Source organism: Azospirillum melinis (assembly GCF_013340935.1).
Lineage (GTDB): Bacteria > Pseudomonadota > Alphaproteobacteria > Azospirillales > Azospirillaceae > Azospirillum > Azospirillum melinis.
Window position 1 is genome coordinate 1 of record NZ_WHOS01000010.1, and the last position, 56317, is coordinate 56317.

Genomic DNA, 56317 nt, shown 5'->3' on the forward strand with positions numbered 1-56317 from the left:
CCTTCGCGCCGTATTCCCCCTCTCCCCCGGGGGGAGAGGGGGAATACGGCGCGAAGGGGACGGGCGCCATCCGTTATTCCGCCGCCGCGCGGGCGGCGGTGCGGACCAGCAGGTTGCGGCCGGTCATCTCGGTCGGCTTGGGCAGGCCCAGCAGGTCGAGCAGCGTCGGGGCGATGTCGGCCAGACGGCCGCTGTCGATGCGGGCGCCGGCCGGGCCGTTGACCAGCACCAGCGGAACCTTGTCCAACGTGTGGGCGGTGTGCGGGCCGCCGGTCTCCGGGTCCTTCATCAGCTCGCAGTTGCCGTGGTCGGCGGTGATCAGCATGGTGCCGCCGGCGCGGCGCACCGCGGCCTCAACCTGACCGACGCTGCTGTCGACCGCCTGCACGGCCTTGATGGCGGCATCCAGCATGCCGCTGTGACCGACCATATCGGGGTTGGCGAAGTTGACGACGATCAGGTCGTATTTGCCCGAATCGATGGCGCCGACCAGCTTGTCGGTCACTTCCGAGGCCGACATCTCCGGCTGGAGATCGTAGGTGGCCACCTTCGGCGACGGGACCAGAATGCGGTCCTCGCCCTCATAGACCCGCTCCTCGCCACCGTTGAAGAAGAAGGTGACGTGCGGATACTTCTCCGTCTCGGCGATGCGCAGCTGCTTCAATCCGGCCTCGGAAACCACCTCGCCCAGCACCTTGGTCAGGGTTTTGGGCGGAAAGATGGTTGTCATGAGCTTCGCCAGCGCCGACGAATATTCGACCATGCCAACCACGGCGGCCAGCTTCGGCGTGCCACCCGCCGGGGTGTTGGCCACCGGGAAGCCATCAAAATCCTTCTCGACATAGGCGGCCAGGATCTCGCGGGCGCGGTCGGCGCGGAAGTTCGCCATCAGGATGGCGTCGCCGTCCTTCATGCCGGCGTAATCGCCGATCACCGTCGGCAGGATGAACTCGTCATGCTTGTCGGCGGCGTAGCTCTGCTCGATGGCCTGGATCGGGTCGGCGGCGCGCTCGCCCTCCGCCCTGGTCATCGCGGCATAGGCCTTGGCGACGCGGTCCCAGCGCTTGTCGCGGTCCATGGCGTAATAGCGGCCGATAACGGTCGCCACCTCTACGCCCGGCAGCTCGAAGACATCGGCCATGAACTCGGCGACCTGATCCTTCGCGCTCTGCGGCGGAACGTCGCGGCCATCGGTGAAGGCGTGAACCGCCACCGGCACACCCTCGCGCGACAGCACGCCGGCCAGCGCGGCGATGTGGTCCTGGTGCGAGTGGACGCCGCCCGGCGACATCAGGCCCATCAGATGGACGCGCCCGCCGGTCCTGTGCATCGTCTTGACGAGGTCGTTCAGCGCGGCGTTGCGCTCAAGCTCGCCCTCGACGATGGCGTGGTCGATCATCACCAGATCCTGCATGACCACCCGGCCGGCGCCGAGATTCATGTGCCCGACCTCGGAGTTGCCCATCTGGCCCTTCGGCAGGCCGACCTCCTCCTCGCTGGCGTCGAGGAAGGCCGTCGGTTCGGCCGACCACAGGCGATCCCAGTTCGGGGTCTCGCCCAGCGCAATCGCGTTGTCGGACCGCTCCTCGCGATAGCCCCAGCCGTCCAGAATGCAGAGGACGACAGGGCGGGGTCGGTTGGTCTCGGTCATCGCGCTTACCTTTCTCGAAAGGTTGTGGTCTCGGAGTTTCGTGTTTTTCAGCTCCGGCGCTTTTCCGCGCGCCGGATGCGACGCTTGGAATCAGGACCTGTGATAGGGGTGACCGGCAAGAATTTGTTGAGCGCGATAGAGTTGCTCCGCAAGCATGCCGCGCACCAGCATATGGGGCCAGGTCATCGGCCCGAAGGCGAGAAGGAAATCGGCCCGCGCGCGCACCGCGTCGCCATGGCCGTCGGCACCGCCGATCAGGAAGGCGAGATCGCCGGCGCCACGGTCGCGCCAGTCGCCGATCTTGGCGGCGAAGGTCTCGCTGGGCAGCGCCTTGCCGCGTTCGTCCAGCGCCACGACGATGGCGCCGGCCGGCACGGCGGCGAGCAGCAGCTCAGCCTCCTGCCGTTTCAATTCGTCGGAGGAGAGGCGTTTCTTCACCTCGACCTCCTTCAGGGTGAAGGGCCAGCTGAGCCGTCCGACATACTCGTCGAACAGGTCGCGGGTCGGTCCGCCCCGCGACCGCCCAACGGCGGCGAGCCACAGACGCATGATGCGGCCCTCCGCCTCCGGCCCGTCAGGCGCTCAGCCGCGCCGTGCCCGACGGCGTCGGCAGTTCCAGACCCCACATCTTTTCGATGTTGTAGAAGGTCCGGACTTCCGGCTTGAACAGGTGGACGATCACGTCGCCGGCATCGACCAGCACCCAGTCGCACTGGGCCATGCCTTCCATCTCGACGCCGCGGACGCCGGCCTGCTTCAGCTTTTCGGCCAGCTTCATGGCCATGGCAGCGATGTGCCGCGTGTTGCGGCCCGACGCCACGATCATGTAATCGGCGAAGGTGGTTTTCCCGGCGAGATCGATGACGGTCACGTCATCTGCCTGGTCGGCGTCGAGCGACGCCTGGATGAGCGCCTTCAGGTCCTGCGGTTCCAGGATCTGGGGAACGGCGGCTGGCCGCGGAGCGGTCGCGGCCGTTTCGGTGTGCGTGGTGATGGCTCCAACCTCTTGCAACGGTGTCACGACCCGGCGGCCCGTGCCTGCCGGATCGCCGTCGCCGAGGCCGGGTGCAAGGAGTTGCGTAAGAACGCCCAGGCCGGCCGCCTGCGGCGCGCCAGCCCTTTTACCCCGGACACCGACACCCGCCGACGGGTGTAGCGCTGGGCGGCCTTGCCGCTCAACGCACCAAGAGAATAGGTTGGACGGGCGAAAACCGCAACGGCCACCGAGTCGAAGATTCGATTCCAGTGCTTCCAGCGTGGAATTTGCCGCAAATTGTCCGCCCCCATCAACCATACGAAGCGGGTTTTGGGGAAGCGGCGCTGAAGCTTGGCCAGCGTATCGGCGGTGTAGCGGGTGCCCAGCGCGGTCTCGATGGCCGTCACTTCGATCCGCGGATGGGCGGCAACGGCCCGCGCCTCCGCCAGCCGTTCGGGCAGCGACGCCATGCCGGAGGTGGACTTGAGCGGGTTCTGCGGGCTGACCATCCACCAGACGCGGTCGAGCCCGAGCGCCTTCAGCGCGAACAGGCTGATATGCCGGTGCCCGGCATGGGCCGGATTGAACGACCCGCCGAGGATGCCGACGGTCAGCCCCGCATAGAGCGGGCCGGAATAGAGATGGGGGGCACTCTTCACTCCCGAATGGGCTCCCTCTCCCGCCACGGGAGAGGGAAGGGGCCCATGCGGAGCATGGGAAGGGTGAGGGGTGATGCGAGGAGCAGGGGATCCATGTTCGGATCGCCCCTCACCCTCCCCGCCTTCGGCGGGTCCCCTCCCTCTCCCGGGGCGGGAGAGGGCACTCACCTTAAGGCCGCGTCTGGCCATCGCCGCGCACGACATACTTGTAGCTGGTCAGCTGCTCGGCTCCCACTGGGCCGCGGGCGTGGAACTTGTCGGTGGAGATGCCGATCTCCGCCCCCATACCGAACTCGCCGCCATCGGCGAACTGGGTCGAGGCATTCCACAGCACGATGCCGCTGTCCACCCGGGACAGGAACCGCTCCGCCACCGCCGGATCCTCGGTCAGGATCGATTCGGTGTGGTGGGAGCTGTGGGTGTTGATGTGGTCGATGGCCCCATCCACCCCGTCCACCACGCCGCAGGCGATGATGGCGTCGAGATACTCGGTGTCCCAATCCTCCGGCGCCACCGCCGTCACCCGCGGATCGGCCGCCTGGGCCGCCGCATCGCCGCGCACCGCGCAGCCGGCATCCAGCAGATCCTTCACCAGAACCGGCAGGGCAGTGTCGGCGATGGTGCGGTCGACCAGCAGGGTCTCGGCGGCGCCGCAGATGGAGGTGCGGCGCATCTTGGCGTTCAGCACCACCTTGCGGGCCTTCTCCAGGTCGGCGGCGGCATCGACATAGACGTGGCAGTTGCCGTCCAGATGCTTGATGACCGGCACCCGGCTCTCGTCGGCGATGCGCTGGATCAGCGACTTGCCGCCGCGTGGAATGATGACGTCGATGTAATCGCGCATGGTCAGCATATGGCCGACGGCGGCGCGGTCGGTGGTCGGCACCAGTTGGATCGCCGCCTCCGGCAGCCCGGCCTCGCGCAGGCCCTGGGCCAGACAGGACGCGATGGCGCGGGACGAGCGGATGCTCTCCGACCCGCCGCGCAGGATGGCGGCGTTGCCCGACTTCAGGCAGATGCCGCCGGCATCCGCCGTCACGTTGGGCCGGCTTTCATAGATGATGCCGACGACGCCAAGCGGCACGCGGACGCGCTGGATGCGCAGGCCGTTGGGCCGCGTCCACTCCGCCAGCACGCCGCCGATGGGATCGGGGAAGTCGGCGATGTCCTCAAGCCCCTTGGCCATCGCCTCGATGCGCGTGTCGTCCAGCATCAGCCGTTCGCGCATGGGGCCGGACAGGTCGCGGGCGCTCGCCATGTCTTCCGCATTCGCGGCCTTGATCTCGGCGGCGCGGGCGCGGATGGCCGCCGCCGCCGCCCTCAGGGCCCGGTCCTTCGACGGCCCTGGCACGGTCGCCAGCGCGGCCGCGGCGGCGCGGGCGGCGCGGCCGAGGGCGATCATCTGGTCGTGCAGGGCGTCGGTGGTATCGAGCAGGGCGGACATGGAGGTCTCCGGACACTCTATCCGTTGAAGGGACGACGACCTTAACGAATTGTTCGGGGTTGCGAAAGCCGCGTGGTTGTGGGACTTCGGCGTTGCGGTATGGGCGGGCGTGTGCAAAACGCAACGCGCCGGCCGCGCCGGGACAAGGTTTTCGGGCCACAGGGCTTTCGGGTAGGGTGACATGCTGACGCTGCTGCTGATCGTCTCCGCCTTCTTCGCCGGCGTGCTGAACGCCGTGGCCGGGGGCGGCAGCTTCCTGACCTTCCCCGCACTGATCCTGGCCGGCGTGCCGCCGCTGAACGCCAACGCCACCAGCACCGTCGCGGTGTCTCCCGGCGCGCTTGCCAGCGCCTTCGGCTACCGGCGGGAGCTGGGACGCATCCGCGAGGTGCACCTGCCCTCTTTCCTCGGCATCAGCCTCGTCGGCGGACTGCTGGGGGCGTTGCTGCTGTTATGGACGCCGCAGCGGACCTTCGAGGTCATCGTGCCGTGGCTGCTGCTGTTCGCCACGCTGTTGTTCGCCATCGGCCCGACCGCCTCGGCCTGGGTCCGCCGCAACGTCACCATCGGCCACGGCACTGTGCTGGCGGTGCAGTTCCTGATCGCGGTCTATGGCGGCTATTTCGGCGGCGGCATTGGCATCCTGATCCTGGCGACGCTCGGCGTCTTCGGCCTGACCGACCTGCATGCGATGAACGGGCTGAAGTCGCTGGTCTCCGGCTGCCTCAACGCAGTGGCGGTGGCGGCCTTCGTCGCCGGCGGCGCGGTCTATTGGACGGAGGCGCTGATCATGCTGGTCGCCGCGATGGCCGGCGGCTACGCCGGCGCTTCGGTCGCCCGCCACATCCCGCCGCCGGTCCTGCGCAAGCTGGTGATCCTGGTTGGGGCGGCGATGACCGTCTATTTCTTCCTCACCAAAGCCTGATCCGAACGGAGTCCTCCGGCATGACCGCCATCATCGACCGCAACACCCTGCCCTACCGCCCCTGCGTCGGCATCATGCTGCTGAACGACCGCGGCGAGGTGTTCGTCGCCAAGCGTTGCGGGTCTGAGGCCGACTGGCAGATGCCCCAGGGCGGCATCGACGACGGCGAGGATGCCCGCAGCGCCGCCTTCCGCGAGCTGGAGGAGGAAATCGGCACGGCGAACGCGGAGTTCATCGCCATGACCGCCGCCCCCCACCGCTACGACCTGCCCGACGATCTGCTGGGCAAGGTGTGGAAGGGCCGCTGGCGCGGGCAGGAGCAGATGTGGATGCTGGCCCGCTTCACCGGTGCCGAGGCCGACATCCGGCTCGACACCGACCACCCGGAATTCGACGCCTGGAAATGGATCGGCGCCGAAGAACTGCCGGGCCTGATCGTCGCCTTCAAGCGGCCGGTCTATCAGTCCGTCCTGGCCGAATTCCGTCCGCTGATCGCGCCGGTAAAAGGCTGACGCATCCTGCCGGGGGCCTGCCCCTCCACCATGTCCCATTTTTGATTGCGGTTATCCCCAACTTCCCGCCGCCGCCCCCTCCGTCCGAAGCTTGCGCTTAACGAATCCTTGAGACGCAGTCTGGCAACGTCGCTGCTGCAACCGGAATGCGCAAGAATGTGCCTGCCGTAGACGGAGGGGTGGCGTGTCGCTGATCAAGTGGACGGAGGAGGATGACGGCCGGCTCCGCCTGGGCCTGCCGAGCGACCTCGATTTGCCCATGGCGCAACCTCTGCTGGACAGTTTGCGCGCGGCTTTCAAGGCCTCGGCCGACGTCACCGTCCAGGCCGACGCCGTGGAGCGCATCAGCGCCGCCTGCATCCAGGCGCTGGTCGTCGCCGCCCGCGATGCGGCCGAGCGCGGGGCCGCCTTCGTCCTCGCCACCCCGTCCGAGGTCCTGTCGGAAGCGTGCGAGGATCTGGGACTCGCCGTCTGGCTGAAGCAATGGAGCCGAGCGTGAAGAAGAAAGTGATGACGGTGGACGATTCGCGCACCATGCGCGACATGGTGTCCTTCACCCTGCGGGGTGCCGGCTATGACGTGGTGGAAGCCGCCGACGGCCAGCAGGCGATGAGTGCCATCGCCACCAACAAGGTGGATCTGGTCATCACCGACCTGAACATGCCGGTGATGGACGGGCTGACCCTGATACGCAAGCTGCGCGCCATCCCTGCCCACCGCACCCTGCCGATCCTGATGCTGACCACCGAGGCGGACGAGAGCAAGAAGGCGGAAGGCCGCGCCGCCGGCGCCACCGGCTGGATCGTGAAGCCCTTCAACCCCGACAAGCTGGTGTCGGTGGTGCAGAAGGTCTGCGGCTGACCGCAAGCCGCCGGATTCAGGGAGGGGTGCAGCCGTGGACGATCTCAGCCGCTTCAAACAGACCTACTTCGACGAGAGCGCCGAACTCCTGGCGGTCGCCGAGGCCGGGCTGCTGCGCCTCGCCCCCGGCGACATCGACATGGACGAGGTGAATGCGATCTTCCGCGCCGTCCATTCGATCAAGGGCGGCGGCGGCGCCTTCGGCTTCAACGACCTCGTGGCTTTCGCGCATGAGTTCGAAACGGTGATGGACGGCGTGCGCAACGCCGAAATCCCGGTCAGCACCGAACTGGTCGACACGCTGATCCGCGCCAACGACGTGCTGGCCCGCCTGCTGGCCCACGCCGCCGACGAAACCGAGGCGCCGGCCGGCACAACCGACGACACCGTCGCCGCCCTCCGCCGTTTCCTGGACAGGAGCGGGGAGCCGGCGGACGAGGCGCCGCCCGCCGCCATCCAGGCCGCCGCAGGCTTCTATCCCGACGACGAGGATGACGAGGCCGGCATCTTCGGCGACGCGCTGGCGGCGATCCAGGCCGCGCGCGACGACCAGCCGGCGCGCGCTGCGGGTCCCGTTCCCGAAGGCAAAGTCCGCTGGACCATCGTCTTCCGCCCGAAGGCCGAACTGCTGCTGTCGGGCAACGAGCCGACCTACATGCTGCGCGCCCTGCGCCGACTGGGCGAGGCGGAGGTGATCTGCCATCTGGACAGGCTGCCCCCCCTGCGCGACCTCGACGCCGAACTGCTGCACCTGTCCTGGACGGTGACGCTGCTGGCCGACCCGCAGGTGAACCGCGCCCAGATCGACGACGTGTTCGAGTTCGTCGCCGACGATTGCGACATCCGCATCAGCGCCGAAGCCCCGCCGCCAGCGATCATCGTCCCCGCGCTCATTGCGCCAGTGGAGCCGGTCACGCCCGCCCCTGCCGTCAACCTGCCGGAGCCGGTTGCCTCCGCAGCCGCACCCGCCACCCCGGCCGCCACCACATCGGGCGCAGCGAAGCCCGGCGACGGCGCCAGGCGGACGAACGGCGGCACCGACCATGCCGGGCCGGCCACCCACACCATCCGCGTCGATCTCGACAAGATCGACCGGCTGGTCAACATGGTCGGCGAGATGGTCATCACCCAGGCGATGATCGCCGAGCATCTGCGCGACCTGCCGCCGGGCCAGTTCCAGGAACTGCTGGAGGGGCTGGAAGGCCTCGCCCAGCACACCCGCGAACTGCGGGAAAGCGTGATGTCGATCCGCGCCCAGCCGGTTTCCAGCGTCTTCTCGCGCATGCCACGGCTGGTGCGCGAATGCGCCGCCGTGACCGGCAAGGAGGTGATGCTGGTCACCACCGGCGAGACGACGGAGGTCGACAAGACGGTGGTGGAGAACCTCGTCGACCCGCTGACCCACATGATCCGCAACTCCATCGACCATGGGCTGGAAGGCCCGGAGGAGCGGGAGCGCGTCGGCAAGCCGCGCGCCGGCACCGTGCATCTGTCGGCCGCCCACCGGTCGGGCCGCATCGTGATCGAGGTGACCGACGACGGCCGCGGCATCAACCGTGCCAAGGTGCTGTCGAAGGCCATCGAGAAGGGCCTGGTGCAGCCGGGTGCCAGCCTGTCGGACGAGGAAATCGACCACCTGATCTTTCTGCCCGGCTTCTCCACCGCCGATCAGGTGTCGAACCTGTCGGGCCGTGGCGTCGGCATGGACGTGGTGCGGCGGAACATCTCCAGCCTGGGCGGGCGGATCGGCGTCTATTCGACGCCGGGCGAAGGGTCTCGCTTCGTCCTGTCGCTGCCACTGACGCTGGCGGTGCTGGACGGCATGGTGATCTCGGTCGGGGAGGAGCGCTTCGTCCTGCCGCTGACCAACATCGTCGAAAGCCTGCGCCCCAAGCCCGCCGACCTGCATGGGCTGGTCAACAAATGCGACGTCATGATGGCGCGCGGCGAATATGTCCGGCTCGTCCATCTCCACCGGCTGTTCGGCATCCCCAAGGCCATCGACGACGCCACCAAGGGGCTGGTCGTGCTGGTGGAGACGGAGGACGGCTCCCGCCTCGGCCTTGTGGTGGACGAGGTGCTGGGCCAGCAGCAGGTCGTCATCAAGAGCCTGGAATCCAACTTCCGCCGGCTGGACGGCGTTGCCGCCGCCACCATCCTCGGCGACGGCCGGGTCGCCCTGATCCTGGACGTGGCGGGCCTGCGCGAAATGAGCCGCCATGGTTCAGGCACTGGCGCCGGCAATGGCAACGCCTCCGGCAGCACCCCGCCTTCCCCGTCCCTGCCCGCCCCGGCGGACAAGTCCGACCAGCGTCAACGCCAAACGGTTTGAGGTTCAGCGATGAGCAGTTCCACCGCAATCGCCCCTGTCAGCTCCCGTACCGATCTCCAGCCGGCCGGCGCCGCGAACGGCAGCGAGGAGCAATACGTCACCTTCACCGTCGGCAGCGAGGAGTACGGAGTCAACATCCTGGCAGTCAGGGAAATCCGCGGCTGGACGCCGGAGAGCCGGCTGCCCAATCTTCCCGACTATGTTCGCGGCGTGATCAACCTGCGCGGCATCATCATCCCGATCTTCGACCTGCGGGCCCGCTTCGGCGGCGGCCTGACCCAGGTGACGAAGCGCCATGTCGTGGTGGTGATGCAGGTGGGGGAGCGAACGCGCGGCATCCTGGTCGACGCCATTTCCGACATCCTCGCCATCGGCCACGACGCCATCAAGCCGCCGCCCGATGTCGACAGCGGTCTGGTCGACGCCGAGTATCTCAGCGGCCTCTACACCGCCGAGAACCGGATGGTGACCCTGCTCAATGTGGGGAAGCTGTTCGCCGGCGAGCATGTCGACCAGGACGCCACCCGCGCGGCGCTGGAGCCGACCTGATACCGGTTGGCCATCCCCCGGCTGCGCAGGCCGCAACGAGAAGCCATAAAAAGAGGGAACGTCAGCGATGGCCACCGACGGTACGATTGCCAAATCCGGCACCTTCCTCAGCAACATGCGCATCGCCAAGCGGCTGTGGCTGGTCTTCGGCCTGCTGCTGGTTCTGATCGCCGCCCAGTCCGGCACCGGCATCTATGGGCTGGACGGGCTGAACCGGCGCATCGACAGCGTCATCGCGTCGGGCGACCTCGCCGTCTTCGCCAAGGACCTGGAAAGCCGCCTGGGTGCGCAACGGCTGCAAACCCGGGAATACATCAATCTCGGCACCACCGAGGCGCTGGACCGGCTGCGCGTCCTGCGCGGGGAGTTCGAATCGGCGATGTCGGGCCGGCAGGCCATGATGAAGGCCTCCCCCCAGGCCGCCGCTTTCGCCGACCTCAACAGCCTGCACGGCGCCTACCACGAGAAATTCGACGCGGTGCGGACCGTGCGCGAGCGCGCCGACCGGACGCTGCACGAGCGCATGGACCCGCTGGGCACCCAGGTGACCAAGCGGCTGGAAGAGGCGGTGGCCGCGGCCGACGCCTCCGGCGACAAGGACATCGCTTTCGGCATGCAGGAGGTGGAGAAGCGCTGGCTGCTGACCCGCTTCTACGCCAACCGCGCCATCGGCCTGCGCGATCCGGCCGCCGCCGCCCAGGTGGAGGCGGAAGGCAAGGCGATGGGCGACGGGATCGCCCGGCTGTCCACCCTGCTGCAAAACAATGCCGCCCTGTCCGTGGCCCTGCGCGACGTCGACGCCCGCGCTGCCGAATACCGCAACGCCTTCCGCGAGATCGTCGCCGCCAATGACGACGCCAAGCGCCGCACCGACGACCTCGTGACCGCCGCATCCGCGGTCAACCGCGCCATCGACGGCATCGTCGCCTCCATCGCCGCCGGCTCCAGGGCCATCGAGCAGGAGGCCGGCAGCGAAGCCGCCTTCACCATCCGCCTGACGGTCGGGCTGGGTCTGCTGTCGCTGGTGATCGGCATCGTCGCGGCCAACCGCATCGCCGCCTCCATCGTCGGACCGGTCACCGGCATCCGCCGGGTGATGACCGAACTGACGGAGGGCAAGCTGTCGGTCAGCGTCCCCCATACCGGCCAGCAGGACGAGTTGGGCGACATGGCCCGCGCCGTCGACGCCTTCAAGGACGAGGCGGTGGAGGCCCTGCGCTCCCGCATCGCGCTGGAACAGGTGTCGGCCAACATCATGATGGCCGATGCCGACGGCCGCATCCTCTACGCCAACGACTCGATCATGGCGATGTTCCGCCATGCCGAGGCCGACCTGCGGACCGCGCTGCCCGGCTTCGATCCGAGCAGGCTGGTCGGACAGAATTTCGACACCTTCCACCGCGACCCAGCCCACCAGCGCCGCCTGCTGACCGACCTGACCCACACCCATCGTGGTTTGGCCAAGACCGGTGGCCGCACCTTCCAGGTCATCGCCAACCCGGTGGTCAGCCGTCGGGGCGAGCGGCTCGGCACCGTCATCGAATGGCGCGACCTGACCGAGGAGCTGGCGATCGAGGCGGAGATCGGCGCCATGGTGGAGAATGCGGTGCGCGGCGACTTCACCCACCGCATCCCGTTGGACGGCAAGAGCGGCTTCTTCCGGCTGGTCAGCGAAGGCATCAACCGCCTGTCCGGGAACATCGCCGCCGTCACCGAGGAGTTGGCAACGGTGCTGGAATCCCTGTCGCGCGGCGACCTGACCAGCCGCATCGACAAGCAGTATGAAGGCGTGTTCCAGCGGCTGAAGGACGATTTCAACGGCACGGTCGCCCGTTTGTCGGAGATCGTGCAGCGCATCGACCATGCCGCCGGCTCCATCGCCATCGCCAGCCGCGAGGTGGCGGAGGGCAGCATGGACCTGTCGGAGCGGACGGAACAGCAGGCCTCCTCGCTGGAGGAGACCGCGGCCAGCATGGAACAGCTCGCCGCCACCGTGCGCTCCAACGCCGACAACGCCCAGCAGGTCAACGGCTACGCCACCGAGGCGCGCGCCGCGGCCTCGCGCGGCGGGCAGGTGGCGACCAGCGCTGTGGAGGCGATGCGCCGGATCGAACAGTCGTCGCAGAAGATCTCCGACATCATCGGGGTGATCGACGAGATCGCCTTCCAGACCAACCTGCTGGCGCTGAACGCGGCGGTGGAGGCGGCGCGGGCCGGCGACGCCGGGCGCGGCTTCGCCGTGGTGGCGCAGGAGGTGAGGCAGCTCGCCCAACGCTCCGCCCAGGCGTCGAAGGAGATCAAGGCGCTGATCCTGGACAGCGGTGGGCAGGTTCGCGATGGCGTCGACCTCGTGCGGTCGGCCGGCAGCTCCCTGACGGAGATCGTGTCGGGCATCGGCCGCGTCGCCGATCTGGTGTCGGAGATCGCGCGGGCGACCGCCGAGCAGGCGTCCGGCCTTGACGAGGTCAACATCGCCATCTCCCAGATGGACGAGATGACTCAGAAAAACGCCGCCCTGGTGGAGGAAAGCACCGCCGCCGCCCGCTCCCTGGAGGATCAGGCCGACCAGCTGCGCCAGCAGATGACCTTCTTCACCCTCGATCGCAGATCAGCCTGACCCGAGGTCTCTTGATGACGCCCCCGGTGCCGCGATGACCGACCGCTCGCCCGCCTCACTGACCGAACCCGAGACGCTGCGGCGCCCCCCGGCCGCGCCGGCCGCGGTGTTCGGTGGCGCGCGCGAATTCCATTTCGAGCGGCACCATTTCGACCTGATCGCCGGCCTGCTCTATCAGCTGGCCGGCATCGCGCTGGCGCCGCACAAGGCGGAGATGGTCTATGCCCGGCTGGCACGCCGCCTGCGCGAATTGCGGCTGCCCGATTTCGACGCCTATTGCGCCCTTCTGCAAAGCGACGGCGTGGCAGACGAGATCGGGTTCCTGGTCAACGCGCTGACCACCAACCTGACCAGCTTCTACCGCGAATCGCACCATTTCGACTTTCTCGCCTCCACCGTCCTGCCGGAACTGCGGGCGCTGAACGCCCACAAGCCGAAACCGCGGCTGCGGCTGTGGTCGGCCGGCTGCTCCTCCGGGCCGGAGCCCTACACCATGGCGATGGTGCTGGTTTCCGCCATGGGGGCGGAACTGCGCCGCTGGGATGCCCGCATCCTCGCCACCGACATCGACACCCACATGGTGGAGACCGCCCGGCGCGGCATCTACCCGCTGTCGGGCGCCACCGGCATTCCGCCGGCGATCCGCCAGCGCTTCACCACGGACACCCGGCTGGACGGCGAGCCGGCTGTGGCGATGGGCGAGGAGCTGAAGCGCCTCGTGACCGTCAAGCCCCTGAACCTGCTGGAACATTGGCCGATGTCCGGCCCGTTCGATGCGATCTTTTGCCGCAACGTCCTGATTTATTTCGACCGCCGTGGCCGGATGCAGGTGATAGAGAACTTCGCCCGGATGCTCCGCCCTGGCGGATATCTGTTCCTCGGCCACTCGGAGAGCCTGTATGGCGTGTCGAACCTGTTCCGGCAGGCCGGTCCGACCATCTATCGGAGGGAGTGAGCGATGAACGCCGAACCCCTCCCCCGGCAGGAGCCAGCCGGCCCGACTCTCCGCAACCGCATGGGAAGCGGGCGCTACTTCAACCGGGAATTCAATGCCGACACCGTCAAGATCGGGCTGGGCCAGCAGGCGGTCAGCGACCGTCCCGACCTGATGATCGCGACGACGCTGGGTTCCTGCGTGGCGGCCTGCATTCATGACCCGGTGCGCGGCATCGGTGGCATGAACCATTTCATGCTGCCCGACCTGCCGGCGAGCGAGCTTGAGGGGGCCGGCATGGCCGCGCGCTACGGCTCCGTCGCCATGGAGCGGCTGATCAACGCGCTGCTGGCCGCCGGTGCCCAACGCCAACGCCTGCAGGTCAAGCTGTTCGGCGGCGGGCGCGTCATCGAATCGAGCTACGACATCGGCGGGCTGAACTGCCGCTTCGCACTGGATTACGTACGGACGGAGGGGCTGACGCTGGCCGGCCACGATCTGGGCGGAGGCTCCGCCCGGCGGGTGCATTACTTCCCGCACAGCGGACGCGCGCTTCGCCGCCTGCTGCGGCCGGAGGCGGCGGCCGACACCGTCACCCGCGAACGGCGTTTCATCACGCACCTGAGCCAGGCCCCCGAGGAGGGCGAGGTCGAACTGTTCACCCCCGCCGATCCGGAAGGGAGCTGACCCATGCCCAGACCGATCCGCGTCGTCATCGTCGACGACAGCGCGTTGATGCGCGAAATGCTGAAGGACATCCTGACCCGGGAGACGGGGATGGAGGTGGCCGGGGTCGCCCGCGATCCCTTCGAAGCGCGCGAGGTCATCAAGGCCACCAACCCAGACGTCATCACGTTGGACGTCGAGATGCCGAAGATGGACGGGCTGTCCTTCCTGGAGAAGATCATGACCCTGCGGCCGACGCCGGTCATCATGGTCTCCTCCCTGACCCGGGAGGGGTCGGATGCCGCCATCCGCGCGCTCGAGCTGGGGGCGGTTGACTGCGTCGCCAAGCCCGGTGGCTCCGACGGGCAGGGCTTCGAGGCGACGGCGATGGAGCTGGTTTCCAAGATCCGCGTCGCCGTCACCGCGCGCCTGACCATGCGCCGCCCGGCTGCCACCCATGGCGTCCTACCGACGCCGCGGCGTGCCGGCTCGGGCAAGCGGCTGATCGCGGTCGGCGCCTCGACGGGCGGGGTGGAGCGCATCCGCGACGTGCTGGCCGCCATGCCGGCCGACTGCCCGCCCATCGTCATCACCCAGCATATGGGCCCCAGCTATGTGCCCAGCTTCGCGGCGCGGCTCGACCGGCTGTCCGCCCCCACCGTGCGGGTCGCCGTCCATGGCGACCGCCCGGCCCAGGGGCTGGTGCTGATCGCCCCCGGCGACCGGCATCTCGCCATCGTCCGCGACACCGCCGGCTTCGTCTGCCACATCCAGGACACCCCCGCGGTCAGCGGCCACCGCCCGTCGGTCGACGTGCTGTTCGCCTCCGTCGCCAAGGCGGCCGGCAACAACGCGGTCGGCGTCATCCTGTCCGGCATGGGCCGTGACGGCGCCATCGGCATGAAGGCGATGCATGACGCCGGCGCCTTCACCATCGGCGAGCAGGAATCGAGCTGCGTCGTCTATGGAATGCCGCGCGCCGCCAGGGAAGCCGGCGCGGTCGCGGTCGAACTGCCGCTTGCCCAAATCCCCGCCGAAATGCTGCGCGCCTTCGACGCCGTCGGCGAACGCCCCCGCACCGCCCCGACCTGATCGGGGATCCGGGTAGAGTTTCCAAGGAGCACCAGTATGTTCAAGTCCGCTGCCCACGACGCCGTCCAGACCGGCCCTCGGAATGCCGCGCCCCGGGACGTCTCCGCGACGCCGGACGGCGACGCCAAGGTCGCGGTCACCGCGGAGCTTCTGTCCACCTGGCTCGGCTTCGCCGATGTACAGCGCCGCACGCTCGACATCGTGCAGGGCGAGCTGACGCGCACCTCGGACCATGTGGAGACCTCCACCCTCGACCTGTCGGAGCGCTTCCGCGAACTGGCCCGGAAGGCGCTGGAGCAGTCCGAGCGGGTGGCCCAGATCGTCGACATGGCAGGGTCGGTCGACATCGACGGTGAGCGGGTGCCGCTCGACAGGCTGGTCGTCGGCATGCAGGACGTGATCACCGACATGGTGGCCAACATCGTCACCCTGTCGCGCCATGCCATGAGCATGGTCTATCTGCTGGACGACGTGCAGAAGGACGTGGCCGAGCTGGAGAAATCGATCGGCGACATCGACGGCATCAACCGCCAGACCAACTTCCTGGCGCTGAACGCGACCATCGAGGCCAGCCGTGCCGGCGAGGCCGGGCGGACCTTCGCCGTGGTGGCGCAGGAGGTGCGGCACCTCTCCCGCTCCACCGGCGAACTGGCCGACCGCATGCGCGGCACCGTCACCGCCGTGGTGAAGGGCGTGCGCAACGGCCACGACATCCTGCGCCAGATCGCCAACACCGACATGTCGCCGCAGATGCTGGCCAAGGAACGCGTCGACAAGACGATGGACAGCCTGGTGGAGCAGACCAACCATTTCCAGTCGGTGCTGGAGACAGCGGCGTCGGTGTCGTCCGATATGTCGTCCACCATCGCGCACGTCATCACCGGCATGCAGTTCCAAGACCTGACCAAGCAGCGGATCGAGGCGATCAACGACAGCCTCGCCATCATGAGCGCCGGGCTGGGAGATCTGGAAACCCGCATCCGCGCCCAGGTGCCGCCCACCATCGGCGCACGCGAACCGCAGGAATGGCTGAACCAGCTGATGGGCCGCTTCACGCTGAGCGAAATGCGCGAGCGCTTCGTGCGCAGGCTGCTGCTGGAAGGCACCGCCCTGGACGAAAACGGCGTGCTTGACCTCGATGCCGCAGGGGGAAGCAGCGCCGGCGGTGATATTGAACTCTTCTAGCGCGGCGCTCTCCGCCTGTACACTGAACCACATTTGCGGAAAGACGGGCCTATGGACTACGGCATCGAAGTGCGCGATCAGGAGGCGGTCATCCGCCTCCGCGGTCGCCTGACCTTCAACGACCACGCAAAGTTACGGGCACTGATCGGCGAAATGGGGCAGAACAAGCTCAAGCGCCAGGTCCTCGACCTGTCGTCGCTCGAATTCGTCGATTCCGCCGGCATCGGCATGCTGCTGATCGCGCGGGAGGAGATGGACCGCGCCGCCAAGCAGTTCATCCTGCGCGGCGCCGCCGGTCAGGTCAAACGGGTGCTGACCGTGGCGCAGATCGCCAAGATCGTCCCGATCGAGGACTGATCCCGGTGATCGACGGGACAATCCAGGGCACGACACAGGAGGCGGACCAGGCCGTCGGCTGCCGCACCCGCTTCGCCGGTCTTCTGGCGCCGGGGTTGGCGGCCGACCGGCTGAACCGGCTGGCGCTGGCGCTGCGCCTGTCCCCGCTGCTGCAGGCGCCCGCCGGATCGGCGCCGCTGGCAGTCCTGCTGGCCGGAGACGGAAGCGCCGTCCCGGAGTCCGATGCGCTCTGGCTCCCGCCCGTCGCCGCCTGGATCGAGCCGCCGGCCGATACCGGCGCTTCCGATACCGCCGACCGATTGGCGCCATTCCTGGCGGAGGCGGCGAAAAGCGACCTCTACCTGAACCTGACCACGGCCACCGCGCACGACCTCCAGCTTGGCGGCAGGCTGCTGGCCGCGCTGAGCGCCCGCCATCCGCTGGAGGGGGACCGCCGCGACGACATCGAACTTGCGTTGCACGAGGCGGTCAGCAATGCGCTGGTCCACGGCAACCTGGGCGTCGCCGGCATGAAGGAACTGAGCGCCCAGGAGCTGGAACGCTTTTCCCGCGACCTGGGCGACCGTCTGGCCGACCCGGTGCTGGCGGGCCGCCGCATCGTCGTCACCCTCCGGATCGACCCGGCGGAGGATGGCCGGCGGCTGGCGACGGTGGAGATCACCGACGAAGGCGCCGGCTTCACCCCGGGCCCGCGTGCCAACTCGGGAGCGTCGGGCCGCGGCCTCGACCTGATCGGCAACATCGCCGACGGGCTGACGATCGAGGATGGCGGCCGCCGCATCCGCATGAGGTTCCGGCTGTGATCGCGAATGGCTGGCATAATCCCGGCTGCGGGGCGATCCCACCGTCGGATGCCGGACACTCCGATGTGCTGGGAGACGGCGACCGGCTCTGCGAATGCCGGATCCCCGACTGTACCGTCCTGGACTGCCCGATCCTGGTGGTGGACGACACCGCCTTCAACCGCACGCTGATCGGCGCCTTCCTCGCCGAGGCGGGCTTCCGGCAGGTTTCCTTCGCCGCCAGCGGGTTCGAGGCGCTGGCGATGATCGAGGCCGCCATCCCCGACCTGCTGATCCTGGACATCATGATGCCGGGAATGGACGGGTTCGAGGTCTGCCGCCGCCTGCGCGCCATGCCGGAGACGGCCGACCTGCCGATCCTGGTGCAGACCGCACTGTCGTCGGGCGAGGACCGCAACCGTGCCTTCGCCGCCGGCACCACCGATCTGGTGTCGAAGCCGCTGGAACGCACGGAGCTGCTGGCCCGCGTGCGCATCCATCTGGAAGACCGGGTGCTGATCCGCCGCCTTCAGACCTATCGGGCGCGGGTGGAGGCCGAGCTGTCCATCGCCCGGTCGATGCAGGAACACCTGCTGCCGACCCCGGCGCAGAGTGCCGCCGTGGCTGCCTCCGCGGGCTGCCGCCTGCGCGCCCACAGCGTGATCTCGCCCAATCTCGGCGGCGATCTCTGGGGGGTGCTGCCGCTGGGCGGGCGGCGCTTCGGCGCCTACCTGCTGAACGTCGCCGGCCGCGGAGTCTCGGCGGCGCTGAACGCCTTCCGGCTGCACGCCCTTCTGCAGGAGCTGGGCCCCGCCCATGGCGAGGACGCCGCCGTCCTGATGACCGCGCTGAACGACCGCGCCGCCGGGCTGCTGGCGCCGGGAGAAAAGGCCACCATGACCTATGGCGTGGTGGATGGCGAGGCCGGGCGCTTTATCCACGCCTCGGCGGACGGGGCGCCGCCGATGATCCTGAACGGCAACGGCGGGCCGGCGTTCGGTGCGGCCGCCGGCCTGCCGATCGGCATCGCGCCCGGCACCCGCTATCGCAGCGACGTGATGGAGTTGCCGCAGGGCAGCGTGCTGGCGCTCTACTCCGTCGCGGTTCTGGAGGCGCTGGACGCCGGTGGGACCGGGATCGGGCTCGGCTGGATGATCGCCCGTGCCGTGGCGGAGGGTGAAGGCTTCGACGCCGTGGTCCGCTCGCTGGGCTTCGCCCTGGGACAGGTCGGCGGCGACGACCACACGCTGCTGTGGATCGAACGGGAGGCGGCAGAATGAGCGATTCTCCGCTGTCCGACCTGCTTCCGACCGAGGCGCGCGATGCCGTCGACGGGCTGGCCGGCGCCCGCGTGCTGATCGTCGACGACAACCGGATCAACCGTCACCTTCTGCTGGCCCTGCTGGAGCGCGGCGGCATCACCCTGATCGAGCAGGCGGAGGACGGGCAGGACGCGCTGGTCCTGATGGAGCGCTTCAAGCCGGATCTCGTGCTGCTCGACCTGATGATGCCGCAGATGGACGGGTTCGAGATGTGCCGGCGCCTGCGTGCCGACCCACGCTGGAAATCGTTGCCGGTTCTGGTGCAGTCCAGCCTGAGCCGGGCGGAGGACCGGGCCCGCGCCTTCGCCGCCGGCGCGACCGACTATGTCACCAAGCCGATCAACGCGGTGGAGTTGCTGGCCCGCGTGGGCATCCAGCTGCGCAAGCGGGCCATGCTGCGCGATCTGGAGCAGTATCACAGCCGCACGGAAAACGAGTTGGAGCTGGCCCGCGCCATGCAAGCCCGGATGCTGCCTGGCCCTGAGCGGCTGGCCGAGCTGGAGGCGGCGACCGGCATCGCCGTCCAGGCGCATTTCGCGCCCTCCTCCGAGCTGGGCGGCGATTTCTGGGGGATCGAGCGTCTGCCCGACGGCCGGGTCGCCGTCTATCTGGTCGATTTCTCCGGCCATGGGGTCGGTGCCGCGCTGAACACCTTCCGGCTGGATGCCATCTGCCGCCGGATCGGCAGCACCGACCTGACCCCGGCGGAGTTCCTGGAAACGGTGAACCGCCGGCTGTGCGGGCTGCTGCCCAGCGGCCAGTTCGCCACCATGCTGACCGGACTGATCGATCCGGTGGCCGGGGAGTTCCATTATGCCTCCGCCGGGTCGACGGCACCGATGGTCTGGCATCCCGGTGACGAGGCACCGCGGCTGGGCGACGGCAGCGGGCTGCCGCTCGGCCTGCTCTCGTCGGTCACCTACGACGCCCGCCGGTTGCCGATGCCGCCCGGTGCCCGCCTGTTCCTCTATTCCGATGCGGCCATCGAAATCCCGATCGGCGGCGGCGAAGGCCACGAGGTTCTGGACGAGTACGGCCTCGCCACCCTGCTCGCCCGCCGCCTGCACGAGCCTGACGACGCCGGCCTGCTGTCCGGCCTGCTCGACGACCTGACCGCGACCGGCCCCATCGACGACGACCTGACGGCACTGCTGCTGACGCGCCGGCGGTGACTGCCGGGCTGCCGGGCTGCCGGCCCGGCAACACCGAAACGCTGTGGCCCGAAAAGCAAAAAGGCCGCTCCCGAGGGAGCGGCCTTTCGCGTTCGGCAGGAGCCGACCGATCAGCGCGAGTAGAACTCGATGACTAGGTTCGGTTCCATCTGGACCGGGTACGGAACATCGGCCAGCAGCGGGGCGCGGACGAAGCGGCCCTTCAGCGCGCTGCTGTCGACTTCCAGATAGTCGGGGATGTCACGCTCGCCGGAGGCCGAGGCTTCCAGGATCAGCGCCATCTGCTTGGACTTGGCGCGCACCTCGACGGTGTCGTTGTCCTTGATGCGGGCCGAAGCGATGTTCAGGCGGCGGCCGTTGACCAGGATGTGACCGTGGTTGATCAGCTGGCGCGCGGCGAACGGGGTCGGCGCGAACTTCATGCGGTAGACCACGGCGTCCAGGCGGCGCTCCAGCAGGCCGATCAGGTTCTCGCCGGTGTCGCCCTTGCGGCGGACGGCCTCGGCATAGACGCGGCGGAACTGCTTCTCGCCGATGTTGCCGTAGTAGCCCTTCAGCTTCTGCTTGGCCATCAGCTGCAGACCGTAGTCCGACGGCTTCTTGCGGCGCTGACCGTGCTGGCCCGGGCCATACTCGCGCTTGTTCAGCGGGCTCTTGGCACGGCCCCACAGGTTGACACCAAGGCGGCGGTCGATCTTGTACTTGGACTCTTGACGCTTGCTCATAACTCTCAGGCCTCGTTGGACACGAGTTGATGTTGTCCCGGTAGTTCCGTCCGCCCTGTTCAGGCGGCGGACGGGGCGTCAAAAATTGCGCGCGCCCGCTTTCCCAGGAGGTGAAGGCGCGCACAATACCCATTGTCGCGGCCGAGTCAAGCCCGACGCATATGCGGGTTCGACGGCATATCCGGAACTTCTTGCACGCCCCGCCCTTTTCCGCTCCCCTTCCCGGCAGCGCAGGCGGCAGGCAGGAATGACGCGATGGAACGGGTGGAGTGCGTGGTCGTCGGGGCGGGCGTGGTCGGTCTGGCGGTCGCGCGGCGGCTGGCACGGGCCGGACGCGAGGTGATCGTGCTGGAGGCGGCGGATGCCATCGGCACCGGCACCAGTTCCCGCAACTCCGAAGTCATCCATGCCGGCATCTATTATCCGACCGGCAGCCTGCGCGCCCGGCTGTGCGTGCCCGGCCGCGACGCGCTCTACGATTACTGCGCCGCCCATGGGGTGGAGCATCGCCGCACCGGCAAGCTGATCGTCGCGACGGAGGAGGCGCAATTGCCGAAGCTGGCGGCGATCCGCGCCCAGGCGGCGGCCAACGGGGTCACCGACCTGACGGAGATCGACGCCGCCACCGCGATGCGATGGGAGCCGAACCTGCGCACCGTCGGCGCCCTGCTGTCGCCCTCCACTGGCATTATCGACAGCCATGGGCTGATGCTGGCTTTGCTGGGCGACGCGGAGGACTCGGGGGCGATGCTGGCGCTGCTGAGTCCGCTGGAACGCTCCCACCGCACCGCGGCCGGATTCGAGCTGGAGGTCGGAGGGGCGGAGCCGATGCGCATCGCCTGCTCCACGCTGGTCAATGCCGCCGGGCTGGGTGCCTGGGCCGTCGCCCGCGGTCTGGAGGGGCTGGACGCCACCCACGTGCCGCCGCGCGTGCTGGCCAAGGGCAACTACTATGCGCTGGTCGCCGGCCGCTCCCCCTTCTCGCGGCTGGTCTATCCGGTGCCGGTGGAGGGCGGGCTGGGTGTCCACCTGACGCTGGACCTTGCCGGACAGGCCCGCTTCGGCCCCGACGTGGAATGGCTGGGCGACGTGAATGGCGGGATCGATTATGCCGTCGACCCTGCCAGGGCCGACTCCTTCTATGGCGCGGTCCGCGCCTATTGGCCGGGGCTGCCGGACAAAGCCCTGGTGCCCGCCTATTCCGGCGTGCGGCCGAAGCTGAGCGGGCCGGGACAGCCGCAGGCGGACTTCCTGATCCAGGGGCCGGGCACCCATGGGGTGGCCGGGCTGGTCAACCTGTTCGGCATCGAATCGCCGGGCCTGACCTCCTGCCTCGCCATCGCCGACGCGGTGGCCGTGGAGCTTGGCGAGGCTCCTGGGATTCTTAACCATTCCAGAGGCGCACAGGGTTCTTGACCGCGGCGGCGGCTCTCCCAATCTATAGGCATGGCGGCGCCGGCGGATGCTGGGCCGCCGACCCGCCGGGCGCCGGAAACGGGCCCACCTTCCGCAACTCGCTCCCGTCGTGAGGAGGATGCGTCGTGACGACTCGCCTTTCGCTTTTCAACAGCCCGCTGCTGCTTGGCTTCGACCAGTTCGAGCGGACGCTCGACCGGATCGCTAAGAATTCGGCCGAAGGCTATCCCCCCTACAACATCGAGCAGATCGGCGACGACGGCCTCCGCATAACGCTTGCCGTGGCCGGCTTCACCTCCGATGACCTGTCGGTCCAGATCGAGGACAACCAGCTCGTCATCCGCGGCCGCCAGACCGACGACAAGTCGCGCATCTATCTGCACCGCGGCATCGCCGCGCGGCAGTTCCAGCGCAGCTTCGTGCTGGCCGAAGGGATCGAGGTGGTGGGCTGCTCGCTCGACAACGGACTGCTCAACATCGACCTGACCCGCCCGATGCCGGAGCCGAAGGTCCGCACGATCAAGATCGAACAGCCGAAGAAGACCGCCGCCGGTGCGATGCCCCGCACCATCGACGTGTCCGCCGACGGCCGGGACGACTGATCCCCCTTTCCCGCTGTCTTCCCTGATACTCTCTCCCCCGATACTCTGCACGCGCGGCCGCCCATGACGGGGAGCCGCGGGAGACCAAGACCATGATGCACGATACCCACAGCCAGCTGCGCCAGCTGTCGACCCAGGATTTCGCCAGCTTCGGCCTGGGCGACGTCGCCTATGTCCGCCCGGTGGAGATGGACGGCGCCGCCGCCTTCGCCATCCATGCCGCCGACGGCACGCCGCTGAGCGTCGTCGCCGACCGCGACCTGGCCTTCGCCGCCATCGTCCAGAACGACATGGAGCCGGTCAGCGTCCACTGACCGCCCGCCGCGGCGCGCCGGCAGGAGGCCCTCCGGGCCTCTCGGCACGCCGCGGCCTGCTGCGCGGCAATCCGCCACATCTCGATCCTTGTCAGCCCTGACTCCTGTTGTAAGGTGCGCTCTGCGATAATCGCCGATACAGGACGCGAGACGGCAGTGGGAGACGGTCGGTTGGACGGTGGGGCAAGCGATACGGCGGCGGACGCGAAGTCCACGCCCGCTACGGAACAGCGCAAGACCTGGGACGACGAGGCCCGCGATTCCCTTCACATCCTGCCTTTGTCGGCGATCCCGCTGGAAACGCCCGGCCTCCAGCATGCGCGCCTGATTAAGAATGTCCGGCTTCAGACGGTGGTGGAAATGTTCCGCGACGCCCAGGCCGGCAGCGGTCAGGTGTCGCCCCGCCACATCCCCTCCTATTTCGAATCCTACAAGGACGAGGTCGAACGCGATCTGGTGAAGCTGGAGAAGATCGGCGCCGCCTCCAGCTTCGACGTCTATTCCTCGCGGATCGAGCTGCGGCGGCTGAACATCGACGTCAACAACGTCGAATCGTTGACCCTGTCCGACCGCAAGAAGGCCGAGCTGACCAGCTACATGCGGGTCTTCACCCGCCCGCTGATGGAATATGTCTATGGCACGGAGGAGCTTCAGGTCGCCGACGTGACCGACATCATCCAGCTGTTCGCCAACCCCAACCGGGACGAGGCCTTGCGCAACCTGCGCATGATGGCCGACCGGCTGGACATCGGCCTGAACGACATCCCGAAGTTCCTTGAGGAATATGGCGACATCTTCCTGTCGCTCGCCTATTTCCGCAAATGCCTGGACGAGATCGTGCCGGAGGTTCAGCGCTTCGTCAGCTGGATGGAGGAGATCCGCAGCTCCGCCGAGGTCAAGCGCGATTCCCGCCAGATGCGCATGCTCGACGAGATCGCCCGCGACCTGACCGACATCGCGACCTCCATCACCGGCCGGTTCGAGAGCTTCGACAACCGCTCCAAGGATTTCTGGAGCGACATCAACGCCGACACCTTCCGGTCGATCCGCGAGCTGATTTCCTCGCACCACGTCACCATCGGCGGCGTGCTGTGCGGTCTGGCGGTGAAGATGAATTTGTGGAAGCACCGCTTCGCCCGCGGCGGCGGCGGCCCCAACCGCCGCATGGAATTCGTAAAATCCGAGATCCTGCCCGGCCTGTCCCACATCAAGGCGCTGGAACAGTCGGCACGCACCGGGCACATGTAGGCCCGCTCAGGCTCCCGCATCAGTCCATCGACAGCATCTTCCCCATGCCGTTGTCCAGCAGGATGGTGGCGAACAGCGTCAGGATCGGGACAAGGAACATCAGCCCGATGACGCAGCGCACGACCAGATCCTTGCGCCGTGCGGACCGGCAGAGCGGGCAGTCGTTGGGACCATGCCCGTAATCGGACCCGCAATAGGGACAGGCGGTGGTTTCGACCATGGCGAGCAGGCTTTCAGAATGGGCCGGCGGCCCAGGAACCGACGCCATTCTGAACCCGGCAACCGCAGAACCGTCATGAAATCACTGTCATGATTAGGGTCATTCTCTGACGGCCGGCAGCGCAGCCGCAACCGTTCAGGCCGCGCGCTCCAGTGGGGCCAGCCCGGCGACACTGCGGCCGAACTGCGCGGCAAAGTGGTCGCGCTCGGCACCGGACAGGGTGAAGGTGACGTGCAGGCGGCCGGCACCGCCGCGGTCCAGCGCCCGCACAACGGCGGCCACCGGCTCCAGCCCTGGCAAGGCGATGCGCAGCGCGCTCCCTTCCGCCAGACCGGACCATGCCTCCTGCGGCAGCCCGCTCAGCTGGGCGCCGCCTTCCGACGCATTGTCGACCGTCACCGACAGTTCGCGCCCGCCCACCGACAGCCGGCCGGGGCGGTTCAGCGGATAGCGCGGAGCGGACCGGCGGTTCACTTCCGGCGTGGCCGTGCGGATCGCTTCGATCAGGACGCGGCGGAGCTGATCGATGCTGGCGGCGACACGGACGGACAGGGTGTTGACCTCGCTGGCGCGCTCGCCGGTGGCGGTCGCCTCCTGCGAGACGGCGGCGATGCGGGTCGCCACCTCCTGCGCGGCGTTGGAGGTCTGGACGACATTGCGGGCGATCTCGCCGGTCGCCGCCTCCTGCTCTTCGATGGCGGCGGCGACGGTGGCCGACACGGTTTCAACGCCGCGCACCCGCTCGGCGATGGCGCGCACGGCGCTCACCGCCTCGGCCGTGGTGGCCTGGATGGCGGCAATCTGGCTTTCGATCTCGTCCGTCGCCCGCGCGGTCTGGCCGGCCAGCTGCTTTACCTCGCTGGCGACGACGGCGAAGCCTTTCCCTGCCTCGCCGGCCCGCGCCGCCTCGATGGTGGCGTTCAGCGCCAGCAGGTTTGTCTGGCCGGCGACATCGTTGATGAGGTTGGTCACCTCGCCGATGCGGGTCACCGCGTCGGCCAGACGCTGGATGGTCTCCTCCGCCCTTACCGAAGCACCGACGGCGTCGCCGGTCATTGTGGTCGCGGTACCGATCTGGACCGCGATCTCGCGGATGGAGGCGCTGAGCTGTTCCGACGCGGCGGCGACGGTCTGGGCGTTCGACAGCGCCTGGGTCGCGGCGGCTGCGACATTCTGGCTGTTGTCGCTGACCGCGCGGGCCGATTCGGCCATGCGGGTGGCGTTGCCGGCCATCTGGCTGGTCTGGCTGGCCACCAGATCGACGGCGTTCGACGCCTCCGTCTCCACCGTTTCGGCCATGCGCAGCAGGGCTGCCTGCTTTTCGCGCTCCGACCGTTCGCGTTCCTCGTCGCGCAGGCGGCGCAGGCGCTCGGCCCCCTCCGCATTCTCCTTGAAGACACGCAGGGCCTGCGCCATCGCCCCGACCTCGTCACCACGGTCGGCACCGGGAATGGTGACAGTCAGGTCGCCCTGCGCCAGGGCCCGCATCGCGGCGGTCAGCTCTCCCACCGGCCGCACCACCCGGCGCCGGATGCCGAACACGCCGACCACCACGACCGCCAGCACCAGGGCCGAGACGCCCCACACCGCGGTCATGAACAGGTCCTCGCGTCCTGTGGCATAGACCTCCGTCTCGCTGTTGTAGCGGTTGGTATCCTCGACGATGCGGTCGACGACGGCACGGTGGGAGGCATAGGCATCGGCGATCACCGCGTAGGAGGCGCGGGCCGCCGCCTCGTCCTTGCGGGCCAGCGCCGGCAGGAACCTGGTCTCGACCTCGGTCCAGAAGCGCATCACCGGCGTGTGGGAGGTCTGGGTCAACTGGGTGAGCAGCGACGGCTCGAAGCTCTCCTTGAGCCAGTATTCATGCCGCTCGTCATAGTCCTTGCGCAGTTGCACCAGCCGCGCCCGGCGCTGCTCGACCGACGCCGGGTCGTTCATTGCCAGCGTCGCCTCCAGATAGGCTTCGATCACATATTCCGGCGGCGGCAGGATATCGGCGATCAGATCCTTACCCAGCACGATGCGCTGGTAGATCGGTCCGCCCACCTTCAGCTCGCGGATCGCCAACGCACCGGTGATGACCACCGCCAGGAAACCCAGTGTGACCACCACCCCGAACAGGTTGGTAAGTGCGGCAATCCGGAGGTTTTTCAACATGGTGCAACCCCTGCGCAGAAACGACGGCATGGGGTTGCTTCTCAAAATAACTCTAATATGACAAGCAAAAAACTTGCTCGATTATCACCAAATAAAGAAATGATGTTTCGTTTCGCGCATTGCACTCAGATTGTGCAGCGACTGCGCAAGAACCAACCAAAGTGCCGGGGCCGATCTTAGGTCAAGACCAAGGTGCCGACCCAGCCGACCAAGGCCAGGATCACCAGCATCACCAGCAGCGCCACGATGACCGCATTGGTGCGGCGAATCGACCGGCAGCGCGGGCATCCCTCCTCGGCGGCGGGATAGCGGTGGGCACAGCGGTCGCAGCGGACGGTCTGTTCGGTGGCTGTCTGGCCAATTGCCGTCTGGTCAGTCATCGGCGGGTTCCATCGGATCGATAAAGCTGTCAGGCCGCATGGATAGCACGCCGCCGGCCCTGCATCCATCGCGGCGCCTCAATCGGCCGCGGTGGTCTCGACCGGCGGCACTGCGCGCAGTTCGGTCGCCTGCAGGCGGCGCGGGCTGTGGTCCAGCGGCTCGAGCAGCGGCATCTCCGCCCCCTCCGGCGCGGCATGCAGGTCGCGGAAGCGGCGCGCGCTGACCAGCACCCGCGATTCAAGCGTTCCGACTGCACTGTTGTAGGAGCCGACAGCCTTGTCCAACTGCCCGCCCAACCGGTCCATATGACCGCCCAGGTCGGACAGCCGCTTGTACAGCTCGGCGCCGAGCGCGCTGATTTCGCGGGCATTGTCGGCCAGCCGCTCCTGCCTCCAGCCATAAGCGACGGCGCGCAGCAGGGCGATCAGGGTGGTCGGCGTCGCCAGAATCACGCGATGGTCGATGCCGGCCTCGATCAGCGCCGGGTCCTGCTCCAGCGCTGCCGAGAAGAAGTTTTCACCGGGCAGGAACAGCACGACGAATTCCGGGCTGTCGTCGAACTGGTCCCAATAGCCCTTAGTGCCGAGCTGCTTCATGTGGTCGCGCACATGGCGGGCATGGCGGACCATGCCGTCGCGCCTGACCGTGTCGTCGATCGCCTGGATGCCGTCCAGATAGCCTTCCAGCGGCGTCTTGGCATCGACCACGAGGGTCTTGCCGCCGGGCAGCGTGACGATCAGGTCGGGGCGCAGCCGGCCGCTGTCGACCGACACCTGCTCGACGAAATCGCAATGATCGAGCATCCCCGCCATCTCGCAGACCCGGCGCAGCTGGATTTCGCCCCAGCGCCCGCGCGCCGCCGGGGTGCGCAGAGCCCGGACGAGGTTGCCGGTTTCCGTCCGCAACTCGCTCTGGCTTTGCACCAGCGACAGCACCTGCTGCTTCAGCCCCTCATAGGCACCGGCCCGCGTGCTCTCCAGTTCGCGGATCTGCCGGTCCATCGCCTCCAAACTCAGGCGCACCGGATCGACGATGGCGGCGATGGCGGTCTGGCGCTTGTCCAGATCGCCCTTCGCCTGCTCCTGGAAGCCGGCCAGCGTCTCCCGCGCCAGATCGAGGAAGCTGCGGTTGTTCTGGTGCAGCGCCTCCGCCGACAGCGCTTTGAAGCTGTCGGCCAGCGCCGCCTGGGCGCGCTCCAGCAGCGCCATCTTCTCCGCCGCCGCGGTCCGTTCTGCCTCCAGCCGGGTGGACAGCTGGGCATGGCGTTCGCGGGCACTGGCGACCTCGCCATGCAGGCGGGCGATCTGGTGGTCGCGCGCCTCGATCTCCTCGCGCAGGTCGCCCTCGGTCCGTTCGGCGAGGTCGAGGCGGGTGGCGAACTCGGCATGCAGAGCGGCGGCGGTGGCCTCGGCCCGGCCGGCAGCGGCGCGCAGCACCGCCCAGGCGACGGCGGCGCCCAGCAGAAGACCGGCCGCAAGCCCTATCGCCAGCGATGCGCCATCCACCACCATCCCGTTGACCAGGAACTGCGTCACCCCAAATCCCCTCACCACTGGAACGGGTGCAGCCTATCGGAACGAATCGCGAATTGGAACAGGGCGCGAACGCACCAAGGACTGCGCCGGCCCGGCTTTCGCTTTCTCCGCTTGCCCAACCAAGGATACCGCGCCATATCGGAAACCATGCCCGACGATACGCTCCCCGACCACAAAACCCCCGATGATTGCGGCCCAAACTGCGGAGGCCCACGTATCCGCGCCATCCCGCCCGGCGAGGACCGTGAACGGCTGATGTGCCCGGACTGCGGCTATATCGCCTATCAGAACCCGCTGATCGTGGTCGGCGCCGTGGCGACCTGGGAGGATGGCCGCATCCTGCTCTGCCGCCGCGCCATCGAACCGCGCAGGGGCTACTGGACCCTGCCCGCCGGCTATATGGAAGAGCGCGAGAGCACCCGCGACGGCGCCGCCCGTGAAGCCTGGGAGGAGGCACGGGCACGCATCGACATCGACCATCTGCTGGCGATCTACGACATCCCGCGCATCAGCCAGGTCCAGATGATCTTCCGCGCCCGCCTGCTCTCGCCCGATGTGGAGCCCGGCCCGGAAAGCCTGGAGGTCGGCCTGTTCGAGTGGAAGGACATCCCCTGGGACGAGCTTGCCTTCCCCACCGTCGTCTGGGCATTGCGCGAGCATCATGAGCGGCTCGGCCGCTCCGACTGCGCCCCGGCGGTCAACCCCACGCCGGACGCGCTCGCCCGGTGGGAGAAGATGCTGTAGGGGCCAGTCAGGGTTGGGGCGGGTGCGCCGCCCCGTCCACCGGGAACTTCGCCACCACCTCCTGCTCGGCCCCATCGCGCCGGATGGTCAGCGGCAGCCAGGTGCCCGGCGCCTGCCGGCGGATCACCGCGACCAGATCGGCGGGTGCGCGCACCGGCGTGCCGGCGGCGATCAGAATGCGGTCGCCGGTGCGCAGGCCCGCCGCCGCGGCCACGCTGCCGCTGCTGACCGCTCCCACCGTGATGCCCTCCGGACTGGGGTCGAGTTGCACGCCCAGCTTGGGGCGCTGCGGCTCCGCATCCTCTCGTTCCGGCCCCAGGCCGAACACCGCATCGGCGATGCGGCCATCCAGCTCGCCGCAGTCGCGGTCGGAGTCCCAGGGCAGCAGCACGGCTGCATCGCCGATGCCGAGATCGGCCAGCTGGTGCGGAACGCCGTCACGGCTGGCGACATGCCCCTCCCCCAGGATGCCGACTACGAGACGGCCGGTGGTGCGGCGGGTCTCGGCGATCTTCTCCGCCATCGCACGGTCCCAGATGCCTTGCGCCTCGATGAAGCGCTTGACCGCGCTGTCGGGCACGTCGGCCGGTGCGGCGGAGCGGGCTTCGGAGCGGTCGTGTGCCGCCAGCGTCTCGGTCAGGCGGTTGCGGTAGGCCTCCGTCGGGGCGGCCGGATTGCCGATGCCCTCGCGCTCGGCCTCCGGGATGGTCGCCCAGCCGTTGCGGGCGGTGCGCCCGATCAGCGACCGTTCCACATTCAGCGCCACCACCGGCAGCCGATGCAGGCGGGCGAATTGCAGGATCGGCAGGTAGAATTGTGGGTCGAAGCCCCAGACCGTGCGCCAGTCCGTCGCCTTCAGGAACTCACCCTCCGTCATCTCGCCCGCCACCCAGCGGTCGAGCACCGGTTGCAGCCGGCGCGGCAGCATCTCAATCCCGACGGCAAGGTCGGGGTTCACGGCATGCAGGCCGGCGAGGGTGTGCAGTTGCCAGCGGTGGTGGTCCGCCTTGTCATGCTGTTCCCCCAGCAGGACCACCGGCGCCTCGGCAAGGCGGCGCAGCAGCGGCACCGGCTCCACCGCCGCACCGGCACTGTCGGCCCAGACGCCGGGCGGCACGCAGGCGACCTGCAAGGGCTCCGCAGCCCGGCCGACCGACGCCGTTAGGGACAGCGCCGTGACGGTCAGCAGGACAAGGCGACGGCGCAGTAAGGACGCAAGGGGACGGAAGGGCTGGCGCGGCAAGGGCTGGCTCCGTCTTGCGGGGATTCGCCAAGGTTGGCGCTGCCGGGCGCAACGTCAATGGACAAGGCCGCCGATTGCGTCGTTCTGCCGCGCCATATGCCGCCCCCGGCGCAGACCGGACAGCCGGGAGCAGCTGGCATACTGGCGGATGACAGGCGGTGCGGGGGCGGGTAGGATCGCCGCAGGCGGTGGACCACCGGCGGATGAGGGGGCCTTCGATCCTTCCATCCGGAACTCCCGAGGCCATTCCCAGGGCGTCCGCTTTCCCCGCCGACCGCAATCATTCGTGAAGCGCAGCCCACCATGCCGCACCGCAAAGTCGTCATTCTCACCGGCGCCAGCCGGGGTATCGGACACGCCACCGTCACCCGGTTCAGCAACGAAGGCTGGCGCGTGATCTCCTGCTCGCGCGAGGATGTGCCGGCCCATTGCCGCCGCGATCCCAACTGGACCCATCATATCCCGGCCGACCTGTCGGACCCCGCCAGCCGCGCCGCCTTCGTCGAGGAGGCGAACAAGGCGCTGGACGGTGCGCCGCTGCACGCCTTGATCAACAATGCCGGCATCTCGCCGAAGACGCCGATCAAGGAGCGGCTCGGCTGCCTGAACGGCTCGATCGAGGGCTGGCACCGTGTGTTCGAGCTGAATTTCTTCGCCGCCCTGGTTCTGGCGCGCGGCTTCGCCGCTCCGCTGTCGCGGGCGAAGGGGGCAATCGTCAACGTCACCTCCATCGCCGGCCATTCGGTGCATCCCTTCGCCGGCTCGGCCTATTCGACCTCGAAGGCGGCGCTGTCCGGCCTGACCCGCGAAATGGCGGTGGAGTTCGCGGAGATCGGCGTCCGCGTCAACGCGGTAGCCCCCGGCGAGATTGAAACGGCGATGACCGGCCCGGAATATGACGTGCTCATCCCGCGCATCCCGCTGAAGCGCATGGGCACGCCGGAGGATGTTGCCGCGGTGATCTTCTACCTGTGCGGTCCGGACTCGGCCTATGTGACGGGGACGGAGACCTTCATCACCGGCGGGCAGCATCTGTTCTGAACGGGAGGACGGCAGGGGCCGTCGCAGCGAAGGCCCCCGCCGGAAAGCGCCCTACTTTCCGCGTCGCCAGGCGATCAGTCGCCGCGCCGCCTCGGCGATGGTCGCTTCCGACCCGGCGAAGCTGAAGCGCAGGAAGCGGCGGCCGCGGGCGGTGTCGAAATCGATGCCGGGAGTGCAGGCGATGCCCGTCTCCTCCAGGATCCGCTTCGCCAGCGCCTCGCTGTCGTCGGTCATGTCCGACACGTCGGCATAGATGTAGAAGGCGCCATCAGCCGGGGCCATCTTGGTGAAGCCGGCCTTCGGCAGTTCCTCCAGCAGCAGCGCACGGTTGCGTGCATAGCGGGCGACGTGGCCGTCCAGCTCCTCGGTACAATCGAAGGCAGCAACCGCCGAGACCTGGCTCAGCGTCGGCGCGGAGATGAACAGGTTCTGCGCCAGGCATTCGACGGAGCGCAGCAGATCGTCGGGAACGATCATCCAGCCCAGCCGCCAGCCGGTCATCGAGAAATATTTGGAGAAGCTGTTGACCACCAGCGCCTGATCGTTGACCTCGGCCGCGGTGACCGCGTCGGTGCCATAGGTCAGGCCGTGGTAGATCTCGTCCGACACCATGCGCACGCCATTGGCGCGGCACCAGTCGGAGAGTGCGGTCAGTTCCTCCCGGCTCAGCATCGTGCCGGTCGGGTTGGCCGGGCTGGCGACGATCAGCCCCTGCACCGGCTCGTCGAGCGCCTCCAGAAGCTCAATGGTCGGCTGGAAGCGATGCTCCGGCCCGGTCGGCAGCTCGACAGGAATCACGCCAGCCGCGGTCAGGGTGTGGCGGTAAGCCGGATAGCTGGGCGACGCCATCGCCACCCGGTCACCCGGATCGAAGGCGGCGAGGAAGCCCAGCTGGAAGGCGCCCGACGACCCGGTGGTGACGACCACGCGGCCTTCCGGCACCTCGACGCCGTAGCGATCCTTGTACCATCTGGCGATGGCGGCGCGCAGCGGCGGGATGCCGAGCGCCCCGGTGTAGCCCAGCGGATCGGAGCCGACCACCGCGCTGGCCGCTGCCTGCACCACGCCCTTTGGCGCGCCGCTGGACGGCTGCCCCACCTCCATATGCAGGACATCCAGGCCGGCGGCTTCTCGCTCGGCCGCGGCGCGCATCACTTCCATCACGAAGAAGGGCGGAATGGCGCCCCGCTTGGAAACCTTGGGCTGCTTGCTCATGATCGTCCGTCTCTAACTGTCGCCGGCCTTCGGCCGGGCCATTATTGTCCGGGACTCAGTCCCGCTTGCGTTCGCTTTCCACGGTCAGCGCAAGGCTGCCGGCACGCGGATCGTTCGCCGCTTGGCAATAGCGGATTCCATCCTCCACCGACACCCGGCAGCCGACGAAGCTGACACGCCCGGGAATGGATTGCGGACGGGCCGCCTGAATCTGCGGAGCGGTGGACGTCTCCTCCAGACCTGACGGCAGGGCGACCGACAGCAGCGCCGCCGGGCCGGCGGCAGGGCCATCGTCTCCGTTGGCGGTGCCGACCCCGGCGAACAGGGTGCGTCCGATGATGGAGTTGGCGATCAGGGCCGGCGCGCCGAAGCCGCCGCGGTCCACGCCCTGGGCCACCAGCATGCCGGTGCCGGGAATGCCGCGGCCGGTACCGAAGGGCGCCCCTTGGGTGAAGGCGCAGGCGGCGCCATTCTCGTCGGGATCGATCACCATCACCCCGGCCCCGGCGGCAACCGGGCCTTTGCCGGTAGCGCCAAGCAACTGAGTGGCGCGGGTGGCGCGCTCGGCCGGAGGCAGAGACGCCACCGCCTTCCAGGCCTGGACCAGGGCGGCACCGGCTTCCGGCTCGCTCATGTCGGGCACATGCAGGTCGGTGATGTCGAAAGGTACGGTCAGCGTGCCGCCGACGCGCGGCTGGTAAGCGCGCAGCTGCGCCGGGTCGACGCCGGTGCCCTGGGCAACCGTCGTGGCGAGCGGCCCATTGTAGAAGGCCCCCACCCCCTGGCGACGCAGGACCGACAGGGTCGCCGCAAGTTCGGGCTGGCCGACCACGGCGCCGACCGCCGGAGTTCCGCTGCCGAGGAAGCGCCGCCTCGTCTCCGAGTCGGGCGCCAGCCGCCCGCCGAAGGCGCCGAGATCCTGCACCAACGCGCGGCTGAGGCCGGGGGAGAACTGGGCCAGCTGCTCGGCCGGGGCGACGATCTGCTCCCACCGCATTGCACCCGCGGCAGCCTGGACAGCATACAGGCCGCGCGCCATCGCCGGCATGGCGACGCCGCCGGTACCGGCCGGGCGCGGCAGGAAATCGATGGTGCGGGCCTTCTTCGACGCGGCGTCGAACAGCACGCAGACACCGCCGCCGGTCAGTCCGACACGCGACGGCAGGCTGGCGGTCATCGCCAGAGCCATCGCCGCGACCGCGTCGCCGGCCTTGCCACCCTGGGCGATGATGTCGCGCCCCACACCGGCGGCATAGGGCTCGTCGGCGACGACGAAGCTCTGAACCGTGGCGTCGGTCTTGAACTTGGTGTTGACGCAGCCCGGTAGCAGTGATGCAGCTATGGCAACCGCGCCCAACCGTTGCCAGATTTGCAAGCGAGTGTGTCGCGGGCTCCGCCGGTCGTGCGCGGGGGTCCGCTGTTCCAAGCCGGAGGTCGTCACGGTGCGCAAGCCCAGCAGGCTGGTTTCGGTCGTCGCCATCATGTCCGTATGTCTGATGTCGCTGGTGTGGGGAGCGCCACCGGCGAGCGCGCAGCGCCGGTCGGAGATGCAAATCCTCAGCGACGCCGAGACGGACCATATCATCCGCAAGATGGCCCGGCCAATCTTCCAGGCGGCCGGCATCGACCCGGACTCGGTGCAGATTCTGTTGATCAACGATCCGACGGTGAACGCCTTCGTCGCCGGCGGACAGAACATCTTCATCCACACCGGTCTGCTGCTGGACGTCGACAACGCCGACCAGCTGCTGGGCGTCATCGCGCACGAAACCGGCCACATCTCCGGCGGCCATCTGGTCCGCGGGGCGGAAGCGATGGACAATGCCTTCCTCGCCTCGCTCCTCGGCATGGGTCTCGGCATCGCCGGCGGTCTGGCCTCGCGCAATGCCGGCGCTGGTGCGGCCGGCGTCATGCTGGGCCAGCATCTGGCGGAGCGGAACTACCTGTCCTTCTCCCGCACGCAGGAGGCCTCGGCCGATCAGGCCGGCCTGTCCTTCCTGGAACAGTCGGGCATCTCCGCCAAGGGGATGGAGACCTTCCTGGAGAAGCTGGGCGTCAACGACCCGCTGATGAACGACCGCGATGCCGGCTATCGCCTGACCCACCCGCTGACGCGCGAGCGCATCGACGCGGTGAAGGCCTTCGTTGCCCGCTCCCGCTACAGCAATGCCCAGCTGCCGTCGGCGACGGAGGCCGACCTGCGGCGCGTCCAGGCCAAGCTGTACGGCTATCTCGACCCACGCGGCGCCCTGGTCCGCTACAAGGTGAACGATCCGTCGCCGGCCGCCCGCTACGGTCGCGCCTATGCCTATTTCCGCCAGGGCGATGTCAAGCAGGCAACGCCGCTGGTCGACGGGCTGATCGCCGACGAACCGAAGAACCCCTATCTCTACGAAATGAAGGGCGACCTGATGCTGCAGACCGGCCGGGCGCCGGATGCGGTGGCCCCCTATCGGAAGGCCGTGGAGATGGCCGGTTCCGATGCGGGAACGATCCGGGTCTCGCTCGCCCACGCCCTGCTGGAGCAGCATGATCCCCGTCTGGCCGACGAGGCGTTGAAGAATTTGCAGATCGCCTCCAAGGGCAAGGCGCAGTCCGCCTTCCTGTGGCGGCTCACCGCCCAGGCCTGGAGCATGAAGAAGAACGACGGCATGGTCGCCTACGCCACGGCGGAAGAGGCGCTGGCGAGAGGCGACATGCCGATGGCCAAGGCCCAGGCGGAGCGGGCGGAAAGGATGCTGCCTGCCGGATCGCCCGGCTGGCTGCGCGCCCAGGACATCCGCGGCCAGACCGGCGGGGCCGACAAGCCGGAGCGCTGACGGGATTGTCGGCCCCGCCGGTCATATGCCCAAAGCGTCCTTCCGGTAACGCAACGGTCACTGAACCGTCCCGGCCACGTCATCGCCGCTTGCTATTCCGCGGACATCGAGCGCGCCCAAGCAAAATCGGGCGCGCGGTTCCGTCCACGGAGTCACCGCATGCCGTCCGTCCGTCTGCCGACCTGGCGCCTGTCCTCTTGGCGGGGCGCCCTGCTCGCCACCGCCGCCCTGGTGTCCGCCAGCCTGTCCGTCACCGCGGCCCAGGCGCAGGATCAGCAGGCCAAGCGCTATCCCGCCACGCTCGCCGGCCATGCGGTGCTGCCGGCCGATACGCTGGTGCAGGCGCCGGCCGATGCCGGTCCGCTGTTCGCCACCGCCGGCAAGTTCACCAATGCCGACCGCAAGCGCGTCGACGCCGTGGGCACCATCCGCGCCACTTCCTTCGCCGCCGACCCGAAGGCTCCGCGTGAGACGGAGATCATGCTGCCGGTCGCAGGCCAAGCGGTTCAGGGCTTCTCCGCGGTCGTGCCGCAGCCCAATGGCGAGTTCCTGGCCCTGACCGACAACGGCTTCGGCAGCAAGGTGAACTCGGTCGACGCGCTGCTGATGGTCCACCGCGTCAAGCCGGACTGGCAGAGCGGCGCCATGCAGCGGCTGGAAACGACCTTCCTGCGCGATCCCGACCGCAAGGTCCCCTTCGCCATCGTCAACGAGAACACCGGCAGCCGCTACCTGACCGGTGCCGATTTCGATCCCGAATCGCTGGTGGTCCAGAACGACCGCCTGTTCATCGGCGATGAGTTCGGCCCCTATATCCTGGAACTGAGCCGTGACGGCGTGGTGATCGCCGTGCATGAGACGGTGATCGACGGCAAGCCGGCCCGCTCGCCCGACCATTACCGCAACAATGGCCTGCCGGCGGCGCCGGGCGCCGTCAGCTTCGAGGTCCGCCGCTCCCGCGGGTTCGAGCCGATGGGCGTGTCGCCGGACGGCAGGACGCTGTACCCCTCGCTGGAAGGCCCGCTGTGGAACGCCGCCGCCGGCGCCTTCGAGAACAAGGACGGCCGCGCGTACACCCGCATCCTGGAATTCGACGTCGCCAGCCGCGCGTACACCGGCAAGTCGTGGAAGTACAGGCTGGAGGACAACGCCAACGTCGTCGCCGACATGGCGATGATCGACGCCAGCAGCGCCTTGGTGATCGAGCGCGACGACACCACCGAAGGGGCGAAGACCCAGGCCTGCCAGGGCGCGGTCAAGCCGGACTGCTTCAACGCGCCGGCGGCCTTCAAGCGCATCTACAAGATCGACATCGCCGGGGCGGATGCCGACGGCTTCGTCCGCAAGGTCGGCTACATCGACCTGACCGACATCGCCGACCCCGACCACAAGGCCCGCGCCGGCCAGGCACCGGAAGGCCGCTTCGTCATGCCCCATCTGGGACCGGAGGGGGTGAACATCGTCGATGGCGACCACATCGTCGTCGTCAACGACAACAACCTGCCCTATTCCACCGGTCGGACCATCGGCAAGGCCGACGGCGACGAGATGGCTCTGCTGTCGGTGGGCGAATTGCTGCGCGCCCGCTGACGGCCGATGGGTGACGGCCGCTCGCTGAAACGTGAGGTCCGGGCAGGCGTTTTGCGCTTGTCCGGACCGGATTGTCGGTCCAGTGTGGGCGGCCTTCGGCCCAATGTCCTTCGTGTTTCGGAGACCGCCCCCCATGCGCCGCCTTATGCGCCCCGCCCTGCCGTTCCTGCGTTCCGCCCTGCTCGCCCTGCCCGTCGCGGCGCTGGCGCTGTCCGCCGCCACCCCGGCGGGAGCGCAATCGGCGAGCTTCGACGGCAACCAGAAGGCCGCCATCGAGAAGATCGTCCACGACTACCTGATGGAGCATCCGGAGGTGATCCTGCAGGCCGTCGACGCCATGCAGGAGCGCCAGAAGACGGCAGAGGCCGAACAGGCCCGCAAGGCGCTGACCGAGAACAAGCAGGAGCTGCTCCGCAACCCCGCCGATCCGGTCATCGGCAACCCGCAGGGCGACGTTACGGTCGTTGAATTCTTCGATTACCAGTGCGGTTATTGCAAGGCGGTGCAAGCCGACACCCAGTCGCTGATCAAAGGCGATCCCAAGCTGCGCTTCGTGCTGAAGGAATTCCCGATCCTGGGGCCGGCGTCTCTGGTCGCCTCCAAGGCGGCGCTGGCATCGCGGGGTCAGGGCAAATATGTCGAATTCCACAATGCCCTGATGGCCCAGCGCGGCCAGCTCGACGAGGCGGTCATCATGCGGCTGGCCAAGTCGGTCGGCCTCGACACCGACCGGTTGAAGAAGGACATGGAATCGCCGGACGTGCTGAAGGTGATCGCCGCCAACCAGGCTCTCGCCGAGAAGCTGAACATCCGCGGCACCCCCGCCTTCGTCTTCGGCGACGAGCTGGTGCCGGGCGCCATCAAGCTGGACGACATGAAGCGGCTGACCGACGCCGCTCGCGCCAAGGGTTGAGGCGGATCGTTCGATGACCGGAATGACCGAGCAGGCCAAGCCGTCCATCGTCGTGTTCGACGTCGGGCAGGTGCTGATCGAATGGGACCCGCGGCATCTCTACCGCGAACTGTTCGACGGCTATGAAGACCTGATGGAGGATTTCCTCGACCGGGTCTGCACCCCCGCCTGGAACCTGGAGCAGGACCGCGGCCGCCCCTGGAGGGATGCGGTCGCCCTGCTGACCGAGGAGCATCCGGACTGCGCCGAGCTGATCCGCGCCTATGACGACATGTGGGAGCGCATGGTGCCCGGCCCGATCCCCGGCACCCCGGACATCCTGGCGGAGTTGAAGGAGCGCGGCGTTCCCGTCTACGCCATCACCAACTTCTCGGTCGACAAGTTCGAACTGACGCGCAAGCGCTTCGACTTCCTGAACGGCTTCGACGGGATCATCGTTTCGGGAGCGGAACGGCTGGTGAAGCCCGATCCGGCGATCTATCGGCTGCTGACGGATCGTTATGGTCTCGATCCGAAGGAGTGCTATTTCATCGACGACAACCCCGACAATGTCGAGGCGGCGAAGTCAGTGGGCATGTCTGCACACCAGTTCCTGGGTGCCGAAGCGCTGCGGCGGGACTTGGAGTCGCTGGGAGTGCTGTGACGGGGGAGCCGACGCTCCCGCCGGATCACCCCGCGCAAATCACTCCGCTGCCGCCTCCCGGTCGGTGGCGGAGTTGAACGCGTAGGTCTTCCAGGTCGGCTCATAGCCGTCGTCGGCCTGATTGCCCCAGACCGACCAGTTGGGCCGGGCGCCGCGGGCGAACATCTCCAGATAGGGGCCGGGGCTGCACGCCTCGATCAGTTCATACTGCTCGTCGGGCTTGCGGCTGTGCTCGCGCTTGCGGCTTTCGATCAGATTGACTTGGGTGCGGCCGGGCGGCAGCGTCCGGGCCTTCTTGCCGCGCACACCGAACAGGATCAGTTCGGTCACGTTGCGGAAGTAGAAGCCGACGCCGCGTCCGTCCGACCCGCCATCCTTGCGCACCTTGTGCCAGATCAGGTTGGTCTTGTACTCGAACCCCCAGCTGCGCATCACCTGCAAGCCTTCCGGCAACAGGGCATTGGGGACCCAGAGATAGAGATGCGCCGTCGGGGCGGCGATGTCGGCGACCGGCAGGGCGCAGATGTCCTCCACCGTCATGGTGCCGTAACGCGACAGGCGGCGGTGCTCCGGCGCCATCTTCCCGGTGCGGTTGACGAAGCGCCAGGGCGGGTCCGCCATCACGGTGGCGAAGCGTCGGTCACCGGCGAAGGCCACCAGATCCTGCGCCGGATCCGATGTCGTCTCCACCGTCTTGCTGTCGCCCATCGCTGCCTCGAAATCCTGAACAAATGCGGTACCGGAAGGGGTGCAAACTCGCACGGGGGGACAGCGCCGTCAATCCGGTCTGAACCGCGGAGCCGATGCTGTCACAGCCGCCGGCGCCACGTTGCCGTCACTCCTCCTCGCCGGCCTCCGCCATGGCGCGCAGGGCGGCACGCTCGGCAACGTTGACGGTCAGCCCCTGGGTCTCCACGCCCACAGCCCGCAGCTTGGCCAGCGCCCGCGACAGGGTTTCCGGCTGCATGCCCAGGCGGCGGGCGATCAACGCCTTGTCGAAGGGAAGCAGGAACTGCGCCGGCCCATCGCCCGGCGGGCAGACGCGCATCAGGAAGGCGGCGACCCGCTGCGGCGCCGGTTGGACCTGGAGCTGTTCGATCTGAGTCACCAGATGGCGCAGCCGGACCGACAGCGACCCCAGCATGCCGAAGGCGATGCGGTCATCCTCGCGCAGGCAGCGGGCGAATCCGTCGGCGGTCAGGGTCATCACGCGGGCGTCGGTCACCGCCTCCGCACAGACCGGGAACTTGCCGTCGGCGAACATGGCGGCCTCGGCGAAGCTTTCCGCCGGGCCGATGACATGCACCACCGCCTCCGTCCCGTCGCGGGTCAGGCGGTACAGCTTCACCCAGCCGTCGAGCAGAACGAAGAAACGGTCGGCCGTCTCGTCCTGCAGAAACAGGGTGGTGCCACGCGACACCGGCCGCACGATGGCGACGCCGCCCAGCAGCGACACCGCACGGTCGGTCAGCTTGGCGAACAGCGGGATCGCGCGCAGTGCGGCGGCGTCTTCCGCCGACAGGTTCGAATGGTTGACGGTCATGGCAGCTTCCCCTCCCCGCTTGCCAACGGAATTGGTGTTGGTGGGGGCATTGGTGTCGCCATCGGTGTCGCCATCACTGTCGATGAGGCCGCCGACCCGCTACCGCGCAGCAGCATCCAGCCATTGACGACGATGCCGGTAACGTCCGAGATCATCCCCGGCACCGATCCCACCAGACTGTTGTGCACGAACCAACAGGGCAAAGCCACCAGCATGGTGCCGCGGAATCGCGCAACCTGTGTTTGGTACCGGGCGAGGCTGATCAGCGCCATTCCCGCCGCGGCGAAGGCCGAGGGCAGACCGGACCAGGTGAGGGCCATCACCGCGGCGATCACCGGCAGAATCAACAGATAGGCGATGCGGAAGGCCGGCCGACCGCCGACCGCCAGCGCCGCCACCACCTGAAGCGCCGCCAGCCCGTTCAGCGCCGCCGCCGTCGGAGAGCCCACCATGGCGAAATGCAGGGCGAAACACACGCAGGGCACCAGTTGCACCAGCAGCATGCCGGTACGGCTGCGGAAGAAGGGCCAGAGCATGCCGCCGAGCGTGCCGCAAAAACCCACCAGCTGCGCCAGGGACCATCCGCCGCCCTCAGCGGCCGGGAGCAGGACGGTCAGCAACTCGTTCATGCCGAATCGCGCCTTCGACAGCTTGGGGCAGCAGGAAAGAGACCAGCAAGCCAACCTGGATAGGCCGGCTGATTCGCCAGCGCCGGCCGCCCCGGAGGGCGGCGCCGAAAAAACAGACGGGAGGAGACAGAAAAGAGCGGAGAAGACACACGCAACGAACAGCCGGGCCGAACTGGAGCCACGGCCGGATCACTCACGAGCCAGGACCGCAAAAGCAGCAGAATAAAAGACAGGAACGCACGGCGCGCCCCCGAAGGGAGGCACCGTGCGCTGAAAGTCCGGACTCTCACCGGGAAACCCGGAGCCAAGTCGGCTCAGGACTTCGTCAGGCTTTTCAGCCAAGCGGAGCCAGCCGATGCGGCGTGCGTCCGGAGAGGACGAACGCCGTTACGGCCGAGGCCCGGATATTCCGGAGCCTTACAGGTACTCGACCTTGCCCGCTTCCGGACCCTTCTGGCCCTGGCGAACGGTGACGCGCACCTGATCGCCTTCCTGGAGGGTCTGCATGCCCGAACGGCGCAGCACGTTGACGTGGACGAAAACGTCCTTGCCACCGGTGCTGGGCGTGATGAAGCCAAAGCCCTTATCGGCATTGAACCACTTCACGGTGCCGTCGACTTCTTCGCCACCGGCGCTGCCGCCGGCATCGTAGCCGCCGCGGTCATAACCGCCACGGTCGAAGCCACCGGTCGTCCGCGGACGGGCCGAACGCTGAGCGGTCGACGTATCGACCGTGTGGATGGAGGCAACCTGCGGACCCTTCGGCCCACGGGCCAGGTCACAGGTGATGGTGGTGCCTTCGTCCAGCGCGTCGTAGCCGGCGGCCTGAACCGCAGAGACGTGCAGGAAGGCATCGGGCGAACCGTCCTCAGGCGACACGAAGCCGAACCCCTTGGTGGGGTTAAACCACTTCACGGTGGCGGTGACGTTGGACTTGGTGATCTCGGGAGCGCGGAAGCCCTGGCGGGGCGGGCGGTCGAACATGTGTCTTCAAGCTCATAGAGTGTGCCGAAAGTCTGTTGTCACAGGTATCCGATCCCAGGTCAAGCCTTCCAAAGGAAAGATGACCGAATCGCCGTTAATTGCCCCACCCCAGGCTCACGCTTCCCCACCCACCGGCTGCCGGCCGGGCGAAAGCGGCACCGAAGTGCCGCTCCGCCCCCCGTCTCCGGCACTCCCGTACCGCGACCGGCGGAGCGACTCGGAAGGTTTATGCACGTCCCCCGTGCGCTGCGGTATCAGCCGGCGGGCTGGGCCAGCGCGGGATAGTCGGTGTAGCCGTGGCGGTCGCCGCCGTAGAAGGTCTTCTGGTCCGGTTCGGCCAGCGGGGCGTCGATACGCAGCCGCTCCACCAGATCGGGGTTGGCGATGAAGGGCCGGCCGAAGGCGATCATGTCGGCATGACCGTTCGCCGTTGCCTGGATCGCCATGGCGCGGTCATAGACGTTGTTGGCCATGTAGCGGCCCGTGTAGAGCCCGCGCAGTTCGGCGAGATCGCCGCCGAATCCGGGATGCGGACCGCGGGTCACGCCCTCGATCATGTGCAGATAGGCCAGACCGTAGCCGTTCAGACGACGGATCACCGGGCTGAAGGTGCCGACCGGGTCGCTTTCCTGAGCGTCGTTGGCCGGGCTCAGCGGCGACAGACGGATGCCGACGCGGTCGGCCCCGGCCTCCGCCACCACGGCGTCCAGCACCTCGAACAGGAAGCGGGCGCGATTCTCGACGGAGCCGCCATAGGCGTCGGTGCGCTTGTTGGTGCCGTCGCGCAGGAACTGGTCGATCAGATAGCCGTTGGCAGCATGCACCTCCACCATGTCGAAGCCGGCGGCCAGCGCATTGCGTGTGGCGCGGCGATAATCCTCAACGATCCCCGGCAGTTCCGACACATCGAGCGCCCGTGGAGTCGGGATGTCCTTGAAGCCGTCGACGGTGAAGGCCTTCATCTCCGGCTTGACCGCCGATGGTGCCACCGGCAGAGCGCTGCCCGGCTGCAGGTCGGGGTGGGAAATGCGGCCGACATGCCAGAGTTGCAGGCAGATGTGTCCGCCCTTCGCATGGACGGCGTCGGTCACCAGTTTCCAGCCCGCCACCTGTTCGGCGCTGTGGATGCCAGGGGTGTAGGCATAGCCCTTGCCCTGCGGCGAGATCTGGGTCGCCTCAGCGACGATCAGGCCGGCGGTGGCGCGTTGGGCATAATACTCGGCGTTCATCGCGGTCGGCACGCCAGTGGCGTTGTCGGTGCGGCTGCGGGTCAGCGGCGCCATGGCGATGCGGTTGGGCAGGGTGTAGCGCCCGATCGTCACCGGCTGGAACAGGGGGGCCGCGTCCTGGCTGTCCGTCATGTCCGATCCATTCTGTGTGTTTTGGAAACTGGACAGGAAAGTGTGGCGCGCCATCGGCCTCCGGCAAGGTTCCGCTGCACCGCAGCAGCCCGAAGAGCGGCATGGCTGCCATACCGGGTCGGGCGCCCCGGCGGGACCTTTCGGGCTCCCCGACGGTTATTCCCGGCAGATTCTCTCAGCAGAAAACGGGACCGCCGATGCAGCACCCCTGGCCCGACCGCCTCTGGATCGTCCGCCACGGCGAAAGCGCCGGGAACGTCGCCCGCGACGCCGCCCACGCCGCCGGGCTCAGCCGGATCGACATCGCCGAGCGCGACGTGGACGTTCCGCTCAGCCCGTTGGGCGAGCGGCAGTCCGACGCGCTCGGCCGCTGGTTCGCCGCCATGCCGGCGGTTGAGCGGCCGGACGTGGTGCTGACCTCGCCCTACCGGCGGGCCATGCGCACAGCGGAACGGCTGCACCAGTCGGGCGGAATGCCGGTGCACCCCAACGACTTCGTCGTCGACGAACGGCTACGCGAGAAGGAGTTCGGCGTGCTCGACCGGCTGACCACCGCCGGCATCCGCCAGGAATTTCCCGAGCAGGCGGAGTTCCGCCGCCTGCTCGGCAAGTTCTATCACCGGCCGCCGGGGGGCGAGAGCTGGTGCGACGTGATCCTGCGGCTGCGCAGCGCGCTCGACACCGTCAGCCTGCATCACGGCGGTCGGCGGGTGCTGATCGTCGGGCATCAGGTGGTGGTCCTGTGCCTGCGCTACCTGCTGGAGAACCTGACGGAGGAGGAGATCCTGGCCATCGACGCAGCCGGCGACGTCGCCAACTGCTCCGTCACCGAATACCGCTTCGACGCCCAGGCGGGCCCTCGCGGCGGACTGCTGCTGCACCGCTACAACTTCGTCGCCCCGCTGGAGGAGGCCGGCGCCCCGGTCACCGCCGAGCCGGACGCCGCCATCGCCGCCCGCTAAACCGCCATCCGCCGAGGAGAAGCGATTGGACGCCTCAACCGAGGAAATCCCCGTCACCGCCGAGCTTCTGCGTGGCATGCCCCTGCTCCAGCCGGACGGTGACGGCGACAAGGAAACCCGCGGACGGGTGCTTGTGGTGGCCGGCAGCGTTCCGGTTCCGGGCGGCGCCCTGCTCGCCGGGATCGGCGTGCTACGGGCGGGGGCCGGCAAGTTGCAGATCGCCACCGCAGCAAGCATCGCGCCCCATCTGGGCCTCGCCCTGCCTGAAGCGCTGGTCGCCGGACTGCCAGAGACCGCCGACGGCGAAATCGCCCCCGACGCGGCCAGGGCGCTGTCCGAGCGGGCCTCGCGCTGCGACACGGTGCTGATCGGTCCGGGCATGATGAACGAGGCGGCGGTCGCCGACCTGACCGCAGAGCTGCTGACCCATCTCGAGGCGGGCGAGGACGGGCCGTGCTTCGTGCTGGATGCCGGGGCACTGGCCGGGCTGCGCCGAAACGCGGCGGCTCTGCACCGTCATGAGGGCCGCGTGGTGATCACCCCCCATGCCGGCGAGATGGCCGGGCTGCTCGGCTGTTCCCGCGATCGGGTGGACGCCGATCCGCTCGGCTGCGCGAGGCAGGCGGCGGACCAGCTGAAGGCGGTGGTGGCGCTGAAGGGAAGCTGCACCCGCATCGTCGCCCCGGACGGCCGCGCCTGGGCCTACCGCGGCGGCACGGTGGGGCTGGCAACCTCCGGGTCCGGCGACACGCTGGCCGGGATCGTCACCGGCCTGCTGGCCCGCGGCGCCAGCCCGGAACAGGCCGCAATCTGGGGCGTCTACCTGCATGGCGAGGCCGGCAACCGCCTGACCCGCCGCATCGGCCCGCTGGGCTTCCTTGCCCGTGAACTGCTGGCGGAGATCCCGGCGGTGATGGCGGCGCTGGCGAGCGAATCGGACGGCCGCTGAGCTTTACCGCACCGGGGCGACAACGCTGGCAGGGGCCGGGGCTGGAGCCGGCGGCAGGGCCGGGGTGGCCGGGGGCGTCATGCTGCGGCGCGGCTGCGACGGCGCCACATCGGCCGACAAGGCGGCGTCGCGGTCGCGGCAGCGGTCGACCACCTTCTGGCCACAGGCGACGAAGCCCAGATCCTTGTTCAGGCAGACGCGCACCTCAGACACGTCGCGGCGGGAGCAGATGACCGCCACCCCTTCCGCCGTCAGGCCGGGATTGGCATCGAGGAACAGCCGCTCCACCTGGGTTGCCGGCACGGTCGGGCCGGGCGTTTTGATCGTCTCGGGGATCGTCACCTTGGCGGCTGCGGCGCGCAGCTTGGCGAAATAGTCGGTCGCGGTCAGGCCGGAGCAGGTCCCGTGCTTGCGCCATTCATGCATCATCAGGCCGACGCTTGGCATCACCGGCATGGTCTGGTCCACCACCGTCTTGGGCAGGTTGCGGTCGCGGGTGCAGGTGGCGGGATAGCTGCCGTCATTGTACTGCGGCCACAGGCCATGGACGACGAAGCCGTATTTCCGGTCGCCGCACTGGTCGGGATCGGGACCGTTCTTATCGCGGGCGCAGTAGGTCGGCGTCCAGGACAGCGACAGGATGTAGTAATCGAAGCTCCCCGGCTCCGCCCGCCTCTGCGCCCAGGAGGGGCTTGCGGTGAACAGTCCGGCAACCAGAACGGATAGAATGGCAGCGACGGCGCTTCTCATGACGGTCTTCCCCCAGGACTATGCTTCCCTGCGTTGCATACCATGGAAGGATGTTTCTGTCGCGGGGTCTCGACACCGGCATCACCCGGCCAAATCTCACTGTGCCGAACGTTTGCGCGTTCCGTCCCAGCAGAGGGTATAGTGACCGGCATGTTCACCCTGTCCGCCCCGATTCTGCTGCGCGCCTATGCCGCCGGCATCTTCCCGATGGCCGAAAGCGCCGAATCGCGGGAGCTTCACTGGTTCGATCCGGAACGCCGCGGCATCCTGCCGCTGGACGGCTTCCATGTGGCGCGCAGCCTGCGCAAGACGCTGCGGCGCTGTCCGTTCGAGCTTCGCTTCGACAGCGCCTTTCGCGCGGTGATCGAGGGTTGCGCCGAAGCGACGGAAGAACGGCCGAAGACCTGGATTAACGACGACATCGTCCGTCTCTACGGCGATCTGTTCGACGCCGGCTTCGCCCACAGCGTTGAATGCTGGCGCGACGGCCGGCTGGTCGGCGGGCTGTACGGGGTGGCGATCGGCGGCGCCTATTTCGGCGAGAGCATGTTCAGTCGTGAGACCGGGGCCAGCAAGGTGGCGCTGGTCCATCTGGTCGCCCGGCTGCGCGCCGCCGGCTTCGCCCTGCTCGACACCCAGTTCGTGACCGAGCATCTCAGCCGGTTCGGCGCCGTCGAGATCCCGCGCAACGAATACCGCCGCCGCCTCGCCGCGGCGATGGAGCGCAAGACCGACTTCCGCGGCGTCGACCAGCAGGCGGCGCTGGCCGAGCTGCTCGAGTCGGCAGCAGCGCCGCCCGGCTGAAGCGACCGGCTGAACGGGGCTCCTGCCACCGGGGGTCATGCCCGGAAGCGCCGCCCCGCGGCCCCGCTCTACCACCCCCGATCCGTTGTGCGTCGCAACGGGGACAGCCATCCTCCGCGCATCCATCGCCATGGCTGGAAGGCGCCCATGCGCTTCTGGAACGCATCCTGGATTTCGCCTGCCCTGATCAATGTCCTGACGATCATCCTGGCAGGAGTCCTGATCGGCGCACCGTTGCTGGTGCTGAACGGCTTTCCGCTGACCTTCGACGACACGCCGGGCTATCTGGAGCCGGCCTTCAACATCCTGCACCGGGCGGCCCAGCCCGCCTGGACGCCACCGCCGGACCTGTCTCCGCACGGCCTTCCATCGTCCAACATCTTCTTCCTGCGGCCCTTCGGCTACATGCTGTTCCTGCTACCCTTCGCCGGTGGCTGGGGCGTCTGGCTGATCCCGCTCGCCCAGGGCATCCTGGCGGCGGCGGTCCTGCGCGCAGCCCTGACCGCTGCGGGAGCACCAGAGCGGCCGGGGCTGTTCCTCGGCATCGCCGCGGTGCTGGGGCTGACCACCAGCCTGTCGCTGCACGCCGCGACGATCATGCCGGACTTCCTGACCGGGCTGGCGATCCTGCTTGTCTATGTCGTCGTCGTCCGCTGGCCTGCCCTGACCGCCGTTCAGCGGCTGCTGACCGTTGCGGCGCTTACCGGAACGATCGTCTCCCATCTCAGCCATCTGGCGATCCTGGGCGGGATAATCGTCCTGCTCGGACTTTGGGCCCTGTGGCACGACCGCGCGATGCTGCGGTCGCTGGCCTGGGGGGTGCTGCTGCCGATGGTGCTGGCGGCCGGGCTGCTGACCGGCTCCAACCTGCTGACCGCCGGCCGGCCGGTGCTGTCCGAAAGCTCGCCCGTCTTCCTGCTCGCCCGGCTGATCGGCGACGGTCCGGCGCGCGACTATCTGGCAGAGGCCTGCCGCAGCCGCGATTACCTGCTGTGCGGCAGCCTGGACAGCCTGGACCGCAGCGCGCCCGGCTACGTCACCTCCGACTATTTCCTTTGGCATCCCGACGGCGCCCGCCGCCGCTTCGGCGACCAGCCCCGCTTCGTGGCGGAGGCGGCCGAGATCGCCCACAACACCATCGCCAGCCGCCCGGCCGCGGTCGCCGCGCATGGGCTGGCGAATGCAGCCGGCCAGTTCGTCGAGTTCCAGCCCGACGACACCCTCAACGACCCGGTCAAGCCGCTGACCCGCCGCCTGTTCAGCCGTTTCCCGGCATCGGTCTATGGCGCTTTCGACCGGTCGCTGCAAACGCAGCAGCGTTTTCCCCGCGATGGGCTGGCGCTGGTCCAGGATCTGTCGCTGTCGCTCGGCATTCTTGGGCTGGCCGCGCTGGGGCTGGGGCGCTGGCGACGGGTCGACGGGCGGGTGTGGATGCTGATTCTGGTGATCGGCATGGGGCTGACGCTGAACGCCGTCGTCACCGGCGGGCTGTCTGCCGTCCATGACCGCTATCAGAACCGCGTGATCTGGCTCGTGCCCTTCGCAGCATTGGTTCTGCTGGCGACGGCCCGCAGCCGCGACCTCCTGCCTGCCGGCCGGACGGGGCGCACCGGATCGGGTCAGCCGACCGGGTGGAACACGCCGCCGGGCATGGGCACCGGCACCCCGGTGGTCGCCGGCAGGCTGAGCGGCAGCCCCAGCCTGCTGCGCACGGCGAGATAGCCGAAGGCCTGCGCCTCCAGTGCATCGCCATCCCAGCCGACGGTGTCGGCCGGCAAGACGGGCACGCCCAGCCGGGCGGCCAGCATCGCCATCAGCGTGGCGTTGTGGCGCCCGCCGCCGCAGACCAGCCAGCGCACGGGCGGCGCCGGCAAATGGGGCACGACGGAGGCGACCGATGCGGCGGTGAAGGCAGTCAGGGTGGCCGCACCGTCCTGCGGCGACAATGCCGCCACCGGCGCCGGGTCGAAGGCGTCACGGTCCAGCGACTTGGGCGCCGGGCGGCCGAAATAGGGATGGGCCATGAACGCCGCCAGCGCCACGTCGTCCACTTGACCCGCCGCCGCCAGCGCGCCGCCGGCATCGAAGCGGCCAAGCCCATGGCGCAGCACCCAGTCGTCGATCAGGGCATTGCCCGGCCCGGTGTCACAGGCGACCACATCGGCTTCCCCCTCCTGCGGGTCGGAACCGATCCAGCTGACGTTGGCGACGCCGCCGATGTTGAGGACGGCGAGCGGGCGCGGCAACCCATGGGCCAGTGCCCGGTGGAACAGCGGAACCAGCGGCGCCCCCTGCCCGCCCGCGGCGACGTCGGCGCTGCGCAAATCGTTGACCACGGCGATGCCGGTCGCCGCAGCCAGACGGGCACCGTCGCCGATCTGGCAGGTCAGGCGCCGGTCCGGATCATGATGGATGGTGTGGCCGTGGAAGCCGATCAGTTCGACCTCCGCCGCGGCGACACCCGCCTTGTCGAGCAGGCGGCGCACCGCGTCGGCATGGGCATCGGTCAGGTCGCGCTCGACATCCGCCACCGGCCCGCCGCTGACATCGCTTTTGCCGAGGCAGCCGCGCAGTTGGGTCCGGAAGCCGTCATCATAGGGGACGGTCAGGAAGTCCAGCGCCTCCACCCGGTCGCGGCCGTCGGTGCGCAGCAGAGCGGCGTCGATGCCATCCATCGACGTGCCGCTCATCAGGCCGACGACCGTGCGCAGCCCCTCCTTCGCTTCCATCATCCACTCCGCATCCCCTGTGGCGATGCGGGGCAGTCTAGCTCAGCTGAGCCAGAGCTGCAGCATCAGCCGCTCGCGGCTGGCCGGCGGGGTGGCGCGGTGGTAGCAGGAGGTGTCCTCCAGGAAACCGGTGCCGGCCGGCCCCTCCACCACCAGGATGCGGTCGCGGTCGAAGTGGGTGAAGAGCTGCTCGTCGCGGACGTTCGCCGAGCCCATCAGCATGCGCAGCGACTTGCCGTGATGGCTGCCGCGGACCAGCGCATGCTCCCCGGCACCCGGCCCGACATCGGTCAGGTAGAACTGCGCCGAACAGAAATGGAAGTCGTGGACGTCGAAATGCCAGTCGATGGTCTGGCCCAGCTGGCGGCGCTCGTCGTCGGTGGCGTCGGTGACGAAGCTCCAGAACAGGCGCGGGATGATCTTGGTCGCGGGGAAGCCCAGGAACTTGCCGGCACACTCCATCAGCAGCGGATCGCGGCAGACCCGGCGCACCGCCGGACAGTCCAGCGGATCGGGGACGATGCCCATCACCGCGGGCGACCCATCCTCCAGCCGGCCCTTGCGGACGTCGTGGCGATAGAACACGCGGTCGTCGCGCAGCCGCCGCTGCAGGGGGGAGTGGGTGGCGAACTCCACCATTTCCTCGACCATCGACCAGGGCAGGTCGAAACCGAGCGCGATCGAGTCGCGACGCAGGTCGCCCAGCGCGCGCTCCACCGTCTGGCCAGCGAACAGGGTGGCCGGCAGCGGAGGCAAGGCGATGGGCGGGCCGGCCGGCGCCCGCTGGCGCGACCGGGGGGACAGGCGGCGCAGGGCACTGTAGCCGCGCCGGACCGACTCGAAGCGGCCCAGCGCATAGTGAAGCTCTCCGGCGACGAGGCGCCGGGCTATGTTCGCAACGTTCATGGCATGTGCATCCCTGGGGGCAGCCGAAGGACCAAAACCGCGGTGGGCTGCGCGGCCTCTGGTGCCGGAATGCACGAAGTGTAGGCAGGTTTGGGGCGATTCTAAAAATACCCTTGTGGCGTACGCCCACACGCCGGAGGAATAGCCGAGCCGGCGGAGCGTCTTCCCCTACGGTCCACACCGGGAGAAAAAGGCGCTCCGCCCTCCCGCTTAAGGTTAGAGCGCTTGCACGGCCTTCAGAACCGCGGCGACATGGCCGGTGACCTTCACCTTGCGCCAGACGTTGCGCACCACGCCGTCCTTGTCGATCAGGAAGGTGGCGCGGTCGATGCCCATGTACTTGCGGCCGTACATGCTCTTCTCGACCCAGGTGCCATAGGCCTCGCAGACGGCGCCGTCGGTGTCCGACGCCAGCGTGAAGGTCAGTTCATGCTTCGCCTTGAACTTGTCGTGGCTGGCGACACTGTCCTTGGACACGCCGACCACCACCGCATCGATGGCGGAAAAGTCGGGCAGCTGGTCGCGGAAGCCGCAGGCTTCCGAGGTGCAGCCCGACGTGTCGTCCTTCGGGTAGAAATACAGAACCACCGGCTTGCCGCGCAGGGCCGACAGCGTGACGCTGCCCCCGCCGTCGGTCGGCATGGTGAAATCCGGGGCGGGCGATCCGACGTCTACGGTCATGGCTGCTTGACTATCCTTCTTCTTGCCGGCCGGGAAACGGGTTCTCAGGCCGGAGGCGTGGTGGTGGGTGGGGCCAGACGGCCCGCCGGCTCCTCGACCAGGGCCTTAAAGTGGCCATGGGCGCGGGCGGCGACGGCACGGATTCTGTGGTCCAGTTCGGGGAAGTCAACAGCGCCAGGCTCACGCTCGCCCTGAAAGTCGGCAGGAAAGGCGGCGCGGACCAGCCCGGCCAGCAGGCTGGGCGACACCTGATTGGGGTCGAGCACCCCGGCGGTGGTGAGCCGCAGGAAGCCCTGCACCCGCCGCCATAGCCGCAGCGTCGTCTCCAGATCCTCCGCCACCTCCGGCGCCAGCGCGCCCGTCCGGGCGGCGCAGCCCAGCGCCTTGGCGGTGCCGATGTGCAGGATGTCCGGCCGCTCGTGACCATGGCGCAGTTGCAGGTACTGGGCGATGAACTCGATGTCGATCAGGCCGCCGCGAGCGTATTTGACGTTCCAGACATTGGTCGTCCCGAACTCCTTCTCGATCCGCCGCCGCATGTCGGCCACGTCCCACAGCAGCCGGTCGGCATCGCGCGGCGCCGTCAGCACCGAGCGGATCGCCCCCGTCACCCGCCCGGCCAGTTCCGCATCGCCGCCGATCACCCGGGCGCGGGTCAGGGCCATATGCTCCCAGGTCCAGGCATCGGTCGCCTGATATTTGAGGAAGGCATCCAGCGAGGTGGCGAGCGGTCCGGCATTGCCCGACGGGCGCAGCCGCATGTCGACCTCGTAGAGCCGCCCGTCGCCCATCGGTGCGGTGATTGCGTTGGTCAGCCGCTGGGTCAGCTTGATGTAATACTCGTTGGGCGACAGCGGCTTCGCCCCATCCGAAAGACGGGGGCCGTCTCCCGGCGCCACGTCGTAGATGACGATCAGGTCGATGTCGGACGTGATGGTCAGCTGCCGGCTGCCCAGCTTGCCCATCGCCACCACCACCCAGGCCCCGCCGGGAATACGGCCGTGGCGCTGGGCGAACTCCTCCTCCACCCGGCGGGCAAGGTCGGGGACAACGATGTCGGCCAGATCGGCCAGGAAGGCACCGCAGCGGTCGCCGTCGGTGATGCCGCGCAGGATATGGACCCCGGCGCGGAAGCGCTGGTCGTTGGTCCAGCGCCGCGACAGCGTCAGCGCATCCTCGAAATCGCGGGCCGGCGCCATCACGCGGGCATGGTCGTCGGCCAGCCCATCCTCCTTGCCCGGCAGCGGGTCGAAGAAGTCCGGCGACAGCACGGCGTCGAGCAGCGACGGGTTGCGCGACAGGGTCTGCGCCATCTGCGGCGCGATACCCATGATCTCAGCCACCAGTTCCAGCAGCCAGGGATTGGCGACGAACAGCGAGAACAGACCGACACCGGCCGGCAGCTTGCCGAGGAAATCGTCGAAGTTCATCAGCGCCGAATCGGGGGCCGGGGTCTTGGTCAGCGCGCTCAGCAGGGCCGGCGTCAGTTCCGTCAGCAACTCCCGCGCCCGGCCGGACCGGGTGGCGCGGTAGCGGCCGCGATGCCAGGCCGACACCACGCTGATGACGCGGGCCGGATCGGCGAAGCCCATGCCCTTCAGCGTCTCCACCGTGCCCGGATCGGGGTCGGTGCCGGTGAAGACCAGATTGCCGGGGCCGGAGAGCGACGGCGCCTCCTCGAACAGTTCGGCATAGCGGTCCTCGACCTGCCCCAGCGTCGCCAGCAGCTCGGCCCGGAAGGCGGCGGGGTCGTCATAGCCGAGGAAAATGGCCAGATGCGCCACACCGGCATCGTCGGCGGGAATACGATGGGTCTGCTGGTCGTCGATCATCTGGATGCGGTGTTCGACACGGCGCAGGAAATGATAGGCCCCGGCAAGCTCCTCCACCGTCTGCGGCGGGACGCGGCCGACATCGCGCAACGCCTCGTTCGCCATCAGGGTCGGGGCGATGCGCACGCGCGGGTCGCGCCCGCCGAAGATCAGCTGCTGGGTCTGGGCGAAGAACTCGATCTCGCGGATGCCGCCGCGGCCGACCTTGATGTCGTGGCCGTTGACGGTCACCTCGCGGTGACCCTTGTGGGCGTTGATCTGGCGCTTGATCGAGTGGATGTCCTGGATGGCGGCGAAATCCAGGTTGCGACGCCAGACAAAAGGCTCAAGGAATCGGAGGAAAGAGGCGCCCGCCTCGGGATCGCCGGCGATGGGACGGGCCTTGATCATGGCCGCGCGTTCCCAGTTCTGGCCGACGCTGCCGTAATAAATTTCGGCCGCGGAGACGGAAACCGCCAGCGGCGTCGCGCCGGGGTCCGGCCTAAGCCGAAGGTCGGTGCGGAAGACGTAGCCGTCCTTGGTCCGTTCATCCATAATGCGGACAAGATCGCGTGCGAGCCTGATGAAGGTTCGCGCGAGGTTGTCCGGCTGGGGCGTCTGCACAACAGCGTCGTCGTACAGGACGATCAGGTCGATGTCGCTGGAATAGTTGAGTTCGCGCCCGCCAAGCTTACCCATGCCCAAAACGATCAGGCCCGAACTGACCCACGGTCGCTGCGGATCCGGCAGCGTCAGCGTCCCCGCCTCCCCGGCGCGGCGCAGCAGGAAATTCGCGGCCAGCCGGACCCCCGTCTCCGCCAGCTCCGACAGGGCGCCGGTGACGCGGAACAGCGGCCAGACACCGGCAATGTCGGCCAGCGCGATCAGCAGCGCCGCCCGCCGCTTCGCCACCCGCAGGCCCGCCATCAGCCTGTCCATCGACTTCTCCTCGCCATGCTCGGCATGGAGCGAGGCGATCAGCGCAGCGAAGGTGTCGTCGAAACCGTCCTGCATCGTACGGGCGACGAAGGGCAGCTCCCGCGTCAGGCTGTGGCCGAGATACGGGCTGTTGCCGCACACCGCCTCGACCAGCGCCCGGCCGGTCTCCGAATCGGCGAAAGCCTCCGCCCAGGCGCGGGTCTCCGGCTCCGCCGCGGCGGCCTGCTGGCGCCAGCGCTCCATCCCCAGCGCCGCCTGCGCGCTGTCGAAGGGCTTCGGCAAGGGGCTTGAGAACGCGATGGGACTCGGCATGACGGCTGTCTTTCTTGCTCAAAACATGTGCAGAAAGCTGCACGTCTCAGACGAGAAGGTCAATCGGGCCGATTCTCCCTCTCTTCCTCACGGTGCCCGATGATCCGGCGCACCGCGAAGATGATCAGCCTGACGCTGACCGGGATCGGCGCCGTGGCGCTGGCGGCCGGCGGGCTGTTCGCCTGGCGCCTGGCGCAGGGGCCGGTCGCGCTCGACCCGCTGATCCCCTATGTCGAACAGGCGCTGAGCGACCGCGACGGCCGTTTCCACGTCGACATCGGCGAACTGGTGCTGTCGCTGGAGGAAGAGGACGGGCTTGAGGTCGCCGGCCGCCGTCTCGACCTGCGCGCCCGGCGGGTGCAGGCGCTGAATGCCGACGGGGCGGAGCTGGCCGCGGTGCCGGAGATGGGCATCGGCTTCTCCATCCCGGCGCTGCTCCGCGGCACCCTGTCGCCGACGCGCCTCGATCTGGTCCGGCCGCGCCTGTCCGTGCTGCGCCGGGCCGACGGCAGCCTCGCCTTCGACGTGCGGTCGGATGCGCAGTCCACCCGCAAGGCCGAGGACGGCAATCCCGACCTGATCGACGAGGCTCTGGAAAGCCTGCGCCAGCCGCCCGACATCGACCGGCCGCTGGGATTGCTGCGCCGGCTGTCGGTGACGGGAGCCGACCTGCGGGTCGAGAACCGCATGCTCGATCTGGCCTGGCACGCCACCCGCGCCGACATGGTGCTGACCCGCGACGCCGAGGGCGCCCAGGGCCGTGCCCGCGTGACGCTCGACCTCGGCAATGCCGGTGGAACGGTCCCCCAACGTGCCGTGACCGTCTCCGCCGCCGGCCGCTACAACATCGCCGACACCACCAGCGACCTGACCATGTCCGTGGACGGGCTGGAGCCGGCGGCATTGGCGGAGTTCGGACCGGCCCTGGCGCCGCTGTCGGCGGTGAAGCTGCCGATGTCCGGCACCGTCACGGCGCGGCTCGACCGCCGCTTCGAACCCCTGACGGTCGACCTGAACCTGCGCGGTGACGCCGGCATCGTCGCCCTGCCCGCTCTGCGGCCGGAGCCGGTCGCGGTGCAAAGCCTTGCCTTGCGCGGCAAGCTGGACGTTCCGGGCCGGCGGCTGCGGGTCGAGGATTTGTCGCTGAAGGCCGGCGCGCCGGACGGTGGCGAACCGCTGGCGCTGAGCGCCCAGGGCCAGTTGGCCGAAACCGACCGCGGCCGCGACCTCCAGGCCCGCCTGTCGCTGACCGCCGGTGGGCGCACCGCCGGGCTGGAGCTGTCGGGACAGCAGGGGGTGGACAAGGACGGCCGGGCAATCGCGCGGCTGACCGGCTTCGTCCCCGCCGCTTTCGCCGATCTCGCCCCGGTGCTGACGCCGCTGAAGGCAGCGGACCTGCCGCTGTCGGGCACGGTGGAGGTGGCCTTCGATCCGTCGTTCCAGCCGACCGGCGGCAAGGCCGACATCGTTGCCGACCGCGGCCGGCTGCTGCGGCCCGACCTGTTCGAAGGGCCGGTGCCGGTGGGCTCGGCCCAGCTACGCCTGCATGGCGACCGCGACCGCATCGAACTCGACGGGTTCGAGGCCGTGCTGGGCGAGGCCGGCGGACCGCAGCCGCGGGTGGAGGCCACCGCCACCGCCCGGCGCGAGGGCAACCGCATGGCGGTGGAGACGCAGGCGACCGCCCGCGGCGTGGCGCTGGACGAGCTTCGCCGCTATTGGCCCACCGTCGCCGGTCCCAACGCGCGCGAGTGGGTGACCCGCAACCTGTCGCACGGAACGGTGACGCAGGCGCGGGCGGAGGCGGCGCTGTCCGTGCCGCTCGACGGGTCAGGGAAGCCGTCGGGAGAGCCGCCCGAGCAGACGCACTTCCTCGCCACCATCGCCGGCGAGGACATCAGCGTCCGCTATTTCCACAACCTGACGCCGGTCACCGGCGCCAGCGTGGAGGCGACGACCGACGGCAAGACCTTCACCGTCCTGACCAAGGGCGGCCGGATCGCCGATGCGAAATCGGGCGACATCGAGGTCGGCGACGGCAAGGTGGTGATCGGCGGGCTGGACGTCGGCAAGGAGACGATGGACATCCGCCTGCCGGTGCAGGGACCGGTC

At 68.7% G+C, this 56317-nt stretch carries 52 protein-coding genes and 1 pseudogene (1 of these 53 cut by a window edge); 30 read left to right on the plus strand and 23 right to left on the minus strand.

Annotated elements, in window-relative coordinates; genetic code table 11:
• Nucleotides 1-73 precede the first annotated feature (73 nt).
• The 5 genes from gpmI to GBZ48_RS09645 form a co-directional block, all read right to left on the minus strand.
• A complete protein-coding gene (gpmI, locus tag GBZ48_RS09625) occupies nt 74-1651 on the minus strand; it encodes a 2,3-bisphosphoglycerate-independent phosphoglycerate mutase (RefSeq protein ID WP_174470846.1) in 1578 nt (525 codons plus the stop codon).
• Between the two features lie 90 nt (nt 1652-1741).
• Nucleotides 1742-2200, minus strand: a complete 459-nt coding sequence (rlmH, locus tag GBZ48_RS09630) for a 23S rRNA (pseudouridine(1915)-N(3))-methyltransferase RlmH (protein WP_174470847.1) — start codon at nt 2198-2200, stop codon at nt 1742-1744.
• Between the two features lie 25 nt (nt 2201-2225).
• Complete coding sequence (gene rsfS, locus GBZ48_RS09635; protein WP_174470848.1) at nt 2226-2672, minus strand: ribosome silencing factor; 447 nt, start codon at nt 2670-2672, stop codon at nt 2226-2228.
• A complete protein-coding gene (locus GBZ48_RS09640) occupies nt 2669-3286 on the minus strand; it encodes a nicotinate-nucleotide adenylyltransferase (protein WP_174470849.1) in 618 nt (205 codons plus the stop codon). Before GBZ48_RS09640 ends, rsfS begins: the two co-directional genes overlap by 4 nt.
• A gap of 169 nt (nt 3287-3455) precedes the next feature.
• A complete protein-coding gene (locus GBZ48_RS09645) occupies nt 3456-4730 on the minus strand; it encodes a glutamate-5-semialdehyde dehydrogenase (RefSeq protein WP_174470850.1) in 1275 nt (424 codons plus the stop codon).
• 181 nt (nt 4731-4911) lie between these two features.
• Here GBZ48_RS09645 and GBZ48_RS09650 point away from each other — a divergent pair, with 181 nt between their 5' ends.
• From GBZ48_RS09650 to GBZ48_RS09720, 15 genes and pseudogenes are all read left to right on the plus strand, one after another.
• Complete coding sequence (locus GBZ48_RS09650) at nt 4912-5655, plus strand: sulfite exporter TauE/SafE family protein (RefSeq protein WP_174470851.1); 744 nt, start codon at nt 4912-4914, stop codon at nt 5653-5655.
• Between the two features lie 20 nt (nt 5656-5675).
• Complete coding sequence (locus tag GBZ48_RS09655) at nt 5676-6167, plus strand: RNA pyrophosphohydrolase (RefSeq protein ID WP_174470852.1); 492 nt, start codon at nt 5676-5678, stop codon at nt 6165-6167.
• A gap of 184 nt (nt 6168-6351) precedes the next feature.
• Complete coding sequence (locus GBZ48_RS09660) at nt 6352-6666, plus strand: STAS domain-containing protein (RefSeq protein ID WP_174470853.1); 315 nt, start codon at nt 6352-6354, stop codon at nt 6664-6666.
• Nucleotides 6651-7028 (plus strand): response regulator, encoded by a 378-nt coding sequence (locus GBZ48_RS09665; RefSeq protein WP_098739196.1) that lies wholly within the window; start codon nt 6651-6653, stop codon nt 7026-7028. Before GBZ48_RS09660 ends, GBZ48_RS09665 begins: the two co-directional genes overlap by 16 nt.
• A 34-nt stretch (nt 7029-7062) precedes the next feature.
• Nucleotides 7063-9360 (plus strand): chemotaxis protein CheW, encoded by a 2298-nt coding sequence (locus GBZ48_RS09670; RefSeq protein ID WP_174470854.1) that lies wholly within the window; start codon nt 7063-7065, stop codon nt 9358-9360.
• A 9-nt stretch (nt 9361-9369) separates the two neighbouring features.
• A complete protein-coding gene (locus GBZ48_RS09675; protein ID WP_098739194.1) occupies nt 9370-9909 on the plus strand; it encodes a chemotaxis protein CheW in 540 nt (179 codons plus the stop codon).
• A gap of 67 nt (nt 9910-9976) precedes the next feature.
• Nucleotides 9977-12526, plus strand: coding sequence for a methyl-accepting chemotaxis protein (locus GBZ48_RS09680; protein WP_174470855.1), 2550 nt, complete (start codon nt 9977-9979; stop codon nt 12524-12526).
• 34 nt (nt 12527-12560) lie between these two features.
• Complete coding sequence (locus GBZ48_RS09685; RefSeq protein WP_174470856.1) at nt 12561-13481, plus strand: CheR family methyltransferase; 921 nt, start codon at nt 12561-12563, stop codon at nt 13479-13481.
• Between the two features lie 3 nt (nt 13482-13484).
• Nucleotides 13485-14147 (plus strand): chemotaxis protein, encoded by a 663-nt coding sequence (locus GBZ48_RS09690; protein WP_174470857.1) that lies wholly within the window; start codon nt 13485-13487, stop codon nt 14145-14147.
• 3 nt (nt 14148-14150) lie between these two features.
• A complete protein-coding gene (locus GBZ48_RS09695) occupies nt 14151-15218 on the plus strand; it encodes a protein-glutamate methylesterase/protein-glutamine glutaminase (protein WP_174470858.1) in 1068 nt (355 codons plus the stop codon).
• A 504-nt stretch (nt 15219-15722) separates the two neighbouring features.
• Nucleotides 15723-16403: pseudogene (locus tag GBZ48_RS37060) on the plus strand (methyl-accepting chemotaxis protein); the annotation flags it as partial.
• A gap of 51 nt (nt 16404-16454) precedes the next feature.
• A complete protein-coding gene (locus GBZ48_RS09705; protein ID WP_109048956.1) occupies nt 16455-16760 on the plus strand; it encodes an STAS domain-containing protein in 306 nt (101 codons plus the stop codon).
• 5 nt (nt 16761-16765) lie between these two features.
• Nucleotides 16766-17563 carry an ATP-binding protein gene (locus GBZ48_RS09710; RefSeq protein ID WP_343049509.1) on the plus strand — a complete coding sequence of 266 codons (798 nt, stop codon included), beginning with the start codon at nt 16766-16768 and terminating at the stop codon, nt 17561-17563.
• A 65-nt stretch (nt 17564-17628) separates the two neighbouring features.
• Nucleotides 17629-18822 carry a response regulator gene (locus GBZ48_RS36685; protein ID WP_343049510.1) on the plus strand — a complete coding sequence of 398 codons (1194 nt, stop codon included), beginning with the start codon at nt 17629-17631 and terminating at the stop codon, nt 18820-18822.
• The gene (locus GBZ48_RS09720) at nt 18819-20036 is read left to right on the plus strand and encodes a PP2C family protein-serine/threonine phosphatase (protein ID WP_174470860.1); all 1218 of its coding nucleotides are present in this window, start codon (nt 18819-18821) and stop codon (nt 20034-20036) included. The genes GBZ48_RS36685 and GBZ48_RS09720 overlap by 4 nt, the downstream gene beginning before the upstream one ends.
• Nucleotides 20037-20146: 110 nt before the next feature.
• On the opposite strand, the gene rpsD is transcribed toward GBZ48_RS09720, so the two are convergent.
• A complete protein-coding gene (gene rpsD, locus GBZ48_RS09725; RefSeq protein WP_174470861.1) occupies nt 20147-20761 on the minus strand; it encodes a 30S ribosomal protein S4 in 615 nt (204 codons plus the stop codon).
• A gap of 255 nt (nt 20762-21016) precedes the next feature.
• On the opposite strand from rpsD, the gene GBZ48_RS09730 reads away from it, so the two are divergent.
• From GBZ48_RS09730 to GBZ48_RS09745, 4 genes are all read left to right on the plus strand, one after another.
• The gene (locus GBZ48_RS09730) at nt 21017-22177 is read left to right on the plus strand and encodes an NAD(P)/FAD-dependent oxidoreductase (RefSeq protein WP_174470862.1); all 1161 of its coding nucleotides are present in this window, start codon (nt 21017-21019) and stop codon (nt 22175-22177) included.
• A gap of 125 nt (nt 22178-22302) precedes the next feature.
• Complete coding sequence (locus GBZ48_RS09735; RefSeq protein WP_174470863.1) at nt 22303-22779, plus strand: Hsp20 family protein; 477 nt, start codon at nt 22303-22305, stop codon at nt 22777-22779.
• A 92-nt stretch (nt 22780-22871) separates the two neighbouring features.
• On the plus strand, nt 22872-23093 hold the full coding sequence (locus tag GBZ48_RS09740; protein ID WP_174470864.1) for a DUF1150 family protein: 222 nt from the start codon (nt 22872-22874) through the stop codon (nt 23091-23093).
• A gap of 171 nt (nt 23094-23264) precedes the next feature.
• Nucleotides 23265-24341, plus strand: a complete 1077-nt coding sequence (locus GBZ48_RS09745) for a hypothetical protein (RefSeq protein WP_174470865.1) — start codon at nt 23265-23267, stop codon at nt 24339-24341.
• A 19-nt stretch (nt 24342-24360) separates the two neighbouring features.
• Here GBZ48_RS09745 and GBZ48_RS09750 read toward each other — a convergent pair whose 3' ends face one another.
• The 4 genes from GBZ48_RS09750 to GBZ48_RS09765 all read right to left on the minus strand — a co-directional run bounded on the left by GBZ48_RS09750 (nt 24361) and on the right by GBZ48_RS09765 (nt 28637).
• Nucleotides 24361-24609: a hypothetical protein gene (locus GBZ48_RS09750; protein WP_174470866.1), complete on the minus strand. Its 249-nt coding sequence runs from the start codon at nt 24607-24609 to the stop codon at nt 24361-24363.
• Nucleotides 24610-24696: 87 nt separating this feature from the next.
• Nucleotides 24697-26721: a methyl-accepting chemotaxis protein gene (locus GBZ48_RS09755; RefSeq protein WP_174470867.1), complete on the minus strand. Its 2025-nt coding sequence runs from the start codon at nt 26719-26721 to the stop codon at nt 24697-24699.
• 176 nt (nt 26722-26897) lie between these two features.
• On the minus strand, nt 26898-27101 hold the full coding sequence (locus GBZ48_RS09760) for a hypothetical protein (protein WP_174470868.1): 204 nt from the start codon (nt 27099-27101) through the stop codon (nt 26898-26900).
• A gap of 78 nt (nt 27102-27179) precedes the next feature.
• Nucleotides 27180-28637 carry a DNA recombination protein RmuC gene (locus GBZ48_RS09765; RefSeq protein WP_343049514.1) on the minus strand — a complete coding sequence of 486 codons (1458 nt, stop codon included), beginning with the start codon at nt 28635-28637 and terminating at the stop codon, nt 27180-27182.
• Nucleotides 28638-28784: 147 nt separating this feature from the next.
• On the opposite strand from GBZ48_RS09765, the gene GBZ48_RS09770 reads away from it, so the two are divergent.
• Nucleotides 28785-29381 (plus strand): NUDIX hydrolase, encoded by a 597-nt coding sequence (locus tag GBZ48_RS09770; RefSeq protein ID WP_174470869.1) that lies wholly within the window; start codon nt 28785-28787, stop codon nt 29379-29381.
• Between the two features lie 7 nt (nt 29382-29388).
• Here the strand turns inward: GBZ48_RS09770 and GBZ48_RS09775 are convergent, their stop codons facing one another.
• A complete protein-coding gene (locus tag GBZ48_RS09775; protein WP_246307103.1) occupies nt 29389-30624 on the minus strand; it encodes a ChaN family lipoprotein in 1236 nt (411 codons plus the stop codon).
• Between the two features lie 303 nt (nt 30625-30927).
• Here GBZ48_RS09775 and GBZ48_RS09780 point away from each other — a divergent pair, with 303 nt between their 5' ends.
• Nucleotides 30928-31665, plus strand: a complete 738-nt coding sequence (locus GBZ48_RS09780) for an SDR family NAD(P)-dependent oxidoreductase (RefSeq protein ID WP_098739178.1) — start codon at nt 30928-30930, stop codon at nt 31663-31665.
• A gap of 51 nt (nt 31666-31716) precedes the next feature.
• Here GBZ48_RS09780 and GBZ48_RS09785 read toward each other — a convergent pair whose 3' ends face one another.
• Together GBZ48_RS09785 and GBZ48_RS09790 are read right to left on the minus strand one after the other, a co-directional pair.
• Entirely contained in the window at nt 31717-32880 is a 1164-nt protein-coding gene (locus tag GBZ48_RS09785) for a pyridoxal phosphate-dependent aminotransferase (protein WP_174470870.1), read from the minus strand.
• A 55-nt stretch (nt 32881-32935) separates the two neighbouring features.
• The gene (locus tag GBZ48_RS09790; protein WP_246307104.1) at nt 32936-34255 is read right to left on the minus strand and encodes a gamma-glutamyltransferase; all 1320 of its coding nucleotides are present in this window, start codon (nt 34253-34255) and stop codon (nt 32936-32938) included.
• A 67-nt stretch (nt 34256-34322) separates the two neighbouring features.
• Here GBZ48_RS09790 and GBZ48_RS09795 point away from each other — a divergent pair, with 67 nt between their 5' ends.
• The 4 genes from GBZ48_RS09795 to GBZ48_RS09810 all read left to right on the plus strand — a co-directional run bounded on the left by GBZ48_RS09795 (nt 34323) and on the right by GBZ48_RS09810 (nt 38845).
• Nucleotides 34323-35699 (plus strand): M48 family metalloprotease, encoded by a 1377-nt coding sequence (locus GBZ48_RS09795; RefSeq protein ID WP_098739175.1) that lies wholly within the window; start codon nt 34323-34325, stop codon nt 35697-35699.
• A 159-nt stretch (nt 35700-35858) separates the two neighbouring features.
• A complete protein-coding gene (locus tag GBZ48_RS09800; protein ID WP_246307105.1) occupies nt 35859-37289 on the plus strand; it encodes an esterase-like activity of phytase family protein in 1431 nt (476 codons plus the stop codon).
• Nucleotides 37290-37422: 133 nt separating this feature from the next.
• Nucleotides 37423-38202 (plus strand): DsbA family protein, encoded by a 780-nt coding sequence (locus GBZ48_RS09805; protein ID WP_246307106.1) that lies wholly within the window; start codon nt 37423-37425, stop codon nt 38200-38202.
• Between the two features lie 13 nt (nt 38203-38215).
• Complete coding sequence (locus tag GBZ48_RS09810) at nt 38216-38845, plus strand: HAD family hydrolase (protein ID WP_246307107.1); 630 nt, start codon at nt 38216-38218, stop codon at nt 38843-38845.
• A gap of 39 nt (nt 38846-38884) precedes the next feature.
• On the opposite strand, the gene GBZ48_RS09815 is transcribed toward GBZ48_RS09810, so the two are convergent.
• From GBZ48_RS09815 to GBZ48_RS09835, 5 genes are all read right to left on the minus strand, one after another.
• On the minus strand, nt 38885-39553 hold the full coding sequence (locus GBZ48_RS09815; protein ID WP_098739173.1) for an MT-A70 family methyltransferase: 669 nt from the start codon (nt 39551-39553) through the stop codon (nt 38885-38887).
• A 127-nt stretch (nt 39554-39680) separates the two neighbouring features.
• The gene (locus GBZ48_RS09820; protein ID WP_246307108.1) at nt 39681-40388 is read right to left on the minus strand and encodes a Crp/Fnr family transcriptional regulator; all 708 of its coding nucleotides are present in this window, start codon (nt 40386-40388) and stop codon (nt 39681-39683) included.
• The gene (locus GBZ48_RS09825; protein WP_174470872.1) at nt 40385-41017 is read right to left on the minus strand and encodes a YgjV family protein; all 633 of its coding nucleotides are present in this window, start codon (nt 41015-41017) and stop codon (nt 40385-40387) included. Before GBZ48_RS09825 ends, GBZ48_RS09820 begins: the two co-directional genes overlap by 4 nt.
• A gap of 417 nt (nt 41018-41434) precedes the next feature.
• A complete protein-coding gene (locus tag GBZ48_RS09830; RefSeq protein WP_109047933.1) occupies nt 41435-42001 on the minus strand; it encodes a cold-shock protein in 567 nt (188 codons plus the stop codon).
• Between the two features lie 254 nt (nt 42002-42255).
• Nucleotides 42256-43362, minus strand: a complete 1107-nt coding sequence (locus tag GBZ48_RS09835) for an alkene reductase (RefSeq protein WP_174470873.1) — start codon at nt 43360-43362, stop codon at nt 42256-42258.
• 197 nt (nt 43363-43559) lie between these two features.
• Here GBZ48_RS09835 and GBZ48_RS09840 point away from each other — a divergent pair, with 197 nt between their 5' ends.
• Together GBZ48_RS09840 and GBZ48_RS09845 are read left to right on the plus strand one after the other, a co-directional pair.
• The gene (locus GBZ48_RS09840; RefSeq protein ID WP_174470874.1) at nt 43560-44324 is read left to right on the plus strand and encodes a histidine phosphatase family protein; all 765 of its coding nucleotides are present in this window, start codon (nt 43560-43562) and stop codon (nt 44322-44324) included.
• 25 nt (nt 44325-44349) lie between these two features.
• Nucleotides 44350-45273 (plus strand): NAD(P)H-hydrate dehydratase, encoded by a 924-nt coding sequence (locus tag GBZ48_RS09845; RefSeq protein ID WP_246307109.1) that lies wholly within the window; start codon nt 44350-44352, stop codon nt 45271-45273.
• Nucleotides 45274-45276: 3 nt separating this feature from the next.
• Here GBZ48_RS09845 and GBZ48_RS09850 read toward each other — a convergent pair whose 3' ends face one another.
• Nucleotides 45277-46023, minus strand: coding sequence for a ribonuclease T2 family protein (locus GBZ48_RS09850; RefSeq protein WP_174470875.1), 747 nt, complete (start codon nt 46021-46023; stop codon nt 45277-45279).
• Nucleotides 46024-46173: 150 nt separating this feature from the next.
• On the opposite strand from GBZ48_RS09850, the gene aat reads away from it, so the two are divergent.
• The gene (aat, locus tag GBZ48_RS09855) at nt 46174-46827 is read left to right on the plus strand and encodes a leucyl/phenylalanyl-tRNA--protein transferase (protein ID WP_174470979.1); all 654 of its coding nucleotides are present in this window, start codon (nt 46174-46176) and stop codon (nt 46825-46827) included.
• A 147-nt stretch (nt 46828-46974) separates the two neighbouring features.
• The gene (locus tag GBZ48_RS09860; protein WP_174470876.1) at nt 46975-48549 is read left to right on the plus strand and encodes a hypothetical protein; all 1575 of its coding nucleotides are present in this window, start codon (nt 46975-46977) and stop codon (nt 48547-48549) included.
• On the opposite strand, the gene GBZ48_RS09865 is transcribed toward GBZ48_RS09860, so the two are convergent.
• The 4 genes from GBZ48_RS09865 to GBZ48_RS09880 all read right to left on the minus strand — a co-directional run bounded on the left by GBZ48_RS09865 (nt 48447) and on the right by GBZ48_RS09880 (nt 54205).
• Nucleotides 48447-49559 carry an anhydro-N-acetylmuramic acid kinase gene (locus GBZ48_RS09865; RefSeq protein WP_425485983.1) on the minus strand — a complete coding sequence of 371 codons (1113 nt, stop codon included), beginning with the start codon at nt 49557-49559 and terminating at the stop codon, nt 48447-48449. The two genes, GBZ48_RS09860 and GBZ48_RS09865, sit on opposite strands and share 103 nt — an antisense overlap.
• A 39-nt stretch (nt 49560-49598) precedes the next feature.
• Nucleotides 49599-50462 carry a phytanoyl-CoA dioxygenase family protein gene (locus GBZ48_RS09870; RefSeq protein ID WP_174470877.1) on the minus strand — a complete coding sequence of 288 codons (864 nt, stop codon included), beginning with the start codon at nt 50460-50462 and terminating at the stop codon, nt 49599-49601.
• Nucleotides 50463-50678: 216 nt separating this feature from the next.
• Nucleotides 50679-51143: a thioredoxin-dependent thiol peroxidase gene (bcp, locus tag GBZ48_RS09875; RefSeq protein WP_174470878.1), complete on the minus strand. Its 465-nt coding sequence runs from the start codon at nt 51141-51143 to the stop codon at nt 50679-50681.
• Between the two features lie 44 nt (nt 51144-51187).
• A complete protein-coding gene (locus GBZ48_RS09880) occupies nt 51188-54205 on the minus strand; it encodes a bifunctional [glutamine synthetase] adenylyltransferase/[glutamine synthetase]-adenylyl-L-tyrosine phosphorylase (RefSeq protein ID WP_174470879.1) in 3018 nt (1005 codons plus the stop codon).
• A 99-nt stretch (nt 54206-54304) separates the two neighbouring features.
• Between GBZ48_RS09880 and GBZ48_RS09885 the strand changes: the two genes are divergently transcribed.
• Nucleotides 54305-56317 carry the 5' portion of a DUF3971 domain-containing protein gene (locus GBZ48_RS09885; protein WP_174470880.1) on the plus strand. The gene runs 1734 nt beyond the window's last position, so 2013 of the gene's 3747 nt are visible here — the first part of the coding sequence; it begins with the start codon at nt 54305-54307; its stop codon lies off the right edge, out of view.

Excerpts from the sequence above, each read along its gene's own strand:
- gpmI (WP_174470846.1), bottom strand. The coding sequence starts at position 1,651 with ATGACCGAGACCAACCGACCCCGCCCTGTCGTCCTCTGCATTCTGGAC.
- rlmH (WP_174470847.1), bottom strand. The coding sequence starts at position 2,200 with ATGCGTCTGTGGCTCGCCGCCGTTGGGCGGTCGCGGGGCGGACCGACC.
- GBZ48_RS09645 (WP_174470850.1), bottom strand. The coding sequence starts at position 4,730 with ATGTCCGCCCTGCTCGATACCACCGACGCCCTGCACGACCAGATGATC.
- GBZ48_RS09650 (WP_174470851.1), top strand. The coding sequence starts at position 4,912 with ATGCTGACGCTGCTGCTGATCGTCTCCGCCTTCTTCGCCGGCGTGCTG.
- GBZ48_RS09655 (WP_174470852.1), top strand. The coding sequence starts at position 5,676 with ATGACCGCCATCATCGACCGCAACACCCTGCCCTACCGCCCCTGCGTC.
- GBZ48_RS09665 (WP_098739196.1), top strand. The coding sequence starts at position 6,651 with ATGGAGCCGAGCGTGAAGAAGAAAGTGATGACGGTGGACGATTCGCGC.
- GBZ48_RS09675 (WP_098739194.1), top strand. The coding sequence starts at position 9,370 with ATGAGCAGTTCCACCGCAATCGCCCCTGTCAGCTCCCGTACCGATCTC.
- GBZ48_RS09680 (WP_174470855.1), top strand. The coding sequence starts at position 9,977 with ATGGCCACCGACGGTACGATTGCCAAATCCGGCACCTTCCTCAGCAAC.
- GBZ48_RS09685 (WP_174470856.1), top strand. The coding sequence starts at position 12,561 with ATGACCGACCGCTCGCCCGCCTCACTGACCGAACCCGAGACGCTGCGG.
- GBZ48_RS09690 (WP_174470857.1), top strand. The coding sequence starts at position 13,485 with ATGAACGCCGAACCCCTCCCCCGGCAGGAGCCAGCCGGCCCGACTCTC.
- GBZ48_RS09695 (WP_174470858.1), top strand. The coding sequence starts at position 14,151 with ATGCCCAGACCGATCCGCGTCGTCATCGTCGACGACAGCGCGTTGATG.
- GBZ48_RS09705 (WP_109048956.1), top strand. The coding sequence starts at position 16,455 with ATGGACTACGGCATCGAAGTGCGCGATCAGGAGGCGGTCATCCGCCTC.
- GBZ48_RS09720 (WP_174470860.1), top strand. The coding sequence starts at position 18,819 with ATGAGCGATTCTCCGCTGTCCGACCTGCTTCCGACCGAGGCGCGCGAT.
- rpsD (WP_174470861.1), bottom strand. The coding sequence starts at position 20,761 with ATGAGCAAGCGTCAAGAGTCCAAGTACAAGATCGACCGCCGCCTTGGT.
- GBZ48_RS09730 (WP_174470862.1), top strand. The coding sequence starts at position 21,017 with ATGGAACGGGTGGAGTGCGTGGTCGTCGGGGCGGGCGTGGTCGGTCTG.
- GBZ48_RS09740 (WP_174470864.1), top strand. The coding sequence starts at position 22,872 with ATGATGCACGATACCCACAGCCAGCTGCGCCAGCTGTCGACCCAGGAT.
- GBZ48_RS09750 (WP_174470866.1), bottom strand. The coding sequence starts at position 24,609 with ATGGCGTCGGTTCCTGGGCCGCCGGCCCATTCTGAAAGCCTGCTCGCC.
- GBZ48_RS09755 (WP_174470867.1), bottom strand. The coding sequence starts at position 26,721 with ATGTTGAAAAACCTCCGGATTGCCGCACTTACCAACCTGTTCGGGGTG.
- GBZ48_RS09760 (WP_174470868.1), bottom strand. The coding sequence starts at position 27,101 with ATGACTGACCAGACGGCAATTGGCCAGACAGCCACCGAACAGACCGTC.
- GBZ48_RS09770 (WP_174470869.1), top strand. The coding sequence starts at position 28,785 with ATGCCCGACGATACGCTCCCCGACCACAAAACCCCCGATGATTGCGGC.
- GBZ48_RS09780 (WP_098739178.1), top strand. The coding sequence starts at position 30,928 with ATGCCGCACCGCAAAGTCGTCATTCTCACCGGCGCCAGCCGGGGTATC.
- GBZ48_RS09785 (WP_174470870.1), bottom strand. The coding sequence starts at position 32,880 with ATGAGCAAGCAGCCCAAGGTTTCCAAGCGGGGCGCCATTCCGCCCTTC.
- GBZ48_RS09800 (WP_246307105.1), top strand. The coding sequence starts at position 35,859 with ATGCCGTCCGTCCGTCTGCCGACCTGGCGCCTGTCCTCTTGGCGGGGC.
- GBZ48_RS09805 (WP_246307106.1), top strand. The coding sequence starts at position 37,423 with ATGCGCCGCCTTATGCGCCCCGCCCTGCCGTTCCTGCGTTCCGCCCTG.
- GBZ48_RS09810 (WP_246307107.1), top strand. The coding sequence starts at position 38,216 with ATGACCGGAATGACCGAGCAGGCCAAGCCGTCCATCGTCGTGTTCGAC.
- GBZ48_RS09815 (WP_098739173.1), bottom strand. The coding sequence starts at position 39,553 with ATGGGCGACAGCAAGACGGTGGAGACGACATCGGATCCGGCGCAGGAT.
- GBZ48_RS09820 (WP_246307108.1), bottom strand. The coding sequence starts at position 40,388 with ATGACCGTCAACCATTCGAACCTGTCGGCGGAAGACGCCGCCGCACTG.
- GBZ48_RS09825 (WP_174470872.1), bottom strand. The coding sequence starts at position 41,017 with ATGAACGAGTTGCTGACCGTCCTGCTCCCGGCCGCTGAGGGCGGCGGA.
- GBZ48_RS09830 (WP_109047933.1), bottom strand. The coding sequence starts at position 42,001 with ATGTTCGACCGCCCGCCCCGCCAGGGCTTCCGCGCTCCCGAGATCACC.
- GBZ48_RS09835 (WP_174470873.1), bottom strand. The coding sequence starts at position 43,362 with ATGACGGACAGCCAGGACGCGGCCCCCCTGTTCCAGCCGGTGACGATC.
- GBZ48_RS09840 (WP_174470874.1), top strand. The coding sequence starts at position 43,560 with ATGCAGCACCCCTGGCCCGACCGCCTCTGGATCGTCCGCCACGGCGAA.
- GBZ48_RS09850 (WP_174470875.1), bottom strand. The coding sequence starts at position 46,023 with ATGAGAAGCGCCGTCGCTGCCATTCTATCCGTTCTGGTTGCCGGACTG.
- aat (WP_174470979.1), top strand. The coding sequence starts at position 46,174 with ATGTTCACCCTGTCCGCCCCGATTCTGCTGCGCGCCTATGCCGCCGGC.
- GBZ48_RS09860 (WP_174470876.1), top strand. The coding sequence starts at position 46,975 with ATGCGCTTCTGGAACGCATCCTGGATTTCGCCTGCCCTGATCAATGTC.
- GBZ48_RS09865 (WP_425485983.1), bottom strand. The coding sequence starts at position 49,559 with ATGATGGAAGCGAAGGAGGGGCTGCGCACGGTCGTCGGCCTGATGAGC.
- GBZ48_RS09870 (WP_174470877.1), bottom strand. The coding sequence starts at position 50,462 with ATGAACGTTGCGAACATAGCCCGGCGCCTCGTCGCCGGAGAGCTTCAC.
- bcp (WP_174470878.1), bottom strand. The coding sequence starts at position 51,143 with ATGACCGTAGACGTCGGATCGCCCGCCCCGGATTTCACCATGCCGACC.
- GBZ48_RS09880 (WP_174470879.1), bottom strand. The coding sequence starts at position 54,205 with ATGCCGAGTCCCATCGCGTTCTCAAGCCCCTTGCCGAAGCCCTTCGAC.